General features: G+C 62.0%; 55 protein-coding genes and 1 pseudogene (2 of these 56 running past the window's edge). 18 read left to right on the top strand and 38 right to left on the bottom strand.

What is annotated here, in order from left to right; all coding sequences use genetic code 11:
• The 3 genes from nadE to QRN46_RS21485 form a co-directional block, all read right to left on the bottom strand.
• A protein-coding gene (gene nadE / locus QRN46_RS21495; RefSeq protein WP_064379115.1) for an NAD(+) synthase crosses the window boundary here: on the bottom strand, window positions 1-337 show its 5' end (the start). The gene continues 491 nt to the left of window position 1, outside the view; 337 of the gene's 828 nt are visible here — the first part of the coding sequence; it begins with the start codon at window positions 335-337; its stop codon lies off the left edge, out of view.
• Window positions 338-341: 4 nt separating this feature from the next.
• On the bottom strand, window positions 342-1,565 hold the full coding sequence (gene pncB / locus QRN46_RS21490; RefSeq protein ID WP_011332202.1) for a nicotinate phosphoribosyltransferase: 1,224 nt from the start codon (window positions 1,563-1,565) through the stop codon (window positions 342-344).
• Between the two features lie 107 nt (window positions 1,566-1,672).
• Entirely contained in the window at window positions 1,673-2,578 is a 906-nt protein-coding gene (locus QRN46_RS21485; RefSeq protein WP_011332203.1) for a LysR family transcriptional regulator, read from the bottom strand.
• 161 nt (window positions 2,579-2,739) lie between these two features.
• Between QRN46_RS21485 and amaB the strand changes: the two genes are divergently transcribed.
• The 9 genes from amaB (at window position 2,740) to QRN46_RS21440 (ending at window position 13,749) form a co-directional block, all read left to right on the top strand.
• Entirely contained in the window at window positions 2,740-4,230 is a 1,491-nt protein-coding gene (amaB, locus tag QRN46_RS21480) for an L-piperidine-6-carboxylate dehydrogenase (protein WP_011332204.1), read from the top strand.
• 167 nt (window positions 4,231-4,397) lie between these two features.
• Window positions 4,398-5,681 (top strand): L-pipecolate oxidase, encoded by a 1,284-nt coding sequence (amaA, locus tag QRN46_RS21475; RefSeq protein ID WP_201817234.1) that lies wholly within the window; start codon window positions 4,398-4,400, stop codon window positions 5,679-5,681.
• A 364-nt stretch (window positions 5,682-6,045) separates the two neighbouring features.
• Window positions 6,046-7,179, top strand: coding sequence for an ABC transporter substrate-binding protein (locus QRN46_RS21470; RefSeq protein ID WP_011332206.1), 1,134 nt, complete (start codon window positions 6,046-6,048; stop codon window positions 7,177-7,179).
• A 229-nt stretch (window positions 7,180-7,408) separates the two neighbouring features.
• A complete protein-coding gene (locus tag QRN46_RS21465) occupies window positions 7,409-8,323 on the top strand; it encodes an ABC transporter permease subunit (protein ID WP_039766704.1) in 915 nt (304 codons plus the stop codon).
• Between the two features lie 3 nt (window positions 8,324-8,326).
• The gene (gene livM / locus QRN46_RS21460; protein WP_011332207.1) at window positions 8,327-9,628 is read left to right on the top strand and encodes a high-affinity branched-chain amino acid ABC transporter permease LivM; all 1,302 of its coding nucleotides are present in this window, start codon (window positions 8,327-8,329) and stop codon (window positions 9,626-9,628) included.
• Complete coding sequence (locus QRN46_RS21455) at window positions 9,625-10,497, top strand: ATP-binding cassette domain-containing protein (RefSeq protein ID WP_007950657.1); 873 nt, start codon at window positions 9,625-9,627, stop codon at window positions 10,495-10,497. Before livM ends, QRN46_RS21455 begins: the two co-directional genes overlap by 4 nt.
• The gene (locus QRN46_RS21450) at window positions 10,494-11,210 is read left to right on the top strand and encodes an ABC transporter ATP-binding protein (RefSeq protein ID WP_201817235.1); all 717 of its coding nucleotides are present in this window, start codon (window positions 10,494-10,496) and stop codon (window positions 11,208-11,210) included. The genes QRN46_RS21455 and QRN46_RS21450 overlap by 4 nt, the downstream gene beginning before the upstream one ends.
• 739 nt (window positions 11,211-11,949) lie before the next feature.
• Window positions 11,950-12,714: an SDR family oxidoreductase gene (locus QRN46_RS21445; protein ID WP_011332209.1), complete on the top strand. Its 765-nt coding sequence runs from the start codon at window positions 11,950-11,952 to the stop codon at window positions 12,712-12,714.
• 129 nt (window positions 12,715-12,843) lie between these two features.
• Window positions 12,844-13,749 carry a cation diffusion facilitator family transporter gene (locus QRN46_RS21440; protein WP_011332210.1) on the top strand — a complete coding sequence of 302 codons (906 nt, stop codon included), beginning with the start codon at window positions 12,844-12,846 and terminating at the stop codon, window positions 13,747-13,749.
• A 39-nt stretch (window positions 13,750-13,788) separates the two neighbouring features.
• On the opposite strand, the gene QRN46_RS21435 is transcribed toward QRN46_RS21440, so the two are convergent.
• The 7 genes from QRN46_RS21435 to QRN46_RS21405 all read right to left on the bottom strand — a co-directional run bounded on the left by QRN46_RS21435 (window position 13,789) and on the right by QRN46_RS21405 (window position 18,909).
• Window positions 13,789-14,922 carry an AGE family epimerase/isomerase gene (locus QRN46_RS21435; protein ID WP_011332211.1) on the bottom strand — a complete coding sequence of 378 codons (1,134 nt, stop codon included), beginning with the start codon at window positions 14,920-14,922 and terminating at the stop codon, window positions 13,789-13,791.
• A gap of 100 nt (window positions 14,923-15,022) precedes the next feature.
• Complete coding sequence (locus tag QRN46_RS21430; RefSeq protein WP_201817237.1) at window positions 15,023-15,595, bottom strand: HupE/UreJ family protein; 573 nt, start codon at window positions 15,593-15,595, stop codon at window positions 15,023-15,025.
• A gap of 27 nt (window positions 15,596-15,622) precedes the next feature.
• Window positions 15,623-16,237 (bottom strand): urease accessory protein UreG, encoded by a 615-nt coding sequence (gene ureG / locus QRN46_RS21425; RefSeq protein ID WP_008001031.1) that lies wholly within the window; start codon window positions 16,235-16,237, stop codon window positions 15,623-15,625.
• Between the two features lie 22 nt (window positions 16,238-16,259).
• Window positions 16,260-16,934: an urease accessory protein UreF gene (locus tag QRN46_RS21420; protein WP_201817238.1), complete on the bottom strand. Its 675-nt coding sequence runs from the start codon at window positions 16,932-16,934 to the stop codon at window positions 16,260-16,262.
• Window positions 16,931-17,431 (bottom strand): urease accessory protein UreE, encoded by a 501-nt coding sequence (ureE, locus tag QRN46_RS21415; protein ID WP_201817240.1) that lies wholly within the window; start codon window positions 17,429-17,431, stop codon window positions 16,931-16,933. The genes QRN46_RS21420 and ureE overlap by 4 nt, the downstream gene beginning before the upstream one ends.
• 206 nt (window positions 17,432-17,637) lie before the next feature.
• Window positions 17,638-18,270 carry a TetR family transcriptional regulator gene (locus QRN46_RS21410; protein ID WP_007950628.1) on the bottom strand — a complete coding sequence of 211 codons (633 nt, stop codon included), beginning with the start codon at window positions 18,268-18,270 and terminating at the stop codon, window positions 17,638-17,640.
• Between the two features lie 174 nt (window positions 18,271-18,444).
• Window positions 18,445-18,909, bottom strand: coding sequence for a hypothetical protein (locus tag QRN46_RS21405; protein ID WP_011332215.1), 465 nt, complete (start codon window positions 18,907-18,909; stop codon window positions 18,445-18,447).
• 382 nt (window positions 18,910-19,291) lie between these two features.
• Between QRN46_RS21405 and QRN46_RS21400 the strand changes: the two genes are divergently transcribed.
• A complete protein-coding gene (locus tag QRN46_RS21400; RefSeq protein ID WP_201817243.1) occupies window positions 19,292-21,367 on the top strand; it encodes an AsmA family protein in 2,076 nt (691 codons plus the stop codon).
• Window positions 21,368-21,468: 101 nt separating this feature from the next.
• On the opposite strand, the gene QRN46_RS21395 is transcribed toward QRN46_RS21400, so the two are convergent.
• Together QRN46_RS21395 and QRN46_RS21390 are read right to left on the bottom strand one after the other, a co-directional pair.
• Complete coding sequence (locus QRN46_RS21395) at window positions 21,469-21,999, bottom strand: ferritin-like domain-containing protein (RefSeq protein ID WP_011332217.1); 531 nt, start codon at window positions 21,997-21,999, stop codon at window positions 21,469-21,471.
• 31 nt (window positions 22,000-22,030) lie between these two features.
• A pseudogene (locus QRN46_RS21390) lies at window positions 22,031-23,000 on the bottom strand (LysR substrate-binding domain-containing protein).
• Between the two features lie 119 nt (window positions 23,001-23,119).
• On the opposite strand from QRN46_RS21390, the gene QRN46_RS21385 reads away from it, so the two are divergent.
• From QRN46_RS21385 to QRN46_RS21375, 3 genes are all read left to right on the top strand, one after another.
• Window positions 23,120-23,758, top strand: coding sequence for an FMN-dependent NADH-azoreductase (locus QRN46_RS21385; protein ID WP_011332219.1), 639 nt, complete (start codon window positions 23,120-23,122; stop codon window positions 23,756-23,758).
• The gene (locus QRN46_RS21380) at window positions 23,759-24,064 is read left to right on the top strand and encodes a DMT family transporter (RefSeq protein ID WP_011332220.1); all 306 of its coding nucleotides are present in this window, start codon (window positions 23,759-23,761) and stop codon (window positions 24,062-24,064) included.
• 91 nt (window positions 24,065-24,155) lie between these two features.
• Window positions 24,156-25,046 carry an esterase/lipase family protein gene (locus tag QRN46_RS21375; protein ID WP_201817246.1) on the top strand — a complete coding sequence of 297 codons (891 nt, stop codon included), beginning with the start codon at window positions 24,156-24,158 and terminating at the stop codon, window positions 25,044-25,046.
• On the opposite strand, the gene QRN46_RS21370 is transcribed toward QRN46_RS21375, so the two are convergent.
• Complete coding sequence (locus tag QRN46_RS21370) at window positions 25,043-25,936, bottom strand: DMT family transporter (protein ID WP_201817249.1); 894 nt, start codon at window positions 25,934-25,936, stop codon at window positions 25,043-25,045. The two genes, QRN46_RS21375 and QRN46_RS21370, sit on opposite strands and share 4 nt — an antisense overlap.
• Window positions 25,937-26,034: 98 nt before the next feature.
• Between QRN46_RS21370 and QRN46_RS21365 the strand changes: the two genes are divergently transcribed.
• The 3 genes from QRN46_RS21365 (at window position 26,035) to QRN46_RS21355 (ending at window position 28,560) form a co-directional block, all read left to right on the top strand.
• Window positions 26,035-26,829 (top strand): AraC family transcriptional regulator, encoded by a 795-nt coding sequence (locus QRN46_RS21365; protein WP_201817252.1) that lies wholly within the window; start codon window positions 26,035-26,037, stop codon window positions 26,827-26,829.
• Window positions 26,830-26,892: 63 nt separating this feature from the next.
• Window positions 26,893-27,198, top strand: coding sequence for a PsiF family protein (locus QRN46_RS21360; RefSeq protein ID WP_011332224.1), 306 nt, complete (start codon window positions 26,893-26,895; stop codon window positions 27,196-27,198).
• Between the two features lie 348 nt (window positions 27,199-27,546).
• Window positions 27,547-28,560, top strand: a complete 1,014-nt coding sequence (locus tag QRN46_RS21355) for an AI-2E family transporter (protein ID WP_011332225.1) — start codon at window positions 27,547-27,549, stop codon at window positions 28,558-28,560.
• Between the two features lie 48 nt (window positions 28,561-28,608).
• On the opposite strand, the gene QRN46_RS21350 is transcribed toward QRN46_RS21355, so the two are convergent.
• Window positions 28,609-29,883, bottom strand: coding sequence for an Hsp70 family protein (locus QRN46_RS21350; RefSeq protein ID WP_011332226.1), 1,275 nt, complete (start codon window positions 29,881-29,883; stop codon window positions 28,609-28,611).
• Window positions 29,884-30,176: 293 nt separating this feature from the next.
• Between QRN46_RS21350 and QRN46_RS21345 the strand changes: the two genes are divergently transcribed.
• Together QRN46_RS21345 and QRN46_RS21340 are read left to right on the top strand one after the other, a co-directional pair.
• Window positions 30,177-31,127, top strand: coding sequence for a DnaJ C-terminal domain-containing protein (locus QRN46_RS21345; protein ID WP_011332227.1), 951 nt, complete (start codon window positions 30,177-30,179; stop codon window positions 31,125-31,127).
• Window positions 31,128-31,150: 23 nt separating this feature from the next.
• Window positions 31,151-31,456 carry a chaperone modulator CbpM gene (locus QRN46_RS21340; protein ID WP_201817254.1) on the top strand — a complete coding sequence of 102 codons (306 nt, stop codon included), beginning with the start codon at window positions 31,151-31,153 and terminating at the stop codon, window positions 31,454-31,456.
• Window positions 31,457-31,465: 9 nt separating this feature from the next.
• Here QRN46_RS21340 and QRN46_RS21335 read toward each other — a convergent pair whose 3' ends face one another.
• The 24 genes from QRN46_RS21335 to QRN46_RS21220 form a co-directional block, all read right to left on the bottom strand.
• Entirely contained in the window at window positions 31,466-32,593 is a 1,128-nt protein-coding gene (locus QRN46_RS21335; RefSeq protein WP_011332229.1) for a sensor histidine kinase, read from the bottom strand.
• Window positions 32,594-32,749: 156 nt separating this feature from the next.
• Window positions 32,750-34,450 (bottom strand): urease subunit alpha, encoded by a 1,701-nt coding sequence (gene ureC, locus QRN46_RS21330; protein ID WP_085685440.1) that lies wholly within the window; start codon window positions 34,448-34,450, stop codon window positions 32,750-32,752.
• 170 nt (window positions 34,451-34,620) lie between these two features.
• Window positions 34,621-34,926 (bottom strand): urease subunit beta, encoded by a 306-nt coding sequence (locus QRN46_RS21325; RefSeq protein ID WP_201817269.1) that lies wholly within the window; start codon window positions 34,924-34,926, stop codon window positions 34,621-34,623.
• Window positions 34,926-35,459, bottom strand: a complete 534-nt coding sequence (locus QRN46_RS21320) for a GNAT family N-acetyltransferase (protein WP_201817272.1) — start codon at window positions 35,457-35,459, stop codon at window positions 34,926-34,928. Before QRN46_RS21320 ends, QRN46_RS21325 begins: the two co-directional genes overlap by 1 nt.
• A 5-nt stretch (window positions 35,460-35,464) precedes the next feature.
• Complete coding sequence (locus QRN46_RS21315; RefSeq protein ID WP_201817274.1) at window positions 35,465-35,998, bottom strand: GNAT family N-acetyltransferase; 534 nt, start codon at window positions 35,996-35,998, stop codon at window positions 35,465-35,467.
• 9 nt (window positions 35,999-36,007) lie between these two features.
• Complete coding sequence (ureA, locus tag QRN46_RS21310) at window positions 36,008-36,310, bottom strand: urease subunit gamma (RefSeq protein ID WP_011332234.1); 303 nt, start codon at window positions 36,308-36,310, stop codon at window positions 36,008-36,010.
• Window positions 36,311-36,536: 226 nt separating this feature from the next.
• A complete protein-coding gene (locus tag QRN46_RS21305) occupies window positions 36,537-37,376 on the bottom strand; it encodes an urease accessory protein UreD (RefSeq protein ID WP_285357070.1) in 840 nt (279 codons plus the stop codon).
• A 30-nt stretch (window positions 37,377-37,406) separates the two neighbouring features.
• On the bottom strand, window positions 37,407-38,105 hold the full coding sequence (urtE, locus tag QRN46_RS21300) for an urea ABC transporter ATP-binding subunit UrtE (protein ID WP_011332236.1): 699 nt from the start codon (window positions 38,103-38,105) through the stop codon (window positions 37,407-37,409).
• Between the two features lie 137 nt (window positions 38,106-38,242).
• The gene (urtD, locus tag QRN46_RS21295; RefSeq protein ID WP_007950599.1) at window positions 38,243-39,112 is read right to left on the bottom strand and encodes an urea ABC transporter ATP-binding protein UrtD; all 870 of its coding nucleotides are present in this window, start codon (window positions 39,110-39,112) and stop codon (window positions 38,243-38,245) included.
• Window positions 39,109-40,188, bottom strand: coding sequence for an urea ABC transporter permease subunit UrtC (gene urtC, locus QRN46_RS21290; protein ID WP_221615472.1), 1,080 nt, complete (start codon window positions 40,186-40,188; stop codon window positions 39,109-39,111). Before urtC ends, urtD begins: the two co-directional genes overlap by 4 nt.
• Window positions 40,188-41,690, bottom strand: a complete 1,503-nt coding sequence (urtB, locus tag QRN46_RS21285; protein ID WP_285357067.1) for an urea ABC transporter permease subunit UrtB — start codon at window positions 41,688-41,690, stop codon at window positions 40,188-40,190. Before urtB ends, urtC begins: the two co-directional genes overlap by 1 nt.
• A 253-nt stretch (window positions 41,691-41,943) precedes the next feature.
• Entirely contained in the window at window positions 41,944-43,209 is a 1,266-nt protein-coding gene (urtA, locus tag QRN46_RS21280) for an urea ABC transporter substrate-binding protein (protein ID WP_011332239.1), read from the bottom strand.
• 205 nt (window positions 43,210-43,414) lie between these two features.
• The gene (locus QRN46_RS21275) at window positions 43,415-44,425 is read right to left on the bottom strand and encodes a FecCD family ABC transporter permease (protein WP_129973478.1); all 1,011 of its coding nucleotides are present in this window, start codon (window positions 44,423-44,425) and stop codon (window positions 43,415-43,417) included.
• Window positions 44,422-45,369 carry an ABC transporter substrate-binding protein gene (locus tag QRN46_RS21270; protein WP_011332241.1) on the bottom strand — a complete coding sequence of 316 codons (948 nt, stop codon included), beginning with the start codon at window positions 45,367-45,369 and terminating at the stop codon, window positions 44,422-44,424. Before QRN46_RS21270 ends, QRN46_RS21275 begins: the two co-directional genes overlap by 4 nt.
• Complete coding sequence (locus tag QRN46_RS21265; RefSeq protein ID WP_011332242.1) at window positions 45,366-46,154, bottom strand: ABC transporter ATP-binding protein; 789 nt, start codon at window positions 46,152-46,154, stop codon at window positions 45,366-45,368. The genes QRN46_RS21270 and QRN46_RS21265 overlap by 4 nt, the downstream gene beginning before the upstream one ends.
• Before the next feature lie 12 nt (window positions 46,155-46,166).
• Window positions 46,167-48,293, bottom strand: coding sequence for a TonB-dependent receptor (locus tag QRN46_RS21260; RefSeq protein ID WP_285357060.1), 2,127 nt, complete (start codon window positions 48,291-48,293; stop codon window positions 46,167-46,169).
• 162 nt (window positions 48,294-48,455) lie between these two features.
• Window positions 48,456-49,835, bottom strand: coding sequence for a PepSY-associated TM helix domain-containing protein (locus QRN46_RS21255; protein ID WP_201817285.1), 1,380 nt, complete (start codon window positions 49,833-49,835; stop codon window positions 48,456-48,458).
• A 79-nt stretch (window positions 49,836-49,914) separates the two neighbouring features.
• The gene (locus QRN46_RS21250) at window positions 49,915-52,035 is read right to left on the bottom strand and encodes a TonB-dependent copper receptor (RefSeq protein ID WP_285357056.1); all 2,121 of its coding nucleotides are present in this window, start codon (window positions 52,033-52,035) and stop codon (window positions 49,915-49,917) included.
• 84 nt (window positions 52,036-52,119) lie between these two features.
• The gene (locus QRN46_RS21245; RefSeq protein WP_201817294.1) at window positions 52,120-52,566 is read right to left on the bottom strand and encodes a DUF2946 domain-containing protein; all 447 of its coding nucleotides are present in this window, start codon (window positions 52,564-52,566) and stop codon (window positions 52,120-52,122) included.
• A gap of 21 nt (window positions 52,567-52,587) precedes the next feature.
• Window positions 52,588-53,067 carry a copper chaperone PCu(A)C gene (locus QRN46_RS21240; protein ID WP_103386781.1) on the bottom strand — a complete coding sequence of 160 codons (480 nt, stop codon included), beginning with the start codon at window positions 53,065-53,067 and terminating at the stop codon, window positions 52,588-52,590.
• A gap of 48 nt (window positions 53,068-53,115) precedes the next feature.
• Window positions 53,116-53,517 (bottom strand): DUF2946 domain-containing protein, encoded by a 402-nt coding sequence (locus tag QRN46_RS21235; protein ID WP_007951042.1) that lies wholly within the window; start codon window positions 53,515-53,517, stop codon window positions 53,116-53,118.
• A 47-nt stretch (window positions 53,518-53,564) separates the two neighbouring features.
• Window positions 53,565-53,876, bottom strand: a complete 312-nt coding sequence (locus QRN46_RS21230) for a hypothetical protein (RefSeq protein ID WP_039772019.1) — start codon at window positions 53,874-53,876, stop codon at window positions 53,565-53,567.
• 128 nt (window positions 53,877-54,004) lie between these two features.
• Window positions 54,005-54,733, bottom strand: coding sequence for a cobalt-precorrin-6A reductase (locus QRN46_RS21225; RefSeq protein ID WP_011332249.1), 729 nt, complete (start codon window positions 54,731-54,733; stop codon window positions 54,005-54,007).
• Window positions 54,730-55,506 carry the 3' portion of a cobalt-precorrin-5B (C(1))-methyltransferase gene (locus QRN46_RS21220; protein WP_011332250.1) on the bottom strand. The gene runs 321 nt beyond the window's last position, so only the last 777 of its 1,098 coding nucleotides appear in the window; its start codon lies beyond the right edge, outside the window; it ends in the stop codon at window positions 54,730-54,732. The genes QRN46_RS21225 and QRN46_RS21220 overlap by 4 nt, the downstream gene beginning before the upstream one ends.

Raw genomic sequence — 55,506 nt, 5'->3', positions numbered from 1 at the left:
CGGTGTGGCGTTCGTCCGGGGCGATGAAGTCCACCGAGGCCTGGGCGTCGTGTTCATCGAACTGCACGTCATACGGCAGGCGCACGGCGATGAACTTGTAGGCCTCGTCACCAGTGCGCTCGCGCAACTCGCGCATCGCACGCTGGGCCAGAAGGCCGGCGGTCAGGGAATCGACCCCGCCGCTGATGCCCAGCACCAGGGTCTTGAGTCCGGAACTGGTCAGGCAATCCTGGATGAAGCTGATGCGGCGGGCGACTTCCGCTTCGAGGGCCTGGTCATCGGCGAACGGCGGCTGAACGTTGAGCTGTTCAGCAATCTCACGCTGTACGGCTTGCATGAATTCACTCCTTGCTGGAAAGGCTGGAAACGGCAGGAACCTGGAAAACGTGTCGCAAATAGGCGACGAAATTCGGGTCTTTGCAGTGGGTCTTGCCCGGCTCGTCGGAGATCTTCGCCACCGGTTGGCCGTTGCAGGCGGTCATTTTAAGCACGATGCTCATCGGTTCGACACCCGGAATGTCACAGGTCAGGTTGGTGCCGATGCCGAAGCTGACATTGATCCGGCCGCGCAACGCACGGAAGATCTCCAGCGACTTGGGCAGGGTCAGGCTGTCGGAGAACACCAGGGTCTTGCTCATCGGGTCGATGCCGAGCTTGTGATAGTGGGCGATGCATTTTTCGCCCCACAGCACCGGGTCCCCGGAATCGTGGCGCAGACCGTCGAACAGCTTGGCGAAGAACAGATCGAAATCGCCGAGGAAGGCATCGGTAGTAATGCAGTCTGTGAGGGCGATCCCCAGCAGGCCGCGGTACTCGCGAACCCAGCAATCGAGGGCGGCGATCTGGCTGTCGATCAGTCGCGGGCCGAGTTGCTGGTGGGCCATGATCCACTCGTGGGCCATGGTGCCCAGCGGTTTCATGTCCAGTTCGCGGGACAGGTGCACGTTGCTGGTGCCGACGAAGCGTCCGGGGAAATCGTGCTTGAGCACGTTCACCACTTCTTCCTGCACGCGGTAGGAAAACCGCCGGCGTGTGCCGAAATCGGCGACCTGCAACTGCGACAACTCTTCGGCCGAGGCATTGGCGGTCAACCAGTCGAACTTGCGATACAGCTGTTCGCGGGCCTGTTCCAGCACCGTTTCACGGTAGCGATAGCGGTTGCGCACTTCGCTGACGATCGCCAGCAGCGGCACTTCGAACAGAATCACATGCAGCCACGGCCCGCGCAGGCGGATGAACAACTCGCCGTTCTCGATACCGGTGTGCAGGTAGCGCAGGTTGAAGCGGAACAGGCCGAGGAAACGCAGGAAGTCAGGTTTGAGGAAGCTGATGCGCTCCAGGAAACTCAACTGATCGGCGCTCAGGCTCAACTCGGCCAGACGCTCGACCTGGAAGCGGATCTCCGCCAGATACGGGCGCAGATCTTCACTGTTACGGCAACGAAACTCCCATTCGACTTCGACGTTGGGGTAGTTGTGCAGCACCGCCTGCATCATCGTCAGTTTGTAGAAGTCGGTGTCGAGCAGGTTCTGCACGATGCGATCGGCAAACACACTCTCGCTCATAACGGGGTCTCCAGGCGGGCCGCGCTCTGGCGCGGTATCAATCAATGGCGCTAGTGGCGCATATCCGGGGTGGGGATTGCCAGCGATTTTTATCCCGGCACAGCGCCTCAGACCGCATCAGGACTGTCGATCTGCTCCAGCATCCACTTCACGAAATCCCGCACCTTGGGCACTTCCGCCGCGTGTTCCGGATAAGCCAGGTAATACGCATCGGTGCTGGGCATTGCATGCTGCCAGGGAATGACCAGTTTGCCGTCGGCCAATTCCTCTTCCACCAGAAACCTCGGCAGCAGGGCGACGCCACAGCCGACCTGGGCGGCGCGGATGCACATATAAAAGGTTTCGAAGCGCGGGCCGTGGTAGCTGTGTTCGGTCTGGTAACCCTGGCTGTCGAACCAGTCGTGCCACGCTTGCGGGCGCGAAGCATTCTGCAGCAGGACCAGATCGGTGAGTTGCGTTGGATCAGTCAACGGAGTGTCCGGCAGGCTGCCCGGCGCGCAGACTGGCACCAATTCTTCGCCGAACAGCTTCAGGCATTCGGTGCCGGGGCGAGAACCCTGGCCGAAATAGAACGCCAGGTCGCTGCGCCCTTGCAGCAAGTCATCGGCCTCCTGCTCGTTGCACAGGTCCAGATGAATCGATGGATGACGCAGACGCCAGCCCTTGAGGCGCGGCACCAGCCAGCGGGCGCCGAAGGTCGAGGGCGTGGAGACCCGCAGGACTTCGGTTTCGCCGCCGTAGGAGCGCAGGTAATGGGTCGACATCTCGACCTGGGTCAGGATTTTTCTGACTTCCACCAGATACAGATCGCCGGCCGGGGTCATCTGCAAACGGCGGCGCACCCGGCGGAACAACAAGTGCTGCAGCAATTCTTCAAGCTGCGCCACCTGCTTGCTGACGGCGCTCTGGGTCAGGTTCAGTTCCTCGGCGGCCCGGGTAAAACTCAGGTGCCGGGTCACGGCCTCGAAGCACTGCAACGCGGTGATCGACGGCAAGTGGCGTTTGTTCAGCATGGGCGATCCTTTTCTTGTCTTTCTGCGCAGCATGAATAAACGGAATGATATCTCGCGTAAAGGTCGTTTGTTGCCCAGCCTTCCTGACGCTACAACTAAAGGTCTGCCCGGTCGTGAAAACGCGCCCGCACACATTCAGTTTTTTGCTTGAGGAGTGACCCATGGTTGCCGCATTGCTTGATCGTCTAGGTGTGAACCCGGCCCTGTACCAGAACGGCAAAGTGCCGGTGCATTCGCCCATCGACGGCAGCCGCATCGGCGCCGTGAACTGGGAAGGCCCGGCCGAAGTCGAGCAGCACATCAGTCGCGCAGATCATGCGTTCGAACAATGGCGCAAGGTGCCGGCCCCGCGTCGCGGCGAGCTGGTGCGTCAGTTCGGTGAAGTGCTGCGTGAATACAAGACCGAACTCGGCGAACTGGTGTCCTGGGAAGCGGGCAAGATCACCCAGGAAGGCCTCGGTGAAGTGCAGGAGATGATCGACATCTGCGATTTCGCCGTCGGTCTGTCCCGCCAGTTGTACGGTTTGACCATCGCCTCCGAGCGTCCGGGCCACCACATGCGTGAAACCTGGCACCCGCTGGGCGTGGTCGGCGTGATCAGTGCGTTCAACTTCCCGGTCGCGGTGTGGGCGTGGAACACCACGCTGGCGCTGGTCTGCGGCAACCCGGTGGTGTGGAAGCCGTCGGAGAAAACCCCGCTGACCGCGCTGGCCTGTCAGGCGCTGTTCGAACGCGTACTGAAGAATTTCAGCGATGCCCCGGCGCACCTGAGCCAGGTGATCATCGGCGGTCGCGATGCCGGCGAAGCGCTGGTGGATGACCCGCGTGTCGCGCTGATCAGTGCCACCGGCAGCACCCGCATGGGCCGCGAAGTGGCGCCGAAAGTCGCCGCGCGCTTCGCCCGCAGCATCCTCGAACTGGGCGGCAACAACGCGATGATCCTCGGCCCGAGCGCCGATCTGGACATGGCCGTGCGCGCCATTCTGTTCAGCGCCGTCGGCACTGCCGGCCAGCGTTGCACCACGTTGCGGCGCCTGATCGCCCATGAATCGGTGAAAGAAGAAATCGTCACCCGCCTGAAAGCTGCGTACTCCAAAGTCCGTATCGGTCACCCGTTGGAAGGCAACCTGATCGGCCCGCTGATCGACAAGCACAGCTTCGAAAACATGCAGGACGCGCTGGAGCAGGCCTTGAGCGAGGGCGGTCGGGTGTTCGGCGGCAAGCGCCAACTGGAAGATCAATTCCCTAACGCCTACTACGTGTCGCCGGCCATCGTTGAAATGCCGGAGCAGAGCGACGTGGTGTGCAGCGAGACCTTCGCACCGATCCTGTACGTGGTCGGCTACAGCGATTTCGAAGAGGCGCTGCGCCTGAACAACGCCGTGCCGCAGGGCCTGTCGTCGTGCATCTTCACCACCGATGTGCGCGAGGCCGAGAAATTCATGTCGGCGGTCGGCAGCGACTGCGGCATCGCCAACGTCAACATCGGCCCGAGCGGTGCGGAAATTGGCGGCGCGTTCGGTGGCGAGAAAGAAACCGGTGGCGGTCGTGAGTCGGGCTCGGATGCATGGCGCGCGTATATGCGTCGGCAGACCAATACCGTGAACTACTCGCTGGAATTGCCGCTGGCGCAGGGCATTACGTTCGATTGAGGATTGAGCGGTAAGTCCCTTGCGGGAGCGAGCCTGCTCGCGATAGCGGTGTGTCAGTCGACACCAATGTTGGCTGAAACGCCGCTTTCGTCGGAGCGCCGCCCGGAGCAGGCTCGCTTCCACATTGTTGAACTGTGTGTTTGTTAGGTTTCTGTTGGAGTCTGGCAATGCCGTTACGCGAAGAATGTCTGTGGGAAAAACTCACGCCGCAACGACCGGATAACACGGCGCTCAGGGGCGAGGTCAAAGTCGATGTCTGCGTGATCGGCGCCGGGTTTACCGGGCTGTCGGCGGCGCTGCATCTGCTGGAGAAAGGCAAAAGTGTCTGCGTGCTCGAAGCCCATCGCGCCGGGCATGGTGGCTCCGGGCGCAACGTCGGGCTGGTCAACGCCGGGATGTGGATTCCGCCGGACGAGATAGAGGCCGGCTTCGGCGAGGCGGTCGGCAGTCAGCTCAACCGCATGCTCGGTGCGGCGCCGGCGCTGGTGTTCAGCCTTGTGGATAAATACAACATCGATTGCCAGTTGCGCCGCGAAGGCACCTTGCACATGGCGCACAACGCCAGGGGTGAGGCGGACCTGCGCAGTCGCGAAGAACAATGGAAACGCCGCGGCGCACCGGTCGAACTGCTGACCGGCAAGGCCTGTGAACAGGCGACCGGCACACAGAAGATTGCCGCCGCACTACTGGACCGGCGTGCCGGTACGCTCAATCCGATGGCGTATGTCACCGGGCTGGCCAACGCTGTAATGCGCCTTGGCGGGCAGATGTTCGATCACTCGCCGGTCGCGCGTCTTGAACGCCAGGGGCCGAAATGGTCGGTGCAGACCGAGCAGGGTTCGGTGCTCGCCGAACAGGTGGTTATCGCTTCCAACGCCTACACCGAAGGCGACTGGACCGAACTCAAGCGCAATTTCTTCCCCGGTTACTACTATCAGGTCGCTTCGGTGCCGCTCACCGAAGACGCCGCTCAGGAAATCCTCCCGGGCGGGCAGGGCTCGTGGGATACCCGCCAGGTGCTGAGCAGCATCCGCCGTGACAAGGATGGTCGTTTGCTGCTGGGCAGTCTCGGCAACGGCAATCAGAAACCGACCTGGTTCCTCAAGGCCTGGGCCGACCGGGTGCAGCAGCATTACTTCCCCAATCTCAAGCTTGTGGAATGGGAATGCACCTGGACCGGGCGCATCGCGTTCACTCCCGATCATTTGATGCGCCTGTTCGAGCCCGCGCCGGGACTGGTGGCCGTCACCGGTTACAACGGCCGTGGCGTAACCACCGGCACTGTGGTCGGCAAGGCCTTCGCCGATTACCTGTGTAACGGAAATCCTCAGGCATTGCCGATTCCCTTCGCCCCGATGCAGCCGCTGGCGGGGGTGGGCTTGCGCAGTTGTCTGTACGAGGCCGGGTTCTCGCTGTATCACGCGGGCCAGTGCCTGCGGATCGTCATCTGAGTGTTGAAATATGTTGCCGGAAGCGGCGCTTTTCGATGTAGCGACTAGCCTGTAATGGTGCGGGTTGTAGCAGTCCCGCACCAGCAGTGTGCAGTTCGGTGACGCGGGCTGTTACAGGCTGGTTGCACGTCGTTTGGCGCCGCGGTTGCAATGATGGCGCGTGCGGGTTGCGCCTGAAAAAATAATTGGTTTCACCTTCCGCGGTTTAGACGGTTGCACGCCCAATGAAAATGGGAACGAAACAGTCGAAATAACAAGAAAGCAGCGACTTTTTGAAGAATAAAAAACCGATGGCACGGCCCTTGCTCTGAGCATTCAAGTGAAGTCGCAGTGCCAACTAAAAAAAACCTTGGAGCACCACCTCATGTCCCAGACGTTTTACAAGAAAGGCTTTCTGGCCCTCGCAGTGGCTACTGCGCTGGGTGTTTCTGCGTTTGCACAAGCTGATGTGAAAATCGGTGTGGCGGGTCCGATGACGGGCGCCAACGCGGCATTTGGCGAGCAATACATGAAAGGGGCACAAGCGGCGGCCGACGCGGTCAACGCGGCGGGCGGCGTCAACGGGGAGAAAATCGTCCTGGTCAAGGGCGATGACGCTTGCGAGCCGAAACAGGCGGTGACGGTCGCCAAGGACCTCACCAACCAGAAAGTCGCCGGTGTGGTCGGCCACTTCTGCTCGTCCTCCACCATTCCTGCGTCCGAGATCTACGATGAAGCCGGCATCATCGCCATCACTCCGGGTTCCACCAACCCGCAAGTGACCGAGCGCGGCCTGAGCGCCATGTTCCGTATGTGCGGCCGTGACGACCAGCAAGGCATCGTCGCCGGCGATTACATCGTCGACGTGCTCAAGGGCAAGAAAGTCGTCGTGCTGCACGACAAGGACACCTACGGTCAGGGCCTGGCCGATGCGACCAAGGCTCAGTTGGAAAAACGCGGCGTGAAGCCAGTGTTGTACGAAGGCCTGACCCGTGGCGAGAAAGACTTCAGCACAATCGTCACCAAGATCCGTGGCGCCGGCGCCGATGTCGTCTACTTCGGTGGCCTGCACCCGGAAGCCGGCCCGCTGGTTCGCCAACTGCGTGAACAAGGCCTGAAAGACGTCAAGTTCATGTCCGATGACGGCATCGTGACCGACGAACTGGTGACCACCGCCGGTGGCCCGCAGTTCGTCGACGGCGTGCTGATGACCTTCGGTGCCGACCCACGCCTGCTGCCAGACAGCAAGACCGTGGTAGATGCATTCCGCAAGGCTGGCACCGAGCCTGAAGGCTACACCCTGTACGCCTATGCATCGGTTCAGGCCCTGGCCGCCGCCTTCAACGGCGCCAAATCGAACAAGGGCGAGGAGGCCGCTGCGTGGCTGAAGAAGAACCCGGTCAAGACCGTCATGGGCGAGAAGACCTGGGATTCCAAAGGCGACCTGAAGGTCTCCGACTACGTGGTCTACCAGTGGGACAAGGACGGCAAATATCACCAGCTGGAAAAACAGAAATAACGGCACCTGATCAACCGGACGCCACATTCCCTGTGGGAGCGGGCTTGCCCGCGATGACGGCCTGACAGTCGACAATTTTGTTGAATGTTCTACCGCTATCGCTGGCAAGCCAGCTCTCACAAGGGGGCTGCGGTTTCCTGTCTGACATTGCTCCGACGTAAATCTGTATTTTTCCTAGAAGAACCGCGCGCCTCAGGGTGTGCAGGTTCTCACTGCGTGAGATTGCGTTATGGATGGTATTTTCCTGCAGCAACTGGTCAACGGCCTGACCCTCGGGTCGGTCTATGGCCTGATCGCCATCGGCTACACAATGGTCTACGGCATCATCGGCATGATCAACTTCGCCCACGGCGAGGTTTACATGATTTCTGCTTACCTGGCGGCAATCAGTCTGGCTCTGCTGGCTTACTTCGGTATTGAATCCTTCCCGCTGCTGATGCTCGGCACCCTGGTATTCACCATCGTGATCACGGCGGTGTATGGCTGGGTCATCGAGCGAGTGGCTTACAAACCCCTGCGCAACTCCACCCGACTGGCACCGTTGATCAGCGCCATCGGCATCTCCCTGATTCTGCAGAACTACGCACAGATCGCCCAAGGCGCCAAACAACAGGGCGTACCCACACTGCTGACCGGTGCATGGCGTGTCGAAGTCGGTACCGGCTTCGTGCAACTGACCTACACCAAAGTCTTCATCCTGGTGGCCGCATTCGTCGGCATGGGCCTGCTGACCTACGTCATCAAGTACACCAAGCTCGGGCGCATGTGCCGTGCGACCCAGCAAGACCGCAAAATGGCTTCGATCCTCGGCATCAACACCGACAGGGTCATTTCCTACGTGTTCATCATCGGTGCGGCCATGGCGGCGTTGGCCGGCGTGCTGATCACCATGAACTACGGCACCTTCGACTTCTATGCCGGCTTCATCATCGGCATCAAGGCATTTACTGCGGCAGTACTGGGCGGGATCGGTTCGCTGCCTGGCGCCATGCTCGGCGGGATCATCCTCGGGATATCCGAGTCGCTGTTCTCGGGTCTGGTCAACTCCGACTACAAAGACGTGTTCAGCTTCTCGCTGCTCGTACTTGTTCTGGTCTTCCGGCCTCAGGGCCTGCTGGGCCGTCCTCTTGTGTCGAAGGTGTAAGCGATGTCTTCAACCACTACAAAATCCATTGATGTCAAAAAAAGCCTGGTTGAGGCGATTCTCGCCGGACTGATCGCCCTGATCGTGTTCGGGCCGATTGTCGGCGTGGTACTCGACGGCTACAGCTTCAACCTCGAACCGACCCGCGTGGCGTGGATCATCGCCATCGTCATGGCCGGCCGTTTTGCCCTCAGCCTGTTCCTGCAAACCCCCAAAGGCCTGCGCATTCTCGACGGATTCGAGAGCACCGGTTCCGGCGTGCATGTGCTGCCCCCGGACTACAAATCGCGCCTGCGCTGGATCATCCCGCTGATGATCGCCATCGCCGTAGCGTTGCCGTTCTTCTCCAACTCCTACCTGCTGGGTGTGGTCATCCTCGGACTGATCTACGTGCTGCTGGGGCTGGGACTGAACATCGTGGTCGGTCTGGCCGGCCTGCTCGACCTGGGTTACGTGGCGTTCTACGCCATCGGCGCCTACGGTCTGGCGCTCGGGTATCAGTACCTCGGGCTGGGCTTCTGGACCGTGCTGCCGCTCGCAGCGATCACCGCTGGCCTTGCCGGTTGCATCCTCGGTTTCCCGGTACTGCGCCTGCACGGCGACTACCTGGCGATCGTGACCCTGGGTTTCGGTGAAATCATTCGTCTGGTGCTCAACAACTGGCTGTCCCTGACCGGCGGCCCGAACGGCATGCCGGCGCCACTGCCGACCTTCTTCGGTCTGGAATTCGGCAAGCGGGCGAAGGATGGCGGGGTGCCGTTCCACGAGTTCTTCGGCATCGCCTACAACCCGGACGTGAAGTACTACTTCATTTATGCGGTGCTGTTCCTGGTGGTGCTGGCGGTGCTGTACATCAAGCATCGTCTGGTGAAGATGCCGGTTGGCCGCGCTTGGGAAGCCTTGCGTGAAGACGAGATCGCCTGCCGCTCGATGGGCCTCAATCACGTACTGGTCAAGCTCTCGGCGTTCACCATCGGTGCGTCCACGGCAGGTCTGGCGGGTGTGTTCTTCGCGACTTATCAAGGCTTCGTCAACCCGACCTCGTTCACCTTCTTCGAATCGGCGCTGATCCTCGCCATCGTGGTGCTCGGCGGCATGGGCTCGACCATCGGTGTGGTGATTGCAGCGTTCGTGCTGACGGTTGCTCCGGAACTGCTGCGCGGCTTCGCCGAATACCGCGTGCTGCTGTTCGGCATCCTGATGGTGTTGATGATGATCTGGCGACCTCGCGGGCTGATCCGCATCAGCCGTACCGGGGTCACTCCACGCAAAGGTGCCATTCACTATGAGAGGACTGCGCCATGAGTGAGGTCGTACTCTCTGTTGAAAAACTGATGATGCACTTCGGTGGCATCAAGGCCTTGAGCGACGTCAGCCTGAAGGTCAAACGCAACTCGATCTTCGCCCTGATCGGCCCCAACGGCGCCGGCAAGACCACGGTGTTCAACTGCCTGACCGGGTTCTACAAGGCTTCCGGCGGCAAGATCGAACTCAACGTGCGCGGCCAGCAGACCAACGTCATCCAGCTGCTGGGCGAGTCGTTCAAACCGACCGACTTCGTCTCGCCGAAAAACTTTGCCAGTCGCCTGTATTACAAGATGTTCGGCGGCACCCACCTGGTGAACCGCGCGGGCCTGGCCCGGACGTTCCAGAACATTCGCCTGTTCAAGGAAATGTCGGTGCTGGAAAACCTGCTGGTGGCCCAGCACATGTGGGTCAACCGCAACATGCTGGCCGGCATCCTCAACACCAAGGGTTACCGCAAGGCCGAAAGCGACGCGCTGGACTGCGCGTTCTACTGGCTGGAAGTGGTGGATCTGGTGGACTGCGCCAACCGTCTGGCCGGTGAACTGTCCTACGGCCAGCAACGCCGTCTGGAAATCGCCCGGGCCATGTGCACGCGGCCGCAGATCATCTGCCTCGACGAACCGGCCGCCGGCCTCAACCCTCAGGAAACCGAAGCGCTGAGCGCGATGATCCGGCTGCTGCGCGACGAGCACGATCTGACCGTGGTGCTGATCGAACACGACATGGGCATGGTAATGAGCATTTCCGATCACATCGTGGTGCTGGACCACGGCATCGTCATCGCCGAGGGCGGTCCGGATGCCATTCGTAACGATCCGAAAGTGATCGCTGCCTACCTGGGCGCCGACGAAGAGGAAGTCGTATGACGCAACCCATCCTCGAACTCAAGGATCTGGACGTGTTCTACGGCCCGATCCAGGCCCTCAAAGGCGTTTCGCTGCAGATCAACGAAGGAGAAACCGTCAGCCTGATCGGCTCCAACGGTGCCGGCAAATCCACGCTGCTGATGTCGATTTTCGGCCAGCCACGGGCGGCGGGCGGGCAGATCCTCTATCAAGGCGTGGACATTACCCACAAGTCATCGCACTACATCGCTTCCAACGGCATCGCGCAGTCGCCGGAAGGGCGGCGGGTGTTCCCCGACATGACCGTCGAGGAAAACCTGCTGATGGGCACCATTCCGATCGGCGACAAGTACGCCAAGGAAGACATGCAGCGTATGTTCGAGCTGTTCCCGCGGCTCGAAGAGCGCCGTAATCAGCGGGCCATGACCATGTCCGGGGGCGAGCAGCAGATGCTCGCGATCGCCCGGGCGCTCATGAGCCGGCCCAAGCTGTTGCTGCTGGACGAGCCGAGCCTCGGTCTGGCGCCGATCGTGGTGAAACAGATCTTCGCCACCCTGCGGGAATTGGCGCAAACCGGCATGACCATTTTCCTCGTCGAGCAGAACGCCAACCACGCGTTGAAACTGTCCGACCGGGCGTACGTGATGGTCAACGGCGAGATCCGCCTGACGGGCACCGGCCAGGAACTGCTGGTGAACGAGGAAGTGCGTAACGCTTACCTTGGCGGTCATTGATCGTTTGACGTTGTCCACAAGCCCCGATGCGTGAGTGTCGGGGCTTTTTTGCGCCTGCTCGTACTCGGAAAACGAGGACTTTCGGGAAATTGTGGAAAACAAAATCGCCAACCTGCCAAAGCGCGACATAAAGCCGCTGCAAATGGCTGTTTTTCCACAGTTTTGACTTGTCCCCGTTTGCTGTGGAGCTGGCTGTGAATAACGTGGGTGTAGCTGGCTGTAAGCCTTTGAATACGTGGCTTGCAGCGCTGTGGTTGTTTTTTGAGCAGTGTGTTTTTGCTGAGAGGAAGGCTTGTTTGTCAACCTTTTTGTGGAGGCGCAAAACAGCGCCGACAGCTGTGGTCAATCCTGTGGATAAGTCTGTGATTAAACTCTGGAAAGACTCGGCTGAGGGCCGTAATTGCTGGCCTCGCGCAATCATGGCCATGACCGGTCGGTCGTGCAAAATGCCCTGCCCGGCACAACTGGTTGTTCAGGGTCAAGCAAAAAACTTTCTGAATCGCTCGCAAAGCCTTGTGTGGCGCGGCTTTGCGCTTTTCCACTTGCCCCCGAAAACTGTGGAAGGGCTTGTGGATAACGTGCGTGCACATGGCTACAGGCCACGGCGCATAGGGTGTAGCGGCCGTTGATCAATTAATGAGCAGGATTCGGTGGTTGCCGGTTAAAGCAGGGCCGGGCATGCTGCCCGCTGATTTTCTATTCCAATGGCCGCCCCGGCGGCCGAAGCAAGGAGAACACGATGTCCAACACCCTGTTTATCACCGGCGCGACCTCCGGTTTTGGTGAAGCCTGTGCCCGTCGTTTTGCCGAGGCCGGCTGGAAACTGGTGCTGACCGGTCGTCGTGAAGAACGCCTCAACGCGCTGTGCGCCGAGCTGTCGAAGCAGACCGAAGTGCATGGTCTGGTGCTGGACGTGCGTGATCGCAAGGCGATGGAGGAGGCGATTGCCAACCTGCCGCCATCGTTCGCCAAGCTGCGCGGCCTGATCAACAACGCCGGCCTGGCGCTGGGCGTGGACCCTGCACCGAAGTGCGACCTCGATGATTGGGACACCATGGTCGACACCAACGTCAAAGGCCTGATGTACAGCACTCGCCTGTTGCTGCCGCGCCTGATCGCCCACGGTCGCGGCGCCGGTATCATCAACCTCGGTTCCATCGCCGGTAACTACCCGTACCCGGGCAGCCACGTTTACGGCGCGACCAAGGCGTTCGTCAAACAGTTCTCGCTGAACCTGCGCTGCGACCTGCAGGGCACTGGCGTGCGCGTCAGCAACATCGAGCCGGGCCTGTGCGAGAGTGAGTTCTCGCTGGTGCGTTTCGCCGGCGATCAGGCGCGTTACGACGCCACCTACGCCGGTGCCGAGCCGATCCAGCCGCAGGACATCGCCGAGACCATCTTCTGGGTGCTGAACGCGCCGGCGCACATCAACATCAACAGCCTGGAACTGATGCCGGTGAGCCAGACCTGGGCCGGTTTTGCCATCGAGCGCAACAAGGCTTGATACGGTTTTGCCCTCTTTGTCAGTGGGCTGGCAAAGAGGGCAAATCGGCCAAAATCTGGCAGTAAGGTAGACTCACTCCTCAACAACCCGCCGCACCCAGCGGTTTTCAAGGTTTTTCGAGGAGTCAAAGTGAGTAACCGAGGTGAGCAGTCGCTGCTCAAACAATCGACCATCCTGATGTTCGCCGTGTCGATCGCCGGGATCGCCACCGGTTTTGTTTCGGGTTCCCAGTCCATCCTGTTCGATGGTTTTTTTTCGTTGATTGCAACGTTCATCAAAGTCCTGATGCTGATCACCGCGAAGCTGATCGCCAAGCAAAGCAACCAGCGTTTCCAGTTCGGTTTCTGGCATCTGGAGCCGATGGTGCTGTTGATCGAGGGCAGTTTTCTGTTGCTGATCGCGATCTACGCGTTTCTCAACGGTGTGTTCGGCATCATCAACGGCGGTCGTGAAATCGAGCTGGGGCTGGTGATCATCTACGCGGCGGTGTTCACCGTTGTCGAGTTCGCCTACTTCTTCTACGTGCGCCACCGTAATCGCAAGTTCAAGTCGAGCCTTATCCAGTTCGACAACATCAGCTGGCTTGTAGACGCGATGCTGTCGGTGGGCCTGTTGATCAGTTTTCTCGCGGCGCTGCTGCTCAAGTCCCAGGGCTATGGCGAGTGGGCGAAATTTGTCGACCCGCTGATTCTCATCGTGCTGGCCCTGACCATGCTGCCGCCGGCCTTCAAGATCCTCGGCCCGGCGCTGCGGGACGTACTCGGTATTGCGCCGGACACGCTGGACGATCAGGTGCGCCAGGTGATGGATGCGGCCAAGGTCGAGCATGGTTTCGACGACTACGTGTCCTACGTGCAGAAGCACGGGCGGGCGCGGTTCATCGAAATTCATGTGGTGTTGCCGGCGAATTACCGGCTGCAGAGCGTCGGTCAGCTGGATGTGCTGCGTGAGGAGATTTCCGCGAAGCTGGGCAAACCGGATGCGGCGCGCTGGCTGACCATCAGCTTCACCGGCGACAGGAAGTGGATTGCCTGATGTTGCGTGGCGAGGGAGTCGCCTCCCTCGCCACGGCTGTCAGCTCAGATAGTCGGCGAGGCCGCGGTAGCAGGTCGCCAAGTGATACGGCGTGGTCGACGGCATGTCCTTGCGGCTGACCTCGCCCTGTTCGTCGCGGCATTCATGCCAGCCACCGGCATGCAGGAAGCGCTGCTGCAACGCCTGCAACTGGCGCAGCACGGCGGCTTCGCTGTCCGGACGCAGCGTCAGCGCGCGCAGGTATTCGGCCTGGGCCCAGATGCGTTGGGTCGAATCCTTCGGACGCCCGCCCATATTCAGATCGAGCATGGCCCGCACCGCGCCGGACGGCTGCACCACGCCGTACTGCTCGGTGAACGCAAAGGCCCGGTCCAGCGCGGCATGCAGTTTCGAGCCGCGCAGCAGGGGCGAGGATTCCAGCAGGAAATACCACTCGAACTGGTGGCCCGGCTCATACCAGTTATCCACAGCACCCAGCGGTTTTTCCATCAGCACACCGGCCTGAGGATCGACGAAACGCTTGTGCATGGCTGTGCATAACTCGCTCAGCGCTTGCTTGACCTGTGCATCTTCGCGCACGGCCAGAGTGGCCAGGAACGCTTCGGCCAAGTGCATCAATGGGTTTTGCAGCGGGCCGGTTTCCAGCGTGATCCAGTCGCGGTCGAGGCAGGCTTCGTAGAGGCCGTCACCGGTGGCGAAACGTCGGCCGATGACTTCCAGCGCGGCATTCAGGGTCGATTCGACCAAGGGCTCGCGGGACTTTTCCCAGTAATGCGCGCAGGCAAACAGGATGAAGGCGTGGGTGTAGAGATCCTTGCGCTTATCCAGCGGTTTGCCCTGCGGATCGATGCTGTAGAACCAGCCGCCGTGCTCGGCATCGTGGAAGTGCCGTTGCAGGGAACGGAACAACGCAGCCGCGCGGACTTCGGCGTTATCCACAACCCCGATCAGGCTTGAGAACAAGTACAGCTGCCGTGCGCAGGCCATCGCCCGGTAGCGCTGTGGTGGCAGCGGCTGATGTGCAGCGTCCAGCGCCTCATAAGGCAACGCCATGTCGGCGTTCCAGCCCGGCCCTTGCCAGAGGGGCACGATCACGTCGAGAAAGTGCTGTTGCACTTCACCGAACAGGGCGGTCAGTTCAGGCAGGGAGGTGGAGCGGGAGGCGTGGGGCATGGGCGGACGTCGTCACGGCAGGGGCGATTGCGCGACATGGTAGCAGAGAGTGGCGATCGATCGTTCCCGCGCCATACGCGGGAACGATCAGAGGTGCAATTCAGCCGGCCAGCAACCACGCGCCCGTCACCGCCGAAGCGGCGCCGGCCAATCGCACCAGCGGCGCGGCCGCCTGAGGCAGAAAACGCACGACCGCATAACCCGCCGCATGCAGCGCAGCCGTTGCGACCACGAAACCGGCGGCATACGCCCATGGACTCGACATGTCCGGCAGCTCCAGGCCATGGGCCACGCCATGGAACAGTGCAAACATCGCCGTCGCCGTTACCGCCATCACCAGCGGCGGACGCACCGCCAGTGCCACCGCCAGGCCCAGCGCCAGCACCGAGGCGGCAATCCCGCTTTCCAGCGCCGGCAGCTCCAGCCCTTCAAAGCCGAGCAAACCGCCGATCAGCATGGTGCCGACAAAGGTGCACGGCAGCGCCAAGCGCGCGGCGCCTTGCTGCTGCGCGGCCCACAGACCGACGGCCACCATCGCCAGCAAATGGTCGAGGCCACCGATCGGGTGGCTGATGCCGGCCACCAGGCCAGAGTCGCCGTGGCCGGGGTGAGCGAAGGCCAGGGCCGGGGTCAGCAGCAGCGCGACGGCGCCGAGAATGCGTTTGAGTGTCATGGATAAGCTTCCTTGTTGATCAGTGAATCAGGCTGCAGTCAGCAGGCCCTGGCGTTCGATGAAGGCGATGATTTCTTCCAGGCCTTGCCCGGTTTTCTGATTGCTGAACACGAACGGCTTGCCGTTGCGCATGCGCTGGGTGTCGCTGTTCATCATCTCCAGCGAGGCGCCGACCAGCGGTGCGAGGTCGATCTTGTTGATCACCAGCAGGTCGGATTTGCAAATGCCGGGCCCGCCCTTGCGTGGGAGTTTGTCGCCGGCCGACACGTCGATCACGTAGATGGTCAGGTCGGACAGTTCCGGGCTGAAGGTCGCGGACAGGTTGTCGCCGCCGGATTCCACCAGAATCAGGTCCAGCCCCGGAAAACGCCGGTTCAGCTGATCCACCGCTTCGAGGTTGATCGAGGCGTCCTCCCGAATCGCGGTGTGCGGGCAGCCACCGGTTTCCACGCCGATGATGCGCTCCGGTGCCAGGGCCTCGTTGCGCACCAGGAAGTCGGCGTCTTCGCGGGTGTAGATGTCGTTGGTGACCACCGCCAGGTTGTAACGCTCGCGCAGGGCCAGGCACAGGGCCAGGGTCAACGCGGTCTTGCCGGAACCGACCGGGCCGCCGATGCCGACGCGCAGGGGTTGTGTGTTCATGTGATTCTCCTGATAAAAGGCCCTAGGAACGGAACAGGCGGCTGTACTGGCGCTCATGGGCCATGCACGCCAGGGACAGACCGAACGCGGCGCTGCCGAGGTGTTCGGGATTGATTCGGGTGGCGTCCTGCTGGGCCTGTTGCAGTAGCGGCAGCAGTTCGCTGGTCAGGCGCTGGGCGGCTTGCTGGCCCAGCGGCAGGGTTTTCATCAGCACCGCGAGCTGGTTTTCCAGCCAGCTCCACAGCCACGCGGCGAGGGCGTCCTGCGGGGTGATCTGCCAGGCGCGCGCGGCCAGAGCCCAGCACAGGGCCAGGTGCGGCTCGGCGCAATGTTCGAGAAAATCCCGCGCTGGCTGATCGAGTTCGGGCAGGCCGTTGAGCAATTGCTGCAACGAGTAGCCCATCTGCCGGCTCTCCAGATGCAGCTCGCGGGTTTCGCGGCTGGCGCGGTGGCTTTCGCAGAGCTTGCGCAATTCATCCCAGTGTTCGTCCGCGGCGGCCTGGCAATGGGCGAGCAGCAGGGGCGCTTCAAACCGCGCGAGGTTGAGCAGCAATTGATCGCTGATCCAGCGGCGGGCGCTGTCCGGGCTGTCGACACGGCCGTTATCCACAGCCATTTCCAGGCCCTGGGAATAGCTGTAGCCGCCAATCGGCAATTGCGGACTGGCCAGGCGCAGCAGCGCCCAGGCCGGGTTCACAAACGGACGCCGAACTGATGGAGTTTCGGCGCGTAGTTGAAGTCTTCGTCACCGTGCCGCGAATGATGATGGCCGCCACCGTAGGCGCCGTGTTCCGGCTGGAACGGGGCTTCGATCGATTCGACCTGCGCACCCAGTTGTTCAAGCATCGCCTTGAGCACGTAATCGTCGAGCAGCCGCAGCCAGCCGTCACCGACTTGCAGCGCGACGTGGCGATTGCCCAAGTGATAGGCCGCGCGGGTCAGTTCAAAGGCGTTGGCGCAGGTGACGTGCAGCAATTGTTCAGGGCGGGCACAGACCCGGACGATCCGGCCATCTTCGGCTTGCAGGCACTCGCCGTCATACAGCGGCGGCCGACCGCGCTCCAGAAACAGCCCGACGTCCTCGCCTTCGGCACTGAAACAGCGCAAGCGGCTTTTGCTCCTGGCTTCAAAGGTCAGGTGCAACTCGGCGGCCCAGACGGGGTGGGGCTCGATTCTGCGATGAATCACCAGCATCGGAAAGCTTCCAGCAGTGGACAATGCTCAGGCTAGAGCAAGGGGCTTGCCAATCGGACAAGACGTAGGAAATCCCTGTCGGAGCCTAGTGGATGTTTCAAGATGTTGCAGGATTGTGGGGCGTTTTGGTGCATGAAGTTTTTTACATGCACCAATTTGCGGCGCAAAAAAAATCGCAGCTCCAGGCTGCGACTTTTTTTGCTTTCTCACTCGGTACTGCCGAGCCCTTGCCAGTGCTTCAACCCGATAAAGATGAAGCGCAACTGCTGGGTGATCTTCGCCTGTGGCGTCAGATGCTCCGGCAGAGCTTCGGCGGGCGGGTCGATGATGTCCGGCAGGGTGGCGAACACCGATTTGACGATCAGGTCGGCCATCACGCTCAGACCCTCGCGATTGAGGTGCTGAAGTTTGGGCATCAGGGCCAAGTCCGCCGCCAGGTCGGAGCTGATGTCCTCACGCAAGCGGCCAATGGCCTGACGCACCGGCAACGATCCGCCGTACTGCTCGCGGGCCAGAAACAGAAATTGCGAACGGTTGGCGCTGACCACGTCGAGGAAGATCCGCACCGACGCATCGATGATCCCGCCCATGACGAATTCGTTGTGGCGCACCAGGCGGATGGTTTCGCGGAAGGTCTGGCCGACTTCGCTGACCAGTACCAGGCCGAGTTCGTCCATGTCGGCGAAATGCCGGTAGAAACCGGTGGGCACGATGCCGGCGGTTTTTGTCACTTCACGCAGGCTCAGGCTGCCGAATCCTCGGCCGCTTTCCATCAAGTGGCGGGCAGCGTCCATCAGGGCGTTGCGGGTCTGTTGTTTCTGTTCGGCGCGGGGCAGCATCGCAAGGGTGTGTTCTTAGGCAAGACAAGCGCCGCACTCTAGCAAATCGGCTTTGTCGGCGTCGAACGGCAGCGGGGGAGATGGAGCAGGGAAATCGCGACTTCTTTATACCGGCTTATGAAAAGTCAAAAGCCCAATCCGGGGATTGGGCTTTTTTTCCAGGCCGCCATGGGCTTAGCTCAAAGCGCTGTTGCGTTCGATTACACGGTCACCACCACCTTCGGCCAGGGTTTGACCTTGTGGGGTTTTGTCGTAACCGTCAGCAGCGAGGGTCTGGCCTTGTGGGGTGCGGTCGCCACCGTCAGATGCCAGGGTTTGACCTTGTGGAGTGCGATCCGAACCGTCTTGCACCAGACCTTTTTCTTCCAGACGATCACGGCCGCCTTCAGCTACGGTTTGACCTTGTGGGGTTTTGTCATAGCCATCTTGAACCAGACCTTTTTCTTCCAGGCGGTTACGACCGTTTTCAGCCAGGGTCTGGCCTTGTGGAGTGCGGTCCGAGCCATCAGCGGCAACAGTCTGGCTGAACACCGAGTGGCTGGTTTTGACTTGCGGAGTGGCTTGATCGGCAGCTGGCAGGGCGAAAGCGGTGCTGGCCAGCATCGAGAGGGTAAGACTGAACAGAAGTTGGCGTTTCATGATGGGTTGCTCCTTGGGAGGGCGATAAAGTGGGTACGAGGGCAATGCTACTCTCGATAAGTCGATATAAAAGTTCATAAACACAATGGTAATAATCAACAGAATTGATTGTTCGCTCGGGAGGCTCTAGCTCGGGCGTTTCAGGCGGGCGGTTTTGCACTGGAGTGGGTATTTTCCACCCACTTGCGCTCCGCAAATGTGCGGGCCCGGTAACGCCAACTCGACCGATCGGTCAGAATGGCGACCGTTTTTCCCCCTCGATGGGGCTTTGGATTAAACCTGCGGGCTGTTTGTCAGTCACAGATTTCATGAGGGCCATCGCGGCCCGTCGTTTCAGCTGCGTCGTGCCAATGGATGCAGTCGTCTTCAGGAGCTTTGTGCAATGACGCGCACGCGTAAAATCTTCGTCTGGACCTTCGCCACCCTCGTGCTGCTTCTGGCGGTGTTGGTTCTGATCATCGTGTTTTTCGACTGGAACCGGATCAAGCCGCCGCTCAACGCCAAAGTCTCGGAAGAATTGCACCGACCGTTCGCCATCAACGGCAACCTGTCGGTGGTCTGGCGGCGTGAGCTCGACGAGGGCGGCTGGCGCGCCTGGGTGCCGTGGCCGCATGTGGTGGCCGAAGACCTGACACTGGGCAATCCCGACTGGTCGAAGCAGCCGCAGATGGTCACCCTCAAACGGGTCGAGCTGCGCATTTCGCCACTGGCCTTGCTGGCGCAACGGGTCGCGATCCCGCGCATCGACCTGACCGAACCCAACGCGCAACTGCAGCGTCTGGCTGACGGCCGCGCCAACTGGACCTTCAAGTTCGATCCCAAGGATCCGAATGCCGAGCCCTCGAACTGGGTGGTCGACATCGGCGCCATTGGCTTCGACAAGGGCCACGTCACTCTGGATGACCAGACCCTCAAGACCAACCTCGATCTGCTGATCGATCCTCTGGGCAAGCCGATTCCGTTCAGCGATATCGTCGGTGACAAAGCCGCGAAAACCGCACAGGACAAGGGCGGCGCACCGCAGGATTACGCCTTCGGCCTGAAAGTCACCGGCCAGTACCACGGCCAGAAACTCGCCGGTCAGGGCAAGATCGGCGGTCTGCTGGCCCTGCAGGACGCGAGCAAACCGTTCCCGTTGCAGGCCCAGGCGAAGATTGGCGATACCAGCGTCGAACTCGCCGGCACATTGACCGATCCGCTGAATCTCGGTGCCCTCGATCTGCGCCTGAAACTGGCGGGTGCCAGCCTCGGCAACCTGTATCCGCTGACCGGCGTGACCCTGCCGGACACCCCGCCGTACGCCACCGACGGTCACTTGATCGCCAAGCTGCATGAGCCGGACGGCGCGCAGTTCCGCTACGAACAGTTCAACGGCAAGATCGGCAGCAGCGACATTCATGGCGATCTGGCCTATGTCGCCAGCCAGCCACGGCCCAAGCTGAGTGGCGCGCTGCTGTCCAATCAACTGTTGTTCGCCGACCTCGCACCGCTGATCGGTGCAGACTCCAATGCCAAGCAGAAGGCCCGTGGCGGCGAAAGCAAACAGCCGGCAGACAAAGTGCTGCCGGTGGAAGAGTTCAAGACCGAGCGCTGGCGCGACATGGACGCCGACGTCGAATTCACCGGCAAGCGCATCGTCCACAGCGAAGAACTGCCGTTCACCGACCTCTATACCCACCTGAAACTCAACGACGGCGAACTGAGCCTGGAGCCACTGCGCTTTGGCGTGGCCGGCGGCAATCTCGATGCGCAGATTCGGCTCAACGGACGTACCGAGCCGCTGGAAGGCCGGGCCAGACTGACCGCGCGCAAGTTCAAGCTCAAACAGCTGTTCCCGACCTTCGAACCGATGAAGACCAGTTTCGGCGAGCTCAACGGCGATGCCGACATCGCCGGTCGCGGCAACTCGGTGGCCAAGTTGCTGGGCGGCGCCAACGGCAACCTGAAGATGCTGATCAACGACGGCGCGATCAGTCGTGAGTTGATGGAGCTGGCAGGCCTCAACGTCGGCAACTACGTGGTCGGCAAGATCTTTGGCGACAAGGAAGTGAAGATCAATTGCGCGGCGGCGGACTTCGATATCAAGACCGGTCTGGCGACGACAAGACTGTTTGTGTTCGATACCGAGAACGCAATCATCTACATCGACGGCACGGCGAACATGGCCACCGAGCAACTGGATCTGACGGTGACGCCGGAATCCAAGGGCTGGCGCCTGATTTCCCTGCGCTCGCCGTTGTATGTACGGGGCAAGTTCATCAAGCCGGATGCGGGGGTGAAAGCGGTGCCGTTGATGTTGCGCGGGGCGGGGATGGTGGCGCTGGGCGTGATCGCTGCGCCGGCGGCGGGGCTGCTGGCGCTGGTGGCGCCGAGTGGTGGCGAGCCGAATCAGTGCGCGCCGTTGCTGGAGCAGATGAAGGCGGGCAAGGCGCCAGCGACTGTCAAACCGACCAAATGATTTTGTAGCGTTTAGAAGAAAGCAATCGCGGGCAAGCCCGCTCCCACAGGTTCAGTGAAATCCTGTGGGAGCGGGCTTGCCCGCGATTGGATCTGGAGGACTCAGAGGTCTTTCAGAATATCCGCCATGTCATCCGCATGCTCTTCCTCCTGAGCCAGGATGTCTTCGAAGATCCGGCGCGTGGTCGGGTCCTTTTCACCGATGTACTGGATGATTTCGCGGTAGCTGTCGATGGCGATCCGCTCGGCCACCAGGTCTTCGTAAACCATTTCCTTCAAGGTGTTGCCGGCCACGTATTGCGCGTGGGACATCTTCGACAGCAGGTCAGGGTTGAATTCAGGCTCGCCACCCAGTTGCACGATGCGCTCGGCGAGACGGTCGGCGTGTTCGGCTTCCTGAGTGGCGTGCTCGAGGAACTCGTCGGCGGCGACGTTGGCTTTCAGGCCGTTGGCCATGAAGTAGTGGCGCTTGTAGCGCAAGACGCAGACCAGTTCCGTGGCCAGCGATTCGTTGAGCAGGCGCAGCACTTCTTCACGGTTGGCGCTGTAGCTTTCGGTCACCGCGCCATTTTCCACGTGCTGGCGGGCGCGCTCGCGCAGGGTTTGAACATCAGACAATTGCAGGTCACTCATTTCAGTCTCCTGGAGGCTAATCCGATTGGCGTCACGTTCTGCTGACGTGATCGTTACCAGGTTGTGAGTGATGAATGCTGCAAAAAGTTTTGTCGGATTCAGCGCGGCACATGCCCGGAAAGCTGTGCCTCTTCGCGCAGCCAGGCAAAAAACGCCTTCACCGGTGGATGCCGCTCGCGACCCGGTACGCAAAGTGCGCTGTAACCGGCGCCATCGACCTGGACCTCGCCCTTGTACGGCACAAGCAGACCGCTGGCGACGCTTTGCGACACCAGGATGTTGCTCGCCAGCACCAGCCCTTGTCCGGCAATGGCCGCTTGCAGGGCGTAATGCTCTTCATCGTATTCGCGGACGGCCGGGTGCTGATTCAGCCAGTTCTCGCCCGACTGCGCGCACCAGGCCTCCCAGCCGTGGGCGTAGAGCTTCGAATTGTGCCAATGCACGCTGATCAGCGCCGGAGTGCGGCGGGCGGCCAGCGCCACCTGTTCCGGCGAGCCGTATACGCCGAACGATTCATCGAACAGGCACAACCCATAGAGGTTCGGGTAATCGTCGAGGCTGTAGCGCAGCACCAGATCGACGCTGGCGTCCTGATGCAGGTCGATGACTTCGCAATGCGTGTCCAGCCGCACATTGATGTTCGGATGCTTCGCATAAAACCGCCCCAGCCGTGGCACCAGCCACAACGCGGCGAACGCGGCGGTGGTCGACAGCGTGAGGCTGCTGCCGCTGCGTTGCGGGCGCAGGGTGTCGACGCTTTGCGCCACCTCCAGAAATGCGCCGTGCAGGCTGCGGAACAGCCGCTCGCCGCCCTCGGTCAGGCGCACCTGACGCGGCAGGCGTTCGAACAGCGCCACGCCGAGCCAATCCTCCAGCGAGCGGATCTGATGGGAAATCGCCGTCGGCGTCACCGCCAGCTCTTCGGCGGCTGCCTTGAAACTCAGCAGACGGGAGGCGGATTCGAACGCGCGCAGGGCGGTCAGCGGCAATGAAGCGAACATGGAAACTCCACGGATGAAATCAATTCATCCCGACTGATTTTTGCTCATTTGAGGCGATGAGGTGATGCCTGCAATCTGGCGCCACACAGTCACTCAAGTCTAGTCCCAAGGAGATTCAGATGAGCAAGATTCTTGCGATCCATGCCAGTCCACGCGGTGAGCGTTCTCATTCGCGGCGTCTGGCAGAAACCTTTCTCAGCGCCTGGCAAGTCCGCCATCCCCAGGCGCAGGTTACCCGCCGTGAAGTCGGGCGGGCGCTGATTCCGGCGGTTAATGAGGCGTTTGTCGCGGCGGCGTTTTACCCGGAGCCCGAAGCACGACCGCTGACGATGCAGGCCGATCTGGCGCTCAGCGATCAACTGGTGGGCGAGCTGTTCGATCACGACCTGCTGCTGATTTCCACGCCGATGTACAACTTCAACGTGCCCAGCGGCCTCAAGGCCTGGGTCGATCAGATCGTCCGGTTGGGCCTGACGTTCGACCACACCCTGGACAACGGCATCGCCCAATACACGCCGCTGCTGCACGGCAAAAAAGCGCTGATCGTCACCAGTCGCGGCGGCTTCGGTTTCGGCCCGGGCGGCGAACTGGAAGCGCTGAACCACGCCGATCCTTGGTTGCGCACCGCGCTTGGCTTCATCGGCATCAACGACGTCACGGTGGTCGCCGCCGAGGGCGAGGAATCCGCCGAGCGCACCTTCGCGGTGTCGGTGGCCGAGGCCGAGCAGCGCTTGCTCGACCTGGCCCGGGCGTTCTAGGTGGCCTGGCTGTTTCTGCTGATCGCCGCCGGGTTCGAGGTCACCTTCGCCATGGGCATGAAGTACGCCGAGGGTTTCACCCGGCTCTGGCCGTCGCTGATCACCGTGGTCGCGGCGGTGGGCGGGGTGTACTTCCTGACCCTGGCGATGCGCGAGTTGCCGGTGAGCATCGCCTATCCGATTTGGACCGCCATCGGTTCATTGGGCACGGTGTTTCTCGGTTTCGCTCTGCTGGGCGAGAGCCTGACGCTGGTGAAGTTGCTGTCGGTGGGGCTGATTGTGGCGGGGGTGGTGGGGCTGAAGTAGGCTGGTCGTGGAGTTGTCATCATCGAGGCGGATGCTTGGCGGGCGTTTTGCACGCCCTGCATCCACTTACCGACCACAAGGATGTTTGCCCATGTCGCAAGATTCGGCCACACGTTATCCACTGGTGCTGGTGCCGGGAATGCTCGGTTTCATCCGTCTGGTGCTGTACCCGTACTGGTACGGGATCATCAAAGCGTTGCGCCGGGGTGGTGCGACGGTGATTGCGGTGCAGGTGTCGCCGCTCAACTCCACCGAAGTGCGCGGCGAGCAGTTGCTGACGCGCATCGATGAAATCCTGCGTGAGACCGGTGCGGCCAAGGTCAATCTGTTCGGCCATAGCCAGGGCTCGCTGACGGCGCGATATGCGGCGGCCAAGCGTCCGGATCTGGTGGCGTCGGTAACGTCGGTGGCCGGGCCCAATCACGGTTCAGAACTGGCGGACTATCTGGCGAAATACTATCCGGCGGACAGCGCCAAGGGTCGCATTCTTGAGGCGTTGTTACGCTCTGTCGGCTGGCTGATGGCGCTGCTGGAAACCGGCTACCACGGGCCGAAACTGCCGGTCGATATCCACGCCTCGCACCATTCCCTGACCACTGAAGGCGTGGCGCTGTTCAACCAGCGTTATCCACAGGGCCTGCCGCAAACCTGGGGCGGGCACGGGCCGGAAGAGGTCAACGGCGTGCGGTATTACTCGTGGTCCGGCACCTTGCAGCCGGGTAAAACAGACCGTGGTGGCAACCTGTTTGACGGCACCAACCGCAGTTGCCGGTTGTTCGCCAAAACCTTCGTGCGTGAGCCGGGGCAGTGCGACGGCATGGTCGGCCGCTACAGCTCGCACCTGGGCACGGTCATCGGCAATGACTACCCGATGGATCACTTCGACATCGTCAACCAGTCGCTGGGACTGGTCGGCAAAGGCGCGGATCCGGTGCGGCTGTTCGTCGAGCACGCCGCGCGGTTGAAAGCCGCCGGGGTCTAGGCGGCGCTCGGAGTGCGGGAGCGACCGAGGACGGTGGTCCAGCGCTCGGAAAGAATCACCCCGCCCAGCGTCAGCAAGCCACCGACCAGGTGATACAACGCCAGTTGTTCCTTCAGCACCACCGCGGCAATCAGCGCGGTGATCAGCGGCAGCAGGTTGAAGAACAGCGTGGTCCGGCTCGGGCCCAGGCGCTGTACGGCCTGCATCCAGGCCAGCGGCGCGAGCATCGAGGCCAGCAGGCACGCGTACAACACCAGCGGAATGTTCTGCAGAGTCAGGCCGGTTTTCGGCGACGCGGCGTACAGCGGAAACAGCACCACCACCGCCACCAGCACCTGCAAATACAGCAACACCAGCGGCGGCAGGCGCAGCTGCCATTTTTTCAGCAGGGTGCTGTAGATCGCATAGGCGAGGGTGGCGATCAGCATCATCGCGTCACCCAGGTTCACCCCGTGTTGCAGCAAAGCGCCGAGGCTGCCGGACGACACCACCACCAGCACACCGGCGAACGACAGCACCGCACCGACCAGCGCACCGGCAGTCAGTCGCTGGCCGAGGCTGATGATCGCCATGGCCAGCGACATCAACGGCATCAGCGACAGGATGATGCCCATGTTGGTGGCGCTGGTCAGGGTCGCGGCGAAGTAGGCCAGGCTCTGATAGACCGCCATGCCGAGCACGCCGAGGATGAAAATCTTGCCCAGGTTCGGGCGAATCTGCGGCCAGTGCGCGATCACTTTCTTGAGCATGAACGGCGTGAACAGCAGGCCGGCGAGCAGCCAGCGATAGAAGCCGATCTCGGCGGGGAAGATCGCACCGACCGCAAGCTTGTTGATCACGGTGTTGCCGGCCCAGATGAAAATCGCCAGCAGGGGAAACGCGTATTGCATGGGAGGAGAAACCAGAACGTTGATGAACGGTGATTATCCCCTGTCTGGATGCAGGCCTATACTGCGAACCGGACAACCCGCCCCTGATTCCGGACAGCATGAACAGTAAACACATCGATCTGCTGGATTTCAGCGAACTGCCGTCAGCGGTGTATTTCCGCTATGCCGACTTCAACGCCCACGAATACGCCGCGCCGCATCGCCATCCGTGGGGCACGCTGGAATACGCGGCCCACGGCGTGCTGCATATGGATGTCGATGGCAGCCGCTTCATGTCGCCGCCGCAATACGCGGTGTGGGTGCCGCCGCAGGTCGAGCACAGTTTCTACAGTCATCAGCCGGTCAATTATCGGGCGGTGTGCCTGGCGCCGGATGTGTGTTCCGATTTGCCGGCGCAGGCCTGCACCCTGGCGATCAGCGACATTCTCAAGGCGATCCTCAAGGACTTCGCCGCCCGCGATGTGAAGATCCCGGCGTTCGAAGCCGACCAGCGCCTGGCCCAGGTGCTGGTGGACCAATTGCGCCAGGCCCCGGTTCATCAATGCTATTTGCCTTACGCCAGCAGCCCCGGTTTGCTGACCATTCTCGAAACCCTGCAGGCCGAACCTGGCAATAATGAACCGCTGGCGCATTGGGCGGCGCAGGTGCATGTCAGCGAGCGCACCCTGGCCCGGCAATTCGTGCGGGAGCTGGGGATGAGTTTCGGCGAGTGGCGTCAGCGCCTGCGGTATCTCGCGGCCATCGAGGCGCTGGAAAGTTCGCGCAGTGTGCAGGAAATCGCCTTCGATCTCGGCTACAGCAGCGGTTCGGCCTTCATCGCCATGTTTGCCCGGCAGGCCGGATGTACCCCGGAACAGTATCGGCGCAGCCATCTTGAGGCTAGGAAGGTGTAACAAGCTTTGACTACACTCCAGCAGAGGCCACCTCCATCGAGGCGGCGCCAAGGAGAAAACTCCATGAAGATGTTGCGTGTCCCTTTGTTGATGATCGGTCTGCTGCTGTGCTCCCAGGGTTTCGCCGCCACGGCGCAACAGAACAAAATGACCACCTGCAACGCCGACGCCACGGCCAAGAGCCTCAAGGGCGACGAGCGCAAAGCCTTCATGAGCACCTGCCTCAAGGCAGCTCCGGCGGCCAACGACGCCAAGGCCCTGACCCCGCAGCAACAGAAAATGAAAACCTGCAACGCCGATGCGGCCACCAAGGCGCTGACGGGTGATGCGCGCAAGACGTTCATGAGTGATTGCCTGAAGAAAAAATAAAGCGGGTTTGAGTGGTGACCGGCAGATGTGTCCGGCTTGGGATCCAGGCCCTCACCCTGACCCTCTCCCAGAGGGAGAGGGGACCGATTCGGGGATGGCTGGTTTTTGCGCCGACCTGAACGTGCGGCGCTGAATCCGGAATCGACCAGGTCTTTCAGGTTACGGGAGTTCTCTAAATCTACTCGGTCAGTTCCCTCTCCCTACGGGCGGTCCGACGTTTCGGGAGGGCTAGGGTGAGGGGTGGTTCTCAAGCCGAGCCCCAAACCTACAAACACCGCATATCCCTAGTGCTCCCCAAGGATCGCTGGCAGACTGCCAATCCTTTTACGCCGTTCGTTTTGAGGCTGTATGCCAACGTTTTCTGAGCGTCATGTTGTGTTCTGGGTCAGTTGCATCATCATTTTCGGCGGTCTGTTGCTGGTGTTGCCATTGCGTTTGCTGCCCAGTCTGCTGGCCGGGTTGCTGGTGTTCGAACTGGTCAACATGCTCACCCCGCAACTGCAGCGGCTGATCGAAGGCCGCCGCGCGCGCTGGCTGGCGGTGGCGCTGCTGGGCACGCTGGTGGTGAGTGTGCTGACGCTGATCTTCGCTGGCGCCATCAGTTTCCTGCTGCATGAGGCGGAAAACCCTGGCGCTTCCCTCGACAAATTCATGGGCGTGGTCGACCGAGCGCGTGGACAGTTGCCGCCGTTCATCGACGCCTACCTGCCGGCCAGCGCTGCCGAATTCCGGGTGGCCATCGGTGAATGGGCGAGCAAGCATTTGTCCGAACTGCAACTGGTGGGCAAGGACGCGGCGCATATGTTCGTGACCTTGCTGATCGGCATGGTGCTGGGCGCGATCATCGCCTTGCAGCGCGTGCCGGACGTCACCAAGCGCAAGCCGCTGGCGGCCGCACTGTTCGATCGTCTGCACCTGCTGGTTCAGGCGTTTCGCAACATTGTGTTCGCGCAGATCAAGATTTCCCTGCTCAACACCTTCTTCACCGGGATCTTCCTGGCGGTGGTCCTGCCGCTGTTCGGGATCAAGCTGCCGCTGACCAAGACCCTGATCGTGCTGACCTTCCTGCTCGGTCTGCTACCGGTGATCGGCAACCTGATGTCGAACACGCTGATCACTATCGTCGGCCTGTCGCTGTCGATCTGGGTAGCGATTGCGGCGTTGGGTTACCTGATCTTTATCCACAAGCTCGAATACTTTCTCAACGCGCGCATCGTCGGCGGGCAGATCAGTGCCAAGTCCTGGGAGTTGCTGCTGGCAATGCTGGTGTTCGAGGCCGCGTTCGGCCTGCCGGGAGTGGTGGCGGGGCCGATTTATTACGCATATTTGAAGAGTGAGCTGAAGCTGGGCGGGATGGTTTAGAAGCCGCAATGATCGTTCCCGCGCGGAGCGTGGGAACGATCAACTGTGTCAGTTTACTGAGCCGTAACGTTTCATGGCCTCAATCGCCAGACCGCTACCAATGCTGCCAAAAATATTCCCTTCCACATGCCGCGCGTTCGGCAGCATCGCCGAGACGCTGTTGCGCAGTGCCGGAATGCCGCTCGAACCACCGGTGAAGAACACCGTATCGACCTGACCCACCGCCACGTTGGCGTCTGCCAGCAACTGGGTGACGCTGCCGCGCACGCGCTCGAGCTGCGACTCGATCGCCGATTCGAACAGCGCCCGGGTCAGTTCCACGCTCAGGCCCGGCTCGATGCGATCCAGCGGCACATGGCGGCTGTCGTTGTGGGTCAGGTGGATCTTGGTTTCTTCCACTTCCATCGCCAGCCAATGGCCGGCGCGCTGTTCGATCAGCTTGAACAGACGGTCGATGCCGCCCGTGTCTTCGATGTCGTAGCGCATGCTGCCCAGGGCCAGGGTCGATTTCTGCGAGTACACCGAGTTGATGGTGTGCCAGGTCGCCAGGTTCATGTGGTGGCTGGTCGGCATGAACGCGCCGCTTTTCATGCGGCTGCCGTAGCCGAACAGCGGCATCAGGCCTTGCAGGCTCAACTGTTTGTCGAAGTCGGTCCCGCCGATGTGCACGCCGCCGGTGGCGAGGATGTCGTCGTGGCGGTTATCCACACCACGACGCTCGGGCGACAGGCGCACCAGCGAGAAGTCCGACGTACCACCGCCGATGTCGACGATCAGCACCAGTTCTTCCTTTTCGATGGTCGACTCGTAGTCGAAGGCCGCGGCAATCGGCTCGTACTGGAACGACACGTCCTTGAAACCGAGTTTGCGCGCCACTTCCACCAGGGTGTCTTCGGCTTCCTGGTCGGCCAGCGGATCGTCGTCGACGAAGAACACCGGACGGCCCAGCACCACTTGCTCGAACTCACGACCAGCGGCGGCTTCAGCGCGGCTCTTGAGCTGGCCGATGAACAGCCCGAGCAGGTCCTTGAACGGCATTGCGGTGCCGAGAACGCTGGTGTCGTGCTTGATCAGCTTGGAACCCAGCAGGCTCTTGAGCGAGCGCATCAGCCGGCCTTCGTAGCCTTCCAGGTACTCGTGCAGCGCCAGACGGCCGTATACCGGACGGCGCTCTTCGATATTGAAAAAGACCACCGATGGCAGGGTGATCTTGTCGTCTTCCAGCGCGATCATCGTTTCCATGCCGGGGCGCAGCCAGCCGACGGTGGAGTTGGACGTGCCGAAGTCGATGCCGCAGGCACGGGCTGGAGAGGCGTCTTTCATGGTCTTTCGGTTCCGGTCAAAAAAACGGCCGCGCAGTGTATGTCAGTGCGCGTCAGATTCGAAGGCCGGTCATCTGCTATTTCACGACTAAGCTTGCTTGAAACTCGGCGGTTTGCCCCAAACTTGCTGGCATGGGCCGGCAGACATACCGGCGGTCGCAAGAACCGCCGTCCACTGCCGATAAACTTCTGCTGCGCCACCCGGTCACAAACTTGAGATCGGTCAACCCGGCACGCGCGAATAGGCGCATGCTGGGATCGGCGCGAAATCGATAACGGATGGTGATTCCTTCGATGGACTTCAAAGACTATTACAAGATACTCGGCGTGGAGCCGACGGCTGACGACAAGGCAATCAAGGCTGCCTATCGCAAGCTGGCGCGCAAATACCACCCCGATGTCAGCAAGGAAAAGGACGCCGAGGCCAAGTTCAAGGACGCCTCGGAAGCCTACGAAGCGCTGAAAAGCGCCGACAAGCGCGCCGAATACGACGAACTGCGTCGTTATGGTCAGCACGGCCAGCCGTTTCAGGGCCCACCGGGGTGGCAGAGCCGTGGCGGCTTTGGCGGCGGCGGTGGCGACACCGGCGACTTCTCGGACTTCTTCAGTTCGATCTTCGGCAATCGCGGCCCCGGTTTCGGTGGCGGCGCTGGCCGGCAATCCCGCAGCGCCGGACGGCGAGGGCAAGACGTGGAACTGGAACTGCCGATCTTTCTGGAAGAGACGCTTTCGAACGAATCGAAAAAGATCAGCTTCCAGGTGCCGCAATACAACGGTTCGGGCCAGCACGTCAGCAACACCAGCAAGAGTCTGAACGTGAAGATCCCGGCGGGCGTGACCGACGGCGAGCGCATCCGCCTCAAGGGTCAGGGCGCACCGGGCATCGGTGGCGGTGCCAATGGCGATCTGTACCTGACCATCCGTTTCGCGCCGCACCCGAAATTCGACGTCGAAGGCGAAAACCTGATCATCACCTTGCCGCTGGCACCGTGGGAGCTGGCGCTGGGCGCCGAAGTCGCCGTGCCGACCCTGACCGGCAAGATCAATCTCAAGGTACCGGCCGGCAGCCAGAACGGCCAGCGCATGCGTGCCAAGGGCCACGGTCTGCAGAACAAGGCGGGCGAACGCGGTTACCTGTTCGTCCAGCTCAAGGCCGTGATGCCGAAAGCCAACGGCGATGACGTCAAGGCGCTGTGGCAGGAACTGGCGAAGAAGGCCGCCTTCAACCCGCGCGAGAACTTCTGATACTGACGACGGAGTAGCCCATCATGAGCAGCCCCCTGATCGTTCAACTGGACATGGCAGAATTCTGTGAGGCGGCCGACCTGTCGGACGTCTACGTGATCGAAATCGTCGAGCACGGCATCCTCGAACCTCAGGGCACGCAGCCCAGGGAATGGCGCTTCACCGACTACGAACTGGCCCTGGCCAAACGCGCCGCCAAGCTGCGGCGCGATCTTGAGCTGGAGTGGGAGGGCGTCGCCCTGGCGCTGGACCTGCTGGAAGAAGTGCAGGAGCTGCGGGCCGAGAACCGGATGCTCAGGCAGCGCCTGGCGCGGCTGGTGGTCGAATAGTTTCTCTGCTTAAACCTGTCGGGGCAGCATCACGCTGAACAGCGTGCCGTTGGCTGCGCTTGAGCTGACTTCGATCGTCCCGCCATGGGCGGTCACCACTTCCTTGACGATGAACAGGCCCAGACCCAGGCTGGTCGACGGCTGGCCGAGTTCTTCGTCGGCGCTGCGTACCAAGGGGTCGAAAATGGTGCCGATGGCCTCTTCGGAAATGGGGGGGCCGTAATTGTGCACGGTCAGAAGCACCTGCCTGGCTTCCCCCTTCAACGTCACGATCACTTCGCGCGGATCAGAGCCATGCTGCAAGGCATTGCCGATCAGGTTCTGCAGCAGTTGATCGATCCGACCAGCGTCCCAGACACCACGGGTGTCACCCTCGGTGTTCAATGTCGGGTCACTGTCCGGATTGCCGGCGCACGCTTCGGCAATGGCTGCTCGCGCCGCGTCGGCCAGATCCATTGGCGCCGGTTCGATCGGCAGGCTTCTGCCCAGGCGGCTGCGTACCAGTTCCAGCAGGTCGCTGACCATGGCCGCCATGTGCCGCGCGCCCTGTTTGATGTTCAGCGCACAAGTCAGCGCATCGCCTTCCAGCGTGGTTTTGCGCATCAGCAACTCGGTGGACATGCTCACCGCTTGCAGGGGCGCGCGCAGGTCATGGCCGAGAATGGCGAGAAAAATGTCCCGTGAGCGGTTGACCTGTTCGGCATAGGCGGCGGTCGATTCGGCCAGGGCTTCGTCGATGGCTTCGTTGAAGCGGATCATGTCCTGGAAGCAGGTGGTGTCCGGTAATTCGATATGCTCGACCCAGCGTCGGATCACCACGGCGCGCAGGTGGCGAAACTCCGAGGTCATCTGTACCAGATCGAAACCGACGGTGTGGCGCAGCTCGCCATGGCTGGCTCCGGCTTCATCCAGGCTCGGGCTTTTCTCCGGGCCTTCGCCCTTGGCCTTGGCGACCTGTTCGTCGCGGCTTTGCGGTTTGCTCATGTCGCGAGCGGCGGCCCGCAGGATGGCGCTGGCGTGATCGCGCAGACCGGCCGAGTCCAGATGGTCGGCGGGCGGGGTAATGGTAGCGGCAAACTTTTCCCATTCATCGACGATTGCGTCGATATTGGCCAGGATGAACTCGGAAAGACGCATGGGCAGTTCCTGAATAAAGGCGACAGCGAATCGAATATTAGTCCCTTTGGCGAGAAATACACGACCCATTGCCCAGTGGTTTTCCAGCATCACGAAAAAGGCCCCGAGACCGTGCGTCAGGCAGGTGCTCGGGGCCTTTTTTGCGTTTGTCGGTTGTCAGAACAGGAAGTAACGCTGCGCCATCGGCAGGGTTTCGGCCGGTTCACACCAGAGCAGCACGCCATCGGCCTTGACCTGATAGGTCTGCGGGTCGACGTCGATGTTCGGCAGATAGTCGTTGTGGATCAGGTCGGTTTTCTGCACGTCGCGGCAACCTTTGACCACCGCGATTTTCTTCTTCAGGCCCAATGCTTCGGGCAATCCCGACGCCTGCGCCGCCTGACTGATGAAGGTCAGGCTGGTGGCGTGCAGCGAGCCGCCGTAACTGGCGAACATCGGGCGGTAGTGCACCGGTTGCGGGGTCGGGATCGACGCGTTGGCGTCGCCCATCAGGCTCGCGGCGATGGCGCCGCCCTTGAGGATCAGCGTCGGTTTCACGCCGAAGAATGCCGGGCGCCACAGCACCAGATCGGCCCACTTGCCGACTTCCACCGAACCCACTTCATGGCTGATGCCGTGGGTGATCGCCGGGTTGATCGTGTACTTGGCGATGTAGCGTTTGGCGCGGAAGTTGTCGTTGCCTTCGCCGTCCTGCGCGAGCGGGCCGCGCTGCTTTTTCATTTTGTCGGCGGTCTGCCAGGTGCGCGTGATGACTTCGCCGACGCGGCCCATGGCCTGGCTGTCGGAGCTGATCATCGAGAACGCGCCGAGGTCGTGGAGGATGTCTTCGGCGGCAATCGTTTCGCGGCGGATGCGGCTTTCGGCGAACGCCACGTCTTCGGCAATGCTCGGGTCGAGGTGGTGGCAGACCATCAGCATGTCGAGGTGTTCGTCGATGGTGTTGCGGGTGAACGGCCGGGTCGGGTTGGTCGAACTCGGCAGTACGTTGGCGAAACCGCAGGCCTTGATGATGTCCGGCGCGTGGCCGCCACCGGCACCTTCGGTGTGATAGGTGTGGATGGTCCGGCCCTTGAACGCGCCGAGGGTGGTTTCGACGAAACCGGACTCGTTGAGGGTGTCGGTATGGATTGCCACTTGCACGTCGTACTGGTCGGCGACGCTCAGGCAGTTGTCGATGCTCGCCGGGGTGGTGCCCCAGTCTTCGTGCAGCTTGAGGCCGATGGCGCCGGCCTTGACCTGTTCGATCAACGGCTCCGGCAGGCTGGCGTTGCCCTTGCCGGTGAGGCCGATGTTCATCGGGAACGCGTCGGCGGCCTGGAGCATCCGCGCCAGGTGCCACGGCCCCGAAGTGCAGGTCGTTGCATTGGTGCCGGTGGCCGGACCGGTGCCACCACCGATCATGGTGGTGACGCCGCTCATCAGCGCCTCTTCGATCTGCTGCGGGCAAATGAAGTGGATGTGGGTGTCGATGCCGCCGGCGGTGAGGATCATGCCTTCGCCGGCGATCACTTCGCTGCTGGCGCCGATGGCGATGGTCACGCCGGGCTGCACGTCCGGATTGCCGGCCTTGCCGATCGCGGCGATGCGTCCGTCCTTGAGGCCGACGTCGGCTTTGACGATGCCCCAGTGGTCGATGATCAGCGCGTTGGTGATGACGGTGTCGACCACTTCGGCCGCCAGCAACTGGCTCTGGCCCTGGCCGTCGCGGATCACTTTGCCGCCGCCGAATTTCACTTCTTCGCCGTAGGTGGTGAAGTCCTGTTCGACCTCGATCCACAGCTCGGTGTCGGCCAGGCGCACCTTGTCGCCGACGGTGGGGCCGAACATGTCGGCGTAGGCTTGTCTGGAAATCTTCATCTGGCGTCCTTCAGGAAAATAGCGGTGAGCCATCGAGCGTCTCCCTGACCCTCCCGAAACGTCGGACCGCCCGGAGGGAGAGGGGACTGATCGCGGTGGGGCAGTTATCGGTGGTTGGCTCCCTCTCCCCTGGGAGAGGGCTGGGGTGAGGGGCTGCGGTACACGCGGACTCAGAGGTCACCCATGACCCGCCCGGCAAACCCGAACACCCGCCGGTGCCCGGCGTAATCCACCAGTTCTACCTCGCGGCTCTGGCCCGGTTCGAAGCGTACTGCGGTGCCCGCCGGAATGTTCAGGCGCATGCCACGGCTGGCGGCGCGGTCGAAGGTCAGGGCGTCGTTGGTTTCGAAGAAGTGATAATGCGAGCCGACCTGGATCGGTCGGTCGCCGCTGTTCGCCACTTTCAGGCTGACGGTACGGCGACCGACGTTGAGTTCGATCTCGCCGGGCTGGATCCGGTATTCGCCGGGAATCATCAGTTCGCTCCTTGCAGGACTTTGTAATAGAGGGCCGTCGGGCGATAGGTGCCGTTCGGGTCGCAGGCGTAGTCGGGGATTTCCCCGGCGCGGGTGTAACCCAGGGCCTTGTAGAAATCTTCGGCGGGGGAGCCGGCCTCGGTGTCGAGGTAAAGCATGCCGCGCTTGTACTGGCGGGCCGTCAGCTCCAGCGCTTCCATCAATTGCTGACCGAGGCCGCGCCGCCGGGCGTGTTCGCGAACCAGCAGTTTCTGCACTTCGGCGCGGTTCAGGCCGTTGGCCTTCTGGCACAGGCCCAGTTGCACGCTGGCCTGCACCTGTTCGTCCTTGACCACCACCCACAGCAAGACGTTGCCCTTGTTCAGGTTGTCCTGCACTTCATCGAAATAGGCGCGAGCCTGGGTGGCATCCAGATCAGCCATGAAGCCGACGCTGGCGCCATAACCCACGGCGTCCAGCAGCAGCTCGATCAGGCCCTGACGATAGTGCGCAAAACTTTCCGCATTGACGCGTCGCAGTTGGGCGGGGTTCATCGGTGTCACTCCTTGTTGGCGGGCGGCGGCTCCGCGCCAGGATTGAGGGTCAGTTGCATGAACGTCAGGTCGAGCCAGCGGCCGAACTTGGTGCCGACCTGGGGCATCTGCCCGGTGGTGATGAAACCGGCGCGCTCGTGCAGGCGGATCGATGCGGCGTTGCCGCTTTCGATGGCGGCGACCATGACGTGCTTGTCGCAGGTTTTCGCGCGTTCGATCAGCGCGGTCATCAGTTGCGGGCCGAGGCCGTTACCGCGCTGGTCGCTGCGCACGTAGACCGAGTGCTCGACGGTGTGGCGGAAACCGTCGAACGGCCGCCAGTCGCCGAACGAAGCGTAGCCGAGGGTGGTGTTGTCGGCGTTGACGATCACCAGGATCGGATAGCCCTGGGCCTGGCGTGCGCTGAACCACGCCTGACGGTTGCCGAGGTCGACGGCGGATTCGTTCCAGATTGCCGTGGTGTTGAGCACCGCGTCGTTGTAGATGTCGCGGATCGCCGGCAGGTCAGCGTGCAGGGCATCGCGGATGGTGTAGGTCATGGCACGGCCTCAGACGATCGGTTGGTGGACGGTGACCAGTTTGGTGCCGTCGGGAAACGTCGCTTCGACCTGGATCTCCGGGATCATTTCCGGGATGCCTTCCATCACCTGCTCGCGGGTCAGCAGGGTGGTGCCGTAGTGCATCAGCTCGGCCACGGTCTGGCCGTCACGGGCGCCTTCGAGCAGCGCCGCCGAGATGTAGGCCATGGCTTCGGGGTAGTTGAGCTTCACGCCACGGGCCAGTCGCCGCTCGGCCACGAGGCCGGCGGTGAAGATCAGCAGCTTGTCTTTTTCGCGTGGGGTCAGGTCCATCGTTTGAAATCCATTTGGGCAGATTTGTGTGGTTCTTGTGGTGAGTGGGGGGGCAGTCAGACCCAGCCCTCACCCTAGCCCTCTCCCGGAGGGAGAGGGGACTGATCTCGGTCGTTTTCAATGGCCAGTTCAGTCAGTTGAATTCTTGTGTCTGAAACATTTCCAGCGGTCACCTCGGTCAGGCTCCCTCTCCCTCCGGGAGAGGGCGGGGGGTGAGGGATGGTTTTCAGGTGCTCCATATTCTTGGCGGCACTGCCTCGCGTCCCATCAATTTCGGCCGCAGCAACCGCCACAATTCAATAAGCCACGCTCGCGCCAGCAACGCCTCACTGGCCAGGCAACGGGCAACCAGAAGACCGGGCAATTGCGTCAAATCCCCGCGCACTTCATGCCCCAGCGAGCGGCAGCGCTCCAGCAGTTCGGCATCGATTTCGCCGGTCACCAGCAACGTCGCAAACACCGGACTGCCATCCAGTCCGATCGGCGAATCAAGCAAACCATCGTTGCCGACAATGCGCTGGCGCTCATGCCACAACAACCGGCCATCACGGCGAATATCCAGATGTGCCTGGAAATGCCCGAGGTCGAAACGCTCGCCACTGGCCGGCCGCCCGAGGGCTACCACGTCCCAGTAGAACAGCCGCGCATCGCCTTCAAGCTCAATCGATGTCGTGAGTTCAGCCTGGGCGGCGCTGTAGACGATGGTTTCCTGGGGCAGCCATTCCAGTGTCGCGCCATCAGCGACATGCAGGTTCAGTGACTGATAAGCGGGCCCCGCCGCGCGATACCACTTGGCCGCGCCGGGGCTGGTGATCTGTGCCCAGGCGCCTTGTGCGACGCGGGCGCTGATGTCGAGCCGGTCACCGCCGGCAATCCCGCCCGGCGGGTGGACAATGATGTGCTGGCAGACCTCGGGCCCTTCGGCGTACAGATGCTTTTGCACCCGCAGCGGACCGAGGTGGCGACGACGGGTAGGGCGCGTGCAATCGCCGAAGCGGGCATAGGCCAGCTCAAGCTCGGCATGCCAGCTCGGGGTAAACAGGGCAGTCGCAACAGGTAAGTTCATGTTTTCTGATTATCGTTAGGACGCTACAGGTTAGATAGTAACCAGTCCGCGTACACCCTCGCTTTCCATATTTTCTCCACGGCCCTGCTGCACGATCTCGCCCCGGGACATCACCAGGTACTGATCGGCCAGTTCGGCGGCGAAATCGTAGAACTGCTCCACCAGCAGAATCGCCATGTCGCCACGGGCCGCGAGCTTCTTGATCACCGCGCCGATTTCCTTGATCACCGACGGCTGGATGCCTTCGGTGGGTTCGTCGAGGATCAGCAGACGCGGACGGCTGGCCAGTGCACGACCGATGGCCAGCTGTTGTTGCTGTCCGCCGGACAGGTCGCCGCCGCGCCGCTGTTTCATTTGCAGCAGCACCGGGAACAGCTCGTAAATGAACGCGGGAACCTCTTTGGCTTCGCTGCCGGGGAAACGCGACAGGCCCATCAGCAGGTTTTCTTCCACGGTCAGTCGGCCGAAGATCTCCCGGCCCTGGGGCACGTAGGCGATTCCGGCGTGCACCCGTTGATGCGGCTTGTACGTGGTGATCGGTTGGCCTTCCCAGTTCACCGCGCCTTCCTTGGCCGGCAACAGGCCCATCAGGCATTTGAGCAGCGTGGTCTTGCCCACGCCGTTACGGCCGAGCAGGCAGGTCACTTCGCCGACCTTCACGTCGAAGCTCAGACCACGCAGGATGTGGCTACCGCCGTAGTACTGGTGCAGCTTGTCGACTTGCAGCATGTTCAAACTCTCCCCGGTGATCGTTCCCACGCTCTGCGTGGGAATGAATCCCGTGACGCTCCGCGTCACATAACGGCGGACGCGGAGCGTCCATGGCGGCATTCCCACGCAGAGCGTGGGAACGATCCGATTCCTCTTCAGCGACCGAGGTAAACCTCGATCACGCGCTCGTTGTCCTGCACCTGTTCCAGCGACCCCTCGGCCAGCACGCTACCCTGATGCAACACCGTGACGTGGTCGGCAATCGAGCCGACGAAGCCCATGTCGTGTTCCACCACCATCAGCGAATGCTTGCCCGCGAGCGACTTGAACAGCTCGGCGGTGAACTCGGTTTCGGCGTCGGTCATGCCCGCCACCGGTTCATCGAGCAGCAGCAATTGCGGGTCCTGCATCAGCAACATGCCGATTTCCAGAAACTGTTTCTGTCCGTGGGACAGCAGCCCGGCCGGGCGATTGACCGAGGTGGTCAGGCGAATCGTGTCGAGCACTTCGCTGATCCGGTCTTTCTGCTCGCCGCTCAACTTCGCCCGCAGGCTGGCCCACACCGACTTGTCGGTTTTCTGCGCCAGCTCCAGGTTCTCGAACACGCTCAGCGCTTCGAACACCGTCGGTTTCTGGAACTTGCGACCGATGCCGGCCTGGGCGATCTGCACTTCGCTCATCTGCGTCAGGTCGAGGGTTTCACCGAACCACGCCTTGCCGTGGCTCGGCCGGGTCTTGCCGGTGATGACGTCCATCAGCGTGGTCTTGCCCGCGCCGTTGGGGCCGATGATGCAGCGCAGTTCGCCGACGCCGATGTACAGGTTCAGATTGTTCAGCGCCCGGAAGCCGTCGAAGCTGACGCTGATGTCTTCCAGGGTCAGGATTGTGCCGTGGCGGGTGTCGAGGCCCGGACCGACGCGTTGCCCGAGGCCGATCGAGTCGCGGCTGGTGCCTTCGTCCTTGTTCGGTTCCACCGGGAAAAACGCCGGTTCCAGCATGAATTCAGCGCTCGCCGTGACTCTCATGATTCACCTCGTTTCTTCAGCAGACCGATCACGCCCTTGGGCAGGTACAACGTCACGACGATGAACAGCGCGCCGAGGAAGAACAGCCAGTATTCGGGGAACGCCACGGTGAACCAGCTCTTCATGCCGTTGACCACGCCGGCGCCGAGCAGCGGGCCGATCAGCGTGCCGCGCCCGCCAAGGGCCACCCACACGGCGGCTTCGATCGAGTTGGTCGGCGACATTTCACTCGGGTTGATGATCCCCACCTGCGGCACATACAACGCACCGGCCAGACCACACAACACCGCGCTCAACACCCAGACGAACAGCTTGAAACCACGTGGGTCGTAGCCGCAGAACATCAGGCGGTTTTCCGCGTCACGCAGCGCGGTCAGCACCCGGCCGAACTTGCTGCGGGCCAGACGCCAGCCGATGAACAGGCTCGCCACCAGCAGCAACACCGTTGCCAGAAACAGCACCGCGCGAGTGCCGGGTTCGGTGATGCCGAATCCGAGGATCGTGCGGAAATTGGTGAAGCCGTTGTTGCCGCCGAAGCCGGTCTCGTTGCGGAAAAACAGCAGCATCCCGGCGAAGGTCAGGGCCTGGGTCATGATCGAGAAATACACGCCCTTGATCCGCGAACGGAAGGCGAAGAAACCGAACACCAGTGCCAGCAACCCCGGGGCCAACACCACCAGGCACATCGCCCAGAGGAAGTTGCCGGTGCCGCTCCAGTACCACGGCAATTCCGTCCAAGACAGAAAGGTCATGAACGCCGGCAAGCCATCACCGGCGGCCTGACGCATCAGGTACATGCCCATCGCATAACCGCCGAGGGCGAAGAACAGACCGTGGCCCAGCGACAAGAGACCGGCGTAACCCCAGACCAGATCCAGCGCCAGGGCAACGATGGCGTAGCAGAGAATCTTGCCGACCAGCGTCAGGGTGTAAGCCGAAACATGCAGCGAGCTGTCCGCCGGCAACAGCGACAGCAGCGGCAGGGCGATCAGCAAGGCGAGCACCACCGCGCCGATGGCGAGGGTGACTTTCGGGCCGGCCTTTTGTGTGGCCGTGACTAGTAGAGGCTGGTTCATCAGTCGATCACCCGTCCTTTCAGTGCGAAGAGGCCTTGCGGACGTTTCTGGATGAACAGAATGATCAGCGCGAGGATCAGGATCTTGCCGAGCACCGCACCGATCTGCGGTTCGAGAATCTTGTTGGCGATGCCCAGGCCGAACGCGGCGAACACACTGCCGGCCAGTTGGCCGACGCCGCCGAGCACCACCACCAGGAACGAGTCGATGATGTAGCTCTGGCCGAGGTCCGGGCCGACGTTGCCGATCTGGCTCAGGGCCACGCCACCGAGCCCGGCGATGCCCGAACCGAGGCCGAAGGCGAGCATGTCGACGCGCCCGGTGGGCACGCCGCAGCAGGCGGCCATGTTGCGGTTCTGGGTGACGGCGCGCACGTTCAGACCGAGGCGGGTCTTGTTCAGCAGCAGCCAGGTCAGCACCACCACAAACAGCGCAAACGCGATGATCACGATGCGGTTGTACGGCAGCACCAGATTCGGCAACACCTGAATCCCGCCGGACAGCCACGCCGGGTTCGCCACTTCAACGTTCTGCGCACCGAACACCAGACGCACCAGTTGAATCAGCATCAGGCTGATGCCCCAGGTGGCGAGCAGGGTTTCCAGTGGGCGGCCGTAGAGGTGACGAATCACCGTGCGCTCCAGGGCCATGCCGATGGCGGCGGTGACGAAGAACGCCACCGGCAGGGCGATCAGCGGATAGAACTCGATGGCTTGCGGGGCGTAGCGCTGGAACATCAACTGCACGACGTAGGTCGAGTAGGCGCCGAGCATCAGCATCTCGCCGTGGGCCATGTTGATCACGCCGAGCAGGCCGAAAGTGATCGCCAGGCCGAGTGCCGCGAGCAGCAGAATCGAACCGAGGGACATGCCGCTGAACGCCTGACCGAGCAGTTCGCCGATCAGCAGTTTGCGCTTGACCTGGGCGAGGCTGGTTTCGGCGGCGGTGCGCACGTTGGTATCGGTTTCGACACCGGGTTCGAGCAGGCCTTCGAGGCGGGTACGGGCCAGCGGGTCGCCGGTTTCACCGAGCAGACGCACGGCCGCGAGGCGTACTGCCGGGTCAGTGTCGACCAGTTGCAGATTGGCCAGCGCCAGGCTCAGGGCGGCGTGGACGCTTTCGTCTTGTTCGCCAGCCAGTTGCCGGTCGAGGAATTTCAGCTGCGCCGGTTTGGCGCCTTTCTGCAATTGCTGCGCGGCGGTCAGACGGGTTTTGGCGTCGGCGGCGAGCAATTGGTGGCTGGCCAGCGCGGTGTCGATCAGACCCCGCAGGCGGTTGTTCAGGCGCAGGGTCTTGGGTTGGCCGTCGACGGTCAGTTCGCCTTGTTGCAGGGCGTTGATCAGTTCGACACGCGCCGGATCGGGCTGCGCGGCCCAGGCTTCCAGCAGTTTGGCCTGTTGCGTGGGGTTGGCGGCGACGAAGTCTTCGGCGTCGCTGGCGTGGGTCATCATGGGCAGCAGGAGCAAGATGGCCAGGATAACGCGGTAAAAGGCAGTGGGCATGGGTGGTGCTTCCTGTGTTGCGGTGGCCGATGGAGCGGTGTCCGACTGCGAAATCCAGCCCTCACCCTAGCCCTCTCCCGGAGGGAGAGGGGACTGACCGAGTTGTCTGTTCATCAAGCATCGACCTGAAAAAACAGAGTCGAACTCAGGCTTTGAAAACGATGGAGATCTGCTCCCTTTCCCCCTCTCCCTGAGGGAGAGGGCTGGGGTGAGGGGGGAAGGTCTCAAGTCCGCCTCAAGGTCTGAATCCGCCTCAGTTGCTCTTCACCGCATACTCCGGCTTCTTGTCATTACCCGGAATGAACGGACTCCACGGTTGCGCCCGAATCGGCCCCTCGGTCTGCCACACCACGTTGAACTGACCGTCGCTCTGGATCTCGCCGATCATCACCGGTTTGTGCAGGTGGTGATTGGTCTTGTCCATGGTCAGGGTGTAACCGGACGGCGCGGCGAAGGTCTGGCCGCCGAGGGCTTCGCGGACCTTGTCGACGTCGGTGGATTTGGCTTTCTCCGCCGCCTGCGCCCACATGTGAATGCCGACGTAAGTGGCCTCCATCGGGTCGTTGGTCACGGCCTTGTCGGCGCCCGGCAGGTTGTGTTTCTTCGCGTAGGCTTTCCAGTCATCGACGAACTTCTTGTTCACCGGGTTCTCCACCGACTCGAAGTAGTTCCATGCCGCGAGGTTGCCCACCAGCGGCTTGGTGTCGATGCCGCGCAGTTCTTCTTCGCCCACCGAGAACGCCACCACCGGTACGTCGGTGGCTTTCAGGCCCTGGTTGGCCAGCTCTTTGTAGAACGGCACGTTGGAGTCGCCGTTGACGGTGGAGATCACCGCGGTCTTGCCGCCGGCCGAGAATTTTTTGATGTTGGCGACGATGGTTTGATAGTCGCTGTGGCCGAACGGGGTGTAGACCTCTTCGATGTCTTTGTCCGCGACGCCTTTGGAATGCAGGAACGAACGCAGAATCTTGTTGGTGGTGCGCGGGTAGACGTAGTCGGTGCCGAGCAGGAAGTAGCGCTTGGCGCTGCCGCCTTCTTCGCTCATCAGGTACTCAACCGCAGGGATCGCTTGCTGGTTCGGCGCGGCGCCGGTGTAGAACACGTTCGGCGACATCTCTTCGCCTTCGTATTGCACCGGGTAGAACAGCAGGCCGTTGAGTTCTTCGAACACCGGCAGCACCGATTTGCGCGATACCGAGGTCCAGCAGCCGAACACCACCGCGACCTTGTCCTGAGTCAGCAACTGGCGGCCCTTTTCCGCGAACAGCGGCCAGTTCGACGCCGGGTCGACCACCACCGGTTCCAGCATCTTGCCGTTCACCCCGCCCTTGGCGTTGATCTCGTCGATGGTCATCAACGCCATGTCCTTGAGCGACGTTTCGGAGATCGCCATGGTGCCGGACAACGAATGCAGAATCCCGACCTTGATGGTCTCGGCGGCCTGTACGGTCCAGGTCATGCCCATCGCGGCAATGGATGCCGTGAGTGTGAAAGCCTTGATCAAACTGCGACGCTTCATTGTGCGATCTCCATGAACGTTAAAGTTTTTTATGGTTGGCAGATGCGAACGACTGAAGGCTGTTTTGCAAGGGCTGTGCCCGGTCGGGTTTGAGCAGGGAAATGTCGGTTTAGAGCGGTCGCGCGCGGAGGCGGCGCACCATGAGGGGACGTGTTGCATGCAAAGGTGCAACGGGGTGCGCCAGGTTGGGGCGCACCCGGAGGATTCAGCGGCGGCGCATCAGGCCGATGAAGAACAGGCCGCCAAGGGCTGCGGTAGCGACGCCGATGGGCAGGTCTTCGGGGGCGATCAGCGTCCGCGCCGCGACGTCGACCCAGACGAGGAAAACGCTGCCGAGCAACACGCACACCGGCAGCAGACGCCGATGCTCGGCACCGATCAGGCGCCGGGCAATGTGCGGCACCATCAGCCCGACAAAGCCGATGGAGCCGCTGATCGACACCAGCACTCCGGTCATCAACGAAGCAATCACGAACACCCGCAGACGCACCGCCCGGGCATTCAGGCCAAGGGTGACGGCGGTCTGTTCGCCGGCCATCAAGGCGTTCAGCGGACGGGCCATGCCGATCAGCAGAATCAATCCGAGCAGGACGCTCAACGCCGGCACCGCCAACAATTCCCAGCGGGCCAGTCCGAGGCCACCGAGCATCCAGAACATCACCGCCGAACTGGCCCGGTGATCGCCCATGAACAGCAGCAGATTGGCGATCGCCATCATTACGAACGACACCGCCACGCCACACAGCAGCAGACGATCACTGTCCAGCCGGCCCTGACGGTTGGCGATGCCCAGCACCAGAAACATGCTCAACAACGCGCCGATGAACGCGGCAATCGGCAAGGTCAGCAGGCCGACGATTTCACCGACGTGCAGTACCACGATCACCGCGCCGAGGGTTGCGCCGGAAGTGACGCCGAGCAGGTGCGGATCGGCCAGCGGATTACGCGTGACTGCTTGCAGCACCGCGCCGATCAACGCCAGCCCGGCGCCCACCAATGCACCGAGCAGCATGCGCGGCACACGGATCAGCCAGACGATGTGTTCCTGGCCGGCGCTCCAGTCCGGCACGCCGAGGCCGAACAGTTTGTGCAGCAGAATCCGCCACACAACGTCCACCGGCACCCGCGCCGGGCCGAAGCCCAGCGACACCACGCACGACACCAGCAGCACGGCACCGAGGGCGATCAGCAGCAGCGCATAGCGACGATCGATCATTCGCCGTGGAAACCTTTGGCCAGGGTTTCAACCGCCAGCACGTTGTCGATCCCCGGCGTGGCCTGCACGTAAGGGATGACGATGAAGCGCTGGTTCTTGATCGCGTCCACCGATTGCAGCGCCTTGTTCTTCAGCAGGAATTCAATCTTCTGCTCGGCGGTGATTTCGCTGTAGTCGACGATCACGATCACCTGCGGATTGCGCTCGACCACGGTTTCCCAATTGACCCGGGTCCAGCTCGCTTCGACGTCATCGAGAACGTTGCGCCCGCCGGCGGCGTCGATCAGCGCTTGCGGCATGCCGAGGCGGCCGGAGGTCATGGCGCGGTCTTCGCCGCTGTCGTACAGGAATACCCGTGGTTTTTCGGCAGGCAGGTCTTTGCGAATTTCCGCGACCTGACTTTGCATGTCTGCGATCAATGCGTTGGCACGGTCCTGCACGTCGAAAATCTTTCCGAGGTTGCGCAGGTCGTTGTAAGTGTCGTCCAGCGTGGCGGCCGGGCGTTTCATCACGAAGGCGCAGGACTCGGTCAGCTCATAGACGTTGATGCCCAGCGGTTGCAGGGTCTGCGGGGTGAGATCGCCACCGACGCGCATGCCGTAATCCCAGCCGGCGAAGAAGAAATCGACGTTGGCGTTGAGCAGGGTTTCTACCGACGGGTACTTGGCCGCCAGTTCCGGCAAACCGTCGAGCAGCGACTGCATTTCAGGCGTCACCGATTTCCAGCCACTGACGCCGCTGTAGCCGGCCATCTTCGATTTGAGGCCGAGGACGAGCATCATCTGGGTCATGTTGATGTCGTGACTGACCGCGTGTTTCGGCGCTTGCTTGAAGGTCACTTCGCGATTGCAGCTGTGGATCGTCAGCGGGTACTTCGTGGCCTCGGCAAAGGCTTGGGTGGTGCCCAGCAACAGGGCGAGGCAAAGCAGGGAGCGCACAGTCATGGTCGGGTTATCCAGGTGATTCGCGGGTAGCCGTGGAGGGGGTGGGAATCGATCAATGCTTCGACGCCGAACACGTCGCGCAGCAGTTCTACGGTGAGCACTTCCTGCGGCGTGCCGCTGGCGACGATCCGGCCGTGGTTGATCACATACAAACGGTCGCAGAACGCGGCAGCCAGGTTCAGGTCGTGGATGCTCGCCAACGTGCCGATCTGCAAGCGCTTGACCAGTTGCAGCAGCTCCAGCTGATAGCGCGGGTCGAGGTGGTTGGTCGGCTCGTCGAGGATCAGCAGTTGCGGTTGCTGGGTCAGGGCGCGGGCGAGGATCACTCGCTGTTTTTCTCCACCGGACAGCGTGGCGAACGCGTGGTCTTCGAAGCCGTCGAGGCCCACGGATTTGAGGGCCTGGGTAGCGAGATTGCGGTCTTCCAGCGTGTCGCCATCGAACAGGCCTTTGTGCGGCGTGCGGCCCATGGCGACCACTTCTTCGACGGTCAGGCCGAAGGCGTCGGGGAACTCCTGCAGCACCACAGCGATGCGTTGCGCGCACCAGCGCGAGGATTGTTTCCACACGTTGTGGTGATCGAGCCTGACCTCACCGTGTTCCGGCTGACTGAAGCGATAGGCGCAGCGCAACAGGCTGGTCTTGCCGCTGCCGTTGGGCCCGATCAGCCCGACGAACTCACCGGCGGCCACTTGCAACGAGGCGTCACGCAGCTGGAACTGGTGATGGCAATGGCCGTGGCCCAGAGGTGTCCAGGCGAGATCGGTGAGGGACAGTGAGCTCATTTCGTTCCTGTTCTAGAAGGTGTAGTCAGCGGTGACAAAGAACGAACGAGGCTCACCCAGAATCCACTGCTGGCCCTCATTGTATTGGCTTTGCGCGTACGTCCGGTCAAACAGATTGTTCACCTGCAAGCCCAGCGTGGTGTTGCGCAGGGCTTTCCACGACAGCGTTGCATCGACCACGGTGTAGCTCGGCAGCTCGTTGCGGTTGGCCATGTCGGCGTAGCGCGCATCGACATAACGCACGCCGGCACCGGCTTTCAGGTCATCGGTCAGCGCCTTGCTCAGCCACAGATTGGCAGTGCGGCGTGGCACGTCCACCGGGCGATTGCCGTTGCGCGACACGGGCACGCCACCGACCACTTCTTCGAAATCGTCGTACTTGGCCTTCACGATTGCAGCGTTGGCTTGCAGTTGCCAGGCGTTCTGCAGTTGCAGGTCGAGGCTGGCCTCCACACCGTTCGACGATTGCTGGCCGACCTGCTGCTTGAGCGTCGGGTTGCCCGGGTCGTCAGTCAGCAGCTTCTTCTTCACGATGCGATACGCCGCCAGGGTGAACTCACCACGCTGATCCCAGAACAACTGCTTCAGGCCGATCTCGGTTTGCCGCGCGGTCGACAGGTCATATTGCTGCTGGCTCGGGCTCAGGGAAATCAAACCGCCGATGCCATCGGTGCTGGTGGCGACCTGGCCGTAGAACGAGGTGTCCTGGGTCAGCGCGAACACCAGACCGGCCTTCCAGTTGTTGCCGGTCAGGGTCTTGTCGCTCTGGCTGCCGTCGACCAGGTTGTTGCGATCCACGTGTACGTAGTCGCGGCGCACACCGGTCACCAGCGACCAGCGTTCGCTCAGTTGCGTGCGGTTTTCGGCGAACACCGACATCTGTTTGGTGGTGCTGTCGAACTGATCGCGATACGGATCGGCGCTCTCGAAATAGCCGGTCTGCGGGTGATAGCGATCCAGCGGCTGGCCGTTCGGCAATACGTCGTTGAACGGCGAGTTGCTGTCGAGCTGGAAGCGGATGCGGTTGTAATCAACGCCGGTCACGGTCTGGCTGTCGAGGCCGAACAGCGAGTGCTTGAAGGTGAAGGTCTGGCGGTCGCCGACCTGTTCCTGTTGGTGGCCGATACCGAAGTAGCCGCTGCGGCTGAGCTGCTGACTTTCAACGTCGAAGTTGTAGTTCTCGGCGTTCTGCCAGCGGCGCTGGGCCTTGAGGTAGTACAGCTCGTTGTTGGCGCTGACTGCATCGTTGATCTGCCAGTCGCTGGTCAGGCGCGTCCATTGATCGTTGTAGTGCTGTTTGTCGTCGCGCACGTTGTAGTTCTTGTTGCGCAGGCTGTCCTTCAACTGGCCGTTGATCAGTGGCGTACCGAAGTAGTTCTGCGGGCGCTGATCGCCGTAATCGTGAGCGAGGGTGAAACTCAGATCGTCGGTGGCCTGCCAGCGCAGGGCGGCGCTGATGAAGTCGCTGGACGAATCACCGCGATCGACCCAGCCGTTGCTGCGCAGGCGATTGAGGTTGAGGCGATAGCTCAGGGTGTCGGTCAGCGAGCCGCCGCTGTCGAACGCCTGCTGCTGGCGGTCGAACGAGCCGTAACCGACGCGCACGTGGTTTTCGATTTCGCCTTCGAACGGCTTTTTCGGGATCACGTTGACCACCGCGCCGGTCGCGCCTTCGCCGTACAGCACCGAGGCCGGGCCGCGCAGGACATCGACGCGTTCTACCGACCAGGTGTCGACCGGGAACGTCACGGTGCCCATGCCGGTGTACAGGCGGTTGCCGTCATACAACTGCATCACCGAGCTCTGCCCGGTAAAACCCCGGGCCTGCAACGAGGTGCCGCCATCGCCCGGCGTGCCGGTGCTGCTGATGCCGGTGCTGCGCGACACCGCGTCCTGCACGCTGCGGTCGCCACGGGCGCGGACTTGTTCGCCGCTCAGGCTTTCGACACTGGCCGGGGTTTCCATGGCGCTGAGGTTCAGACGCGAGCCGGCGCTGGTTGGCGTGCTCAGGCTGACGGTCTGGTCGTCATTGGCCAGGGCGGTGATGGTGCCGGTGGGCAGCGTCAGCGGGGCGTTGTCGGCGTGGGCGCTGTGGTTCAGGGCGAACAGACAGAGGCTGGACAAGAGGTACTTGTTCATCGGGACGGTGAATCACTTCTTCAAAAGAAAAGCCCGCAGCCTCATGACAGTGCATGGCTGCGGGCAGAGCAGCAAATTTGCGTTATACAGTAACACTAAAAATTGCCGGAGATTAAGCCCCGGCAGTTTAAAGATCTGTCTGGATCGCGCATCTCGCGAGATTCACGATGAAGTTGAGGCAGATTCAGTTTGCCGGGCCAGACGCGACAACAGCAGCCGATCCAGCAACCACACCACCACCAGCGAAGCCCCCACCAGCGGAAACACCACCGCCAGAACCAGCATGATCGCCACCCCGGTTTTCCACTTCGGCAGATCGTGGCGCAGCGGCGGCACGCCGAACTTGCCCTGTGGTCGACGCTTCCACCAGATCACCACGCCGCTGACGGCGCTGAGCAAAATCATCAGGCAGATCAGCAGCACGATGATCTGGTTGAAAGTGCCGAACATCTTGCCTTCGTGGAGCATCACGCCGATCTCGGTGGCCCGGGCAACCGCGCCGTACTGCTCGAAGCGCACATCGGCGAGAACCTTGCCGGTGTACTGATCGATGTGCAGGGTCGCGTCGTTGCGTGGGTCGTCGGCGAACACGGCGATGGTGAACACGCCGGCGGCGGTGGTCGGCATTGTGATGCTGTAGCCCGGCTCGACCTTGCGCTCAACGGCGATGTTTTGCACGTCCTGCAGGCGGATGGTCGGTGCAGCGGGGCCGTGTTGCATACCGCCGTGGGCCATGTGTTCGGCGTGGTCGCCGGACATCGGCATCGGGGTGTTTTCCATCGCCCACGGCACGGTCTGGCGCGCGGCGTTATTGAGGCTGCCGGCCTCGACATCGGAAGTCGGCACGTTGTCCCACATCGCCGCCGGGAACACGTTCCACACCTGCGCGTACTGCTTGCCCCAGAAACCGGTCCAGGTCATGCCGCTGAGCAGCATCACCAGCAGCAACGCGGCGCCCCAGAATCCGGTAACGGCATGCAGGTCACGCCACAGCACGCGGCCGCGACTGCTCAGGCGTGGCCACAGAATCCCCGCTGCCTGACCTCGCGGCCACCACAGGAAAACCCCGGACACCACCAGCACCACGCCCCAGCCGGCGGCCATTTCGATCAGTCGGTCACCGACGGTGCCGATCATCAACTCGCCGTGAATCGCCCGGGCGATGGCTTGCAGGTTCTGCCTGGCATCCTGCTCGCCAAGGATGTCGCCGTGGTACGGATCGACGAACACGTTCAGCTCATGGCCGGCATTGGCCACGACAAACTGCGCGCTGCGCTCGGCATTCACCGGCGGCAGGTACTGGGTGACCTGGCCCTGTGGATAAGCGCTTTTGACCTTTTGCAGCAAGTCATCGGCCGGCACCGTGTGATGCCCGGCGGGGACGTTCAGCAGGCTGCTGTACATCAGCGAATCGAGCTGCGGCTTGAACAGGTAAATGATGCCGGTCAGGGCCAGCATCACCATGAATGGGGCGACGAACAATCCGGCATAAAAATGCCAACGCCAGGCCAGGTTGTAGAAATTCGGTTTGGGCTGTTTCATCACGTGTGCTCCGCTTGGCTTGGATCTTCTCGTTGTCTGTTGCCGCCCGCTCCCTGAAGGGAGCGAGCGCCCTTCAGGGTTAGAAACTCATGTCCACCTTGGTCCAGAGCGTGCGCCCCGGTTCATTGATCGCTTGCGGGTCGTTGGCCGGGTAGCCGAACCCGGCGTTGCCCGCCAGGTTCAGGTGTTCGGCGTAAGCCTTGCCGAACAGGTTGTCGACGCCGGTACTGACCTTCCAGTGTTTGTTGATCCGGTAGGCGCCGTTGAGCGAGAACACGCCGAAGCCCGAACTCTTGTCGTAATCCTTGCCGACCACGTTGCCCTTGTTCTGGTCGATACGGTTTTGCGCGGCAACCACCCTCCACAGTGCGCCGGCGCTCCAGTTGTCTTCGCTGTAGGTCAGGCCGAAGCGGGCATCCAGCGGCGGCATCTGCGGCAGTGCCTTTCCGTCGCTGCTGTTTTTGCCCCAGGCGTAGGCCAAGGTCGCATCGGCTTTCCAGTTGTCGGTGAGTTTGTAGGCGGCACCGAGTTCACCGCCCATGATCCGCGCGTCGATGTTCTCGGCGCGGGAAGTGCTCATGCCCATCATCGTCGGGGTGTAATCGAACAGGATGTAGTCGCGCACCACGCCGATGTAGCCCGAGGCCCAGGCTTCGAGATTGGCGTCCTTGTAGTTCACGCCGAAGTCCAGCTGAGTGGTCTTCTCCGGTTTGATCGAATCGAACGCATTGACCGAACCCGCCGGGCCGGACTTGGGCGAAAACAGCTCCCAGTAATCCGGAAAACGTTGCGCGTGGCCGAGGCCGGCGTAGAGCGTGGTCGGGCTGTCGGCGAGGTCATGCTCGTAACGGATGAAGCCGCTCGGCAGGGTGTCGGCACGGGTATCGCCGGCAGTCGGATTCGGCCGGGACATCATTCCCGAGCCGGTGCTCTGCCGATAATCCTTGGCCAAGGCGCGGTCGACCCGGGCGCCGGTGATCAGCCGGTCGCGGTCGGCGGCGTACCAGGTCATTTCGCTGAACACACCGTAGTTATGGAAGTCGGCGTCCTTGGTGTACGGCTGATCCTTGTAGGTATCGATGCCCATGCCGCTGCGCTGCCGGTGTTCGTTGGTCTGCGCATCGAGGCCGGTGATCAGCTGGATATCGGCCCAGCGCCAGGTGGCCTTGATCCGGGCGCCGAGGGTGCGGCGGTCGACGTTGGACGCCATGGGACCTGCCATCATCCCGGTGCCGGACGGCGTGCGCAGGGTGTAGTTATCCATCACGTGGTCGGCGTAGTTGTAGTAGACCTGCGCTTCGAGCTTCTCCAGCACATCGGTGATGTTGGATTTCTCGACGCGCAGGCCGAGGCTTTCGCGCAGGAATTGCGAGCCGTCCATGCCGCGTCCGGCGTAGCGCGCTTCGCCGTCGCCCTTGCCGGCAGTGAGTTCGATCAGGGTGTCGGCATCCGGGGTCCAGCCCAGCGCCACGTCGCCGTTCCACTTGTCATAGCGCGAGGCAACGATGTCGTTGTTGCCGTCGCGGTAGTCGTCGGAATGCGCGGTGTTGCCGATCACCCGCACATAGCCCAGCGAGCCGCCGGCCGCCGCATCAACGACCTTGTCGAAGCGCCCGTGGGAGCCGGCCAGCACGCTGGCGTTCACCCGGGTGCCGAGTTCGCCGAAGCTTTCTGGCTCGCGGTCGAACAGGATCGTGCCGGCCGACGCGCCCGGTCCGTAGAGCACGGTTTGCGGGCCTTTGATCACGGTGAGTTTGTCGTAGGTTTCGGGCGAGATGTACGAGGTCGGCGCGTCCATCCGGCCGGGGCAGGCGCCGAGCATCATGCTGCCGTTGGTGAGGATGTTCAGGCGCGAACCGAACATCCCGCGCAGCACCGGATCACCGTTGGTGCCGCCGTTGCGCACCAGGGCGAAGCCTGGAATGGTCTTCAGGTAGTCGCCGCCGTCGCTGGCGGGCACCGGTTGGCGCGGGTCTTTCGGGTTGGTGACGATGGTCAGCGGCGAGCTCGGAGCGATGGCGGTAATCACCGTCGGGCTCAGTTCGTCAGCATGGCCGGCGTGTTCGTCGGCGTGGACCAGCGGGGACAGCAGGACGCCGCAAAGGACGGCGGTAGCGTGTCTGAAGCGAACGCGGGATTCGTTCAGGGCAAAGGACGCCGGGGCAGAACCCGGGCGTGGGACAGCAGAAAACCTGGACATGACAATTTCCATCGAACAGTCGTAAACGACACGGCCGGCAGCCTGAGGCTGTCTTCTCAACCGTGTGCAATCAGAGGTGGGTGTTTACGCTGCGATGGGCGGGGCGCGGGTGCGGGCGCCGGGGAAGAAAGTCTGCCGGGCATGGCCCAGGCGCGGGGAGGGTGGGGTGAAGGTGTTGACCAGTGGAATGCTGAAAGTGGCGAAGCTGCCACCGCCGGTCAGCGCCGGGCAGTTGAACAGCAGGCTGCAATAGCCGCACTTTTCCCACAGCACGTGGTGTGCGGATTGCGGCGGACAGTGTTCCGCGGAGGGCTGTGCACCGTGCCCGGAATGATCCATGCCCGGCATGTCCATCGACATGTCCATGCTCATCGGCATGGAGGTCGAGGCGTGCTGATCCATCGGCATCGACTGGGAAATCAGCGGGCCGATGAAGATCATCAACATGGCGAACAGGGCGATCCAGCTGCCGCGGGTCAGGTGTTCAGTCTGACGGCGTTGCAGGGAGGGCCTGGCGCTCAGGGGGCGCATGGGCGGGGTCTGCCGGAACGGTTACTGGGCGTGCGCGTGGGCTTGCGTGGCTTCCGGCGGCTTCTTCTGCACGGCGACTTCGACGGTCACGTCACCGGCCTTTTCAAAGTGCATCGTCAGGGGAAAGCGCTTGCCGTCGGTCAGCAGACTGCGGTCGGTCGGATTCATCAGCATCACGTGATAGGCCATCGGCGCGAAGGTCACGTTTCCACCGGCCGGGATGGCCACGTTCGACACCTGTTGCATCTTCATCAGATCACCCTGCATCACGTGCTCGTGCAGTTCGGCCGTCGGGGCGATCGGCGAATCGACGCTGAGCAGGCGGTCAGCCGTCTTGCCGGCGTTGTGAATGATGAAATACGCGGCAACCGTCGGCGCATTCGGCGGCAGTTCCTGCGACCACGGGTGGGCGATTTCCAGCTCGCCGGCCTTGTATTCGTGGGCATGGGCGAAGCACGCAGGCAGCAACAGCGCAGCGATGACGATGAGTTTGTTCAACATGGCAGTTCTCCAGAACGATTTGAAACGCAGGTCAAATGCGGGAACAAATCAAACCAGAGGAGAGGCGCGGGGATTGAGGCTCGGCCATTGCTGGCGCGGTGTCGGGGTTTGCAGCAAGGCGGGCGCCACGCTGCGGTTGCTTTCGTATCGGGCGAAATACAGCTGCGGCGAATGCCCCGGCAACGCCACCACCGGCGCCGATCCGGAACAGCACCAGCAATGCTGCATGGTCGAATGATGGTCACCACTCTGCGGCGCTTTCTGATCGAGGCTGCCGATGTCGATCGCCACCATCTTCGTCCCGCTGCCGGTGCAGAAACTGCTCCACAGCAACTGCTCGGCCGGCGTCTGCGCCGCCTGCGCCATCGCTCCCGTCAACGGCATGGCGAGCATGTTGAACAGCACTGCGAAGCAGGCGATCCAGGCAAATGCGAGCCGGTGTCGGTTCATGGGACAGATCCGTAGGGTGGGCGATCAGGCGCGGCTATTTAGCCTGATCAGGGCCGATAAGTAAAAAAGCGTCGTGCGGTTTGGTGTCGCAGCGCTACATGCAATTGTGCGAGTAGCATGCTTGCCAGTTCCGTCTCGCCGTTATGAAAGAGTGTAGCGGCTTCGATTCGCAATGCCTGTGCGAAATCCGGATCAGATTGAATTCTCAATCGGATGGTCTGCTTATAGTCTCGGAGCGCCACGCGGTTGAATCGTCCATCGCCTGAGTCCAGTTCCGAACATGCCTTGACGTAGTGCACCAGTTCAGCAGGCGTGTGGAGAAAGTCCTTGATGTCGAAGCGGGTGAATTTTCCGGTCATTGGAACGTGCTCACAAATTCGATGAAACGCTAAACGTAAGCCTGGGCCGCTCGTGCAGATAGTCAGCGATTCTTTAAGTTCTTGTGGGCAGTGTCCTAGCACTCAGTAGGACTTGAGCTTTTTGTTTTTCACGGTCGGACTCCGGCCGCGAGGGCAGCGATGGCGTCAGCAACCGTCCAAAACTCCCGATCAACCCTCGCCAACTCCGGCCGCTTCAACACCATCACCGGCACCCCAAGCTCTCGCGCCACTTCCAGCTTGGGCTCGGTTGCGGTGCTGCCGCTGTTCTTGCTGATCAGCACGTCGATCTGCCGGCGTTCGAACAGCGCTCGCTCGTCCTCCAGCAGAAACGGTCCACGGGCGCCGATGACTTCGCAGCGTTCGTTGCCGGGGTAGACGTCGAGGGCGCGCAGGGTCCAGAACTGGTGCGCGGGGATTTCATCGAGGTGTTGCAGCGGTTCGCGGCCGAGGGTGAACAGGGGGCGGCGGAAGGGTTCGAGGGCGGTGATCAGTTCGGCCCAGTCGGCGACTTCGCGCCAGTCATCGCCCGGTTGCGGTTGCCAGGCCGGGCGGCGCAGGGCCCAGCAGGGGATGCCGGTGAGTTGCGCGGCGGTGGCGGCGTTCTGGCTGATCTGTGCGGCGTAGGGATGGGTCGCGTCGAGTAAAAGCGTGATGCCTTTAGCGCGAATGAACTGCGCCAGACCTTCGGCGCCACCGTAGCCGCCGACGCGCACCTGACAGGTCAGATCGGTCGGCACCCGGCCGACGCCGGCCAGGCTGTAAATGTGTTCCGGCCCCAACGTGCGCGCGATGGCCAGCGCTTCAGTCACACCGCCCAGCAACAAGATTCGCTTCATACAAAGGCTCCCGCATGGCCGACGATGCCGCCCTGACGATCTATCGCAAACACTTCGACCTGGACCTGCGCCGGTACCACGCTGCGTGCGAACTCCAGAGCATGGCGACAGACCTCATCACCGAGGGCAACGCCAGCCGCACTGGCGATCGCCAACGCCTGCTGACTGGTGTTCGCCCCACGAATGGCTTGTTGCAAGGTGTCGTCGGCGCCAATCGCCGCCGCCCATTCGGCCAGTTGCGGCAGGTCGATGCTCGAATGACGCGAATGCAGGTCCATGTGCCCGGCCGCCAGTTTGCTGATTTTGCCGAAGCCGCCGCACAGGCTGAGTTTATCCACAGGTACTTTGCGCAGGTGCTTGAGCACCGCGCCGACGAAGTCGCCCATTTCGATCAGGGCAATTTCCGGCAGGTTGTAGACCCGGCGCATGGTGTCTTCGCTGGCGTTGCCGGTGCAGGCGGCGATGTGCAGGAAGCCGTTGGTTTTCGCCACGTCGATGCCTTGGTGGATCGAAGCGATGTACGCCGCGCAGGAAAACGGCCGGACGATGCCGCTGGTACCGAGGATCGACAGCCCGCCGAGGATGCCCAGGCGTGGGTTCATGGTCTTCAGCGCCAGGGCTTCGCCGCCCTCGACGTTGACCGTCACCTCGAAGCCGCCGCGATAGCCGGTTTCTTCGGCGAGCAGCGTCAGGTGATCGCTGATCATCTTGCGCGGCACCGGGTTGATCGCCGGTTCGCCGACGGGCAGCACCAAACCCGGACGGGTCACGGT

It is taken from the genome of Pseudomonas sp. lyk4-R2A-10, from assembly GCF_030209075.1.
Classification (GTDB): Bacteria; Pseudomonadota; Gammaproteobacteria; order Pseudomonadales; family Pseudomonadaceae; genus Aquipseudomonas; species Aquipseudomonas glycinae.
Note: the sequence above shows the minus strand (reverse complement) of the source record. Positions and strands in the feature narration are given on the sequence as shown.

What these genes read in the sequence shown, in the direction of transcription:
- QRN46_RS21255 (WP_201817285.1), bottom strand. Translation starts at nt 49,835, where the DNA reads ATGAAACAGCCCAAACCGAATTTCTACAACCTGGCCTGGCGTTGGCAT.
- urtE (WP_011332236.1), bottom strand. Translation starts at nt 38,105, where the DNA reads ATGCTGCAAGTCGACAAGCTGCACCAGTACTACGGCGGTAGCCACATC.
- QRN46_RS21315 (WP_201817274.1), bottom strand. Translation starts at nt 35,998, where the DNA reads ATGACCTACACCATCCGCGATGCCCTGCACGCTGACCTGCCGGCGATC.
- QRN46_RS21410 (WP_007950628.1), bottom strand. Translation starts at nt 18,270, where the DNA reads ATGCTGCCCCGCGCCGAACAGAAACAACAGACCCGCAACGCCCTGATG.
- QRN46_RS21340 (WP_201817254.1), top strand. Translation starts at nt 31,151, where the DNA reads ATGAGCAGCCCCCTGATCGTTCAACTGGACATGGCAGAATTCTGTGAG.
- QRN46_RS21365 (WP_201817252.1), top strand. Translation starts at nt 26,035, where the DNA reads ATGAACAGTAAACACATCGATCTGCTGGATTTCAGCGAACTGCCGTCA.
- QRN46_RS21370 (WP_201817249.1), bottom strand. Translation starts at nt 25,936, where the DNA reads ATGCAATACGCGTTTCCCCTGCTGGCGATTTTCATCTGGGCCGGCAAC.
- QRN46_RS21305 (WP_285357070.1), bottom strand. Translation starts at nt 37,376, where the DNA reads ATGAACTTACCTGTTGCGACTGCCCTGTTTACCCCGAGCTGGCATGCC.
- QRN46_RS21450 (WP_201817235.1), top strand. Translation starts at nt 10,494, where the DNA reads ATGACGCAACCCATCCTCGAACTCAAGGATCTGGACGTGTTCTACGGC.
- QRN46_RS21265 (WP_011332242.1), bottom strand. Translation starts at nt 46,154, where the DNA reads ATGAGCTCACTGTCCCTCACCGATCTCGCCTGGACACCTCTGGGCCAC.
- livM (WP_011332207.1), top strand. Translation starts at nt 8,327, where the DNA reads ATGTCTTCAACCACTACAAAATCCATTGATGTCAAAAAAAGCCTGGTT.
- QRN46_RS21385 (WP_011332219.1), top strand. Translation starts at nt 23,120, where the DNA reads ATGAGCAAGATTCTTGCGATCCATGCCAGTCCACGCGGTGAGCGTTCT.
- QRN46_RS21430 (WP_201817237.1), bottom strand. Translation starts at nt 15,595, where the DNA reads ATGACACTCAAACGCATTCTCGGCGCCGTCGCGCTGCTGCTGACCCCG.
- QRN46_RS21455 (WP_007950657.1), top strand. Translation starts at nt 9,625, where the DNA reads ATGAGTGAGGTCGTACTCTCTGTTGAAAAACTGATGATGCACTTCGGT.
- QRN46_RS21325 (WP_201817269.1), bottom strand. Translation starts at nt 34,926, where the DNA reads ATGATTCCCGGCGAATACCGGATCCAGCCCGGCGAGATCGAACTCAAC.
- urtB (WP_285357067.1), bottom strand. Translation starts at nt 41,690, where the DNA reads ATGCCCACTGCCTTTTACCGCGTTATCCTGGCCATCTTGCTCCTGCTG.
- QRN46_RS21405 (WP_011332215.1), bottom strand. Translation starts at nt 18,909, where the DNA reads ATGAAACGCCAACTTCTGTTCAGTCTTACCCTCTCGATGCTGGCCAGC.
- pncB (WP_011332202.1), bottom strand. Translation starts at nt 1,565, where the DNA reads ATGAGCGAGAGTGTGTTTGCCGATCGCATCGTGCAGAACCTGCTCGAC.
- urtC (WP_221615472.1), bottom strand. Translation starts at nt 40,188, where the DNA reads ATGAACCAGCCTCTACTAGTCACGGCCACACAAAAGGCCGGCCCGAAA.
- QRN46_RS21360 (WP_011332224.1), top strand. Translation starts at nt 26,893, where the DNA reads ATGAAGATGTTGCGTGTCCCTTTGTTGATGATCGGTCTGCTGCTGTGC.
- urtA (WP_011332239.1), bottom strand. Translation starts at nt 43,209, where the DNA reads ATGAAGCGTCGCAGTTTGATCAAGGCTTTCACACTCACGGCATCCATT.
- QRN46_RS21245 (WP_201817294.1), bottom strand. Translation starts at nt 52,566, where the DNA reads ATGCGCCCCCTGAGCGCCAGGCCCTCCCTGCAACGCCGTCAGACTGAA.
- QRN46_RS21250 (WP_285357056.1), bottom strand. Translation starts at nt 52,035, where the DNA reads ATGTCCAGGTTTTCTGCTGTCCCACGCCCGGGTTCTGCCCCGGCGTCC.
- amaA (WP_201817234.1), top strand. Translation starts at nt 4,398, where the DNA reads ATGCCGTTACGCGAAGAATGTCTGTGGGAAAAACTCACGCCGCAACGA.
- amaB (WP_011332204.1), top strand. Translation starts at nt 2,740, where the DNA reads ATGGTTGCCGCATTGCTTGATCGTCTAGGTGTGAACCCGGCCCTGTAC.
- QRN46_RS21275 (WP_129973478.1), bottom strand. Translation starts at nt 44,425, where the DNA reads ATGATCGATCGTCGCTATGCGCTGCTGCTGATCGCCCTCGGTGCCGTG.
- QRN46_RS21395 (WP_011332217.1), bottom strand. Translation starts at nt 21,999, where the DNA reads ATGAGTGACCTGCAATTGTCTGATGTTCAAACCCTGCGCGAGCGCGCC.
- QRN46_RS21270 (WP_011332241.1), bottom strand. Translation starts at nt 45,369, where the DNA reads ATGACTGTGCGCTCCCTGCTTTGCCTCGCCCTGTTGCTGGGCACCACC.
- QRN46_RS21335 (WP_011332229.1), bottom strand. Translation starts at nt 32,593, where the DNA reads ATGCGTCTTTCCGAGTTCATCCTGGCCAATATCGACGCAATCGTCGAT.
- ureG (WP_008001031.1), bottom strand. Translation starts at nt 16,237, where the DNA reads ATGAACACACAACCCCTGCGCGTCGGCATCGGCGGCCCGGTCGGTTCC.
- ureE (WP_201817240.1), bottom strand. Translation starts at nt 17,431, where the DNA reads ATGCTGGTGATTCATCGCAGAATCGAGCCCCACCCCGTCTGGGCCGCC.
- QRN46_RS21230 (WP_039772019.1), bottom strand. Translation starts at nt 53,876, where the DNA reads ATGACCGGAAAATTCACCCGCTTCGACATCAAGGACTTTCTCCACACG.
- ureC (WP_085685440.1), bottom strand. Translation starts at nt 34,450, where the DNA reads ATGAAGATTTCCAGACAAGCCTACGCCGACATGTTCGGCCCCACCGTC.
- QRN46_RS21235 (WP_007951042.1), bottom strand. Translation starts at nt 53,517, where the DNA reads ATGAACCGACACCGGCTCGCATTTGCCTGGATCGCCTGCTTCGCAGTG.
- QRN46_RS21345 (WP_011332227.1), top strand. Translation starts at nt 30,177, where the DNA reads ATGGACTTCAAAGACTATTACAAGATACTCGGCGTGGAGCCGACGGCT.
- QRN46_RS21400 (WP_201817243.1), top strand. Translation starts at nt 19,292, where the DNA reads ATGACGCGCACGCGTAAAATCTTCGTCTGGACCTTCGCCACCCTCGTG.
- QRN46_RS21465 (WP_039766704.1), top strand. Translation starts at nt 7,409, where the DNA reads ATGGATGGTATTTTCCTGCAGCAACTGGTCAACGGCCTGACCCTCGGG.
- QRN46_RS21355 (WP_011332225.1), top strand. Translation starts at nt 27,547, where the DNA reads ATGCCAACGTTTTCTGAGCGTCATGTTGTGTTCTGGGTCAGTTGCATC.
- QRN46_RS21470 (WP_011332206.1), top strand. Translation starts at nt 6,046, where the DNA reads ATGTCCCAGACGTTTTACAAGAAAGGCTTTCTGGCCCTCGCAGTGGCT.
- urtD (WP_007950599.1), bottom strand. Translation starts at nt 39,112, where the DNA reads ATGAGAGTCACGGCGAGCGCTGAATTCATGCTGGAACCGGCGTTTTTC.
- QRN46_RS21445 (WP_011332209.1), top strand. Translation starts at nt 11,950, where the DNA reads ATGTCCAACACCCTGTTTATCACCGGCGCGACCTCCGGTTTTGGTGAA.
- QRN46_RS21485 (WP_011332203.1), bottom strand. Translation starts at nt 2,578, where the DNA reads ATGCTGAACAAACGCCACTTGCCGTCGATCACCGCGTTGCAGTGCTTC.
- ureA (WP_011332234.1), bottom strand. Translation starts at nt 36,310, where the DNA reads ATGGACCTGACCCCACGCGAAAAAGACAAGCTGCTGATCTTCACCGCC.
- QRN46_RS21435 (WP_011332211.1), bottom strand. Translation starts at nt 14,922, where the DNA reads ATGCCCCACGCCTCCCGCTCCACCTCCCTGCCTGAACTGACCGCCCTG.
- QRN46_RS21375 (WP_201817246.1), top strand. Translation starts at nt 24,156, where the DNA reads ATGTCGCAAGATTCGGCCACACGTTATCCACTGGTGCTGGTGCCGGGA.
- QRN46_RS21350 (WP_011332226.1), bottom strand. Translation starts at nt 29,883, where the DNA reads ATGAAAGACGCCTCTCCAGCCCGTGCCTGCGGCATCGACTTCGGCACG.
- QRN46_RS21240 (WP_103386781.1), bottom strand. Translation starts at nt 53,067, where the DNA reads ATGTTGAACAAACTCATCGTCATCGCTGCGCTGTTGCTGCCTGCGTGC.
- QRN46_RS21260 (WP_285357060.1), bottom strand. Translation starts at nt 48,293, where the DNA reads ATGAACAAGTACCTCTTGTCCAGCCTCTGTCTGTTCGCCCTGAACCAC.
- QRN46_RS21225 (WP_011332249.1), bottom strand. Translation starts at nt 54,733, where the DNA reads ATGAAGCGAATCTTGTTGCTGGGCGGTGTGACTGAAGCGCTGGCCATC.
- QRN46_RS21320 (WP_201817272.1), bottom strand. Translation starts at nt 35,459, where the DNA reads ATGAACCCCGCCCAACTGCGACGCGTCAATGCGGAAAGTTTTGCGCAC.